Source organism: Caulobacter sp. GW821-FHT10A10 (genome assembly GCF_059415745.1).
In genome coordinates this window covers 1-56,443 of record NZ_JBWKNV010000005.1, presented here as the reverse complement: position 1 = coordinate 56,443, position 56,443 = coordinate 1, and the positions used below count along the sequence as shown (strand labels likewise).

At 68.7% G+C, this 56,443-nt stretch carries 48 protein-coding genes; 30 read left to right on the top strand and 18 right to left on the bottom strand.

Annotated elements, in window-relative coordinates:
- Positions 1–39: 39 nt before the first annotated feature.
- From AC07NS_RS14550 to AC07NS_RS14530, 5 genes are all read right to left on the bottom strand, one after another.
- Entirely contained in the window at positions 40–579 is a 540-nt protein-coding gene (locus AC07NS_RS14550) for a hypothetical protein (protein ID WP_494604327.1), read from the bottom strand.
- 67 nt (positions 580–646) lie between these two features.
- Positions 647–841: a hypothetical protein gene (locus tag AC07NS_RS14545; RefSeq protein WP_494604325.1), complete on the bottom strand. Its 195-nt coding sequence runs from the start codon at positions 839–841 to the stop codon at positions 647–649.
- A 44-nt stretch (positions 842–885) separates the two neighbouring features.
- Positions 886–2,034 (bottom strand): DSD1 family PLP-dependent enzyme, encoded by a 1,149-nt coding sequence (locus AC07NS_RS14540; RefSeq protein ID WP_494604323.1) that lies wholly within the window; start codon positions 2,032–2,034, stop codon positions 886–888.
- 4 nt (positions 2,035–2,038) lie between these two features.
- Positions 2,039–3,313, bottom strand: coding sequence for a D-arabinono-1,4-lactone oxidase (locus tag AC07NS_RS14535; protein WP_494604321.1), 1,275 nt, complete (start codon positions 3,311–3,313; stop codon positions 2,039–2,041).
- 205 nt (positions 3,314–3,518) lie between these two features.
- On the bottom strand, positions 3,519–4,184 hold the full coding sequence (locus AC07NS_RS14530) for a TetR/AcrR family transcriptional regulator (RefSeq protein ID WP_494604319.1): 666 nt from the start codon (positions 4,182–4,184) through the stop codon (positions 3,519–3,521).
- Between the two features lie 148 nt (positions 4,185–4,332).
- On the opposite strand from AC07NS_RS14530, the gene AC07NS_RS14525 reads away from it, so the two are divergent.
- The 13 genes from AC07NS_RS14525 (at position 4,333) to AC07NS_RS14465 (ending at position 19,665) form a co-directional block, all read left to right on the top strand.
- On the top strand, positions 4,333–5,415 hold the full coding sequence (locus AC07NS_RS14525) for a serine hydrolase domain-containing protein (protein ID WP_494604317.1): 1,083 nt from the start codon (positions 4,333–4,335) through the stop codon (positions 5,413–5,415).
- 125 nt (positions 5,416–5,540) lie between these two features.
- On the top strand, positions 5,541–6,941 hold the full coding sequence (locus tag AC07NS_RS14520; RefSeq protein ID WP_494604315.1) for a M20/M25/M40 family metallo-hydrolase: 1,401 nt from the start codon (positions 5,541–5,543) through the stop codon (positions 6,939–6,941).
- Positions 6,942–7,529: 588 nt separating this feature from the next.
- On the top strand, positions 7,530–8,438 hold the full coding sequence (ftsQ, locus tag AC07NS_RS14515; RefSeq protein WP_494604313.1) for a cell division protein FtsQ: 909 nt from the start codon (positions 7,530–7,532) through the stop codon (positions 8,436–8,438).
- A gap of 33 nt (positions 8,439–8,471) precedes the next feature.
- Complete coding sequence (ftsA, locus tag AC07NS_RS14510; protein ID WP_110118110.1) at positions 8,472–9,797, top strand: cell division protein FtsA; 1,326 nt, start codon at positions 8,472–8,474, stop codon at positions 9,795–9,797.
- A 432-nt stretch (positions 9,798–10,229) separates the two neighbouring features.
- The gene (ftsZ, locus tag AC07NS_RS14505) at positions 10,230–11,774 is read left to right on the top strand and encodes a cell division protein FtsZ (protein ID WP_494604311.1); all 1,545 of its coding nucleotides are present in this window, start codon (positions 10,230–10,232) and stop codon (positions 11,772–11,774) included.
- A 249-nt stretch (positions 11,775–12,023) separates the two neighbouring features.
- A complete protein-coding gene (locus tag AC07NS_RS14500) occupies positions 12,024–12,494 on the top strand; it encodes an Lrp/AsnC family transcriptional regulator (RefSeq protein ID WP_110118103.1) in 471 nt (156 codons plus the stop codon).
- A 320-nt stretch (positions 12,495–12,814) separates the two neighbouring features.
- Positions 12,815–13,933 carry a histidinol-phosphate transaminase gene (gene hisC, locus AC07NS_RS14495; protein ID WP_494604309.1) on the top strand — a complete coding sequence of 373 codons (1,119 nt, stop codon included), beginning with the start codon at positions 12,815–12,817 and terminating at the stop codon, positions 13,931–13,933.
- Between the two features lie 29 nt (positions 13,934–13,962).
- Positions 13,963–15,024: a 4-hydroxyphenylpyruvate dioxygenase gene (hppD, locus tag AC07NS_RS14490; RefSeq protein WP_494604307.1), complete on the top strand. Its 1,062-nt coding sequence runs from the start codon at positions 13,963–13,965 to the stop codon at positions 15,022–15,024.
- Positions 15,025–15,164: 140 nt separating this feature from the next.
- Positions 15,165–16,442 (top strand): homogentisate 1,2-dioxygenase, encoded by a 1,278-nt coding sequence (gene hmgA, locus AC07NS_RS14485; protein ID WP_494604305.1) that lies wholly within the window; start codon positions 15,165–15,167, stop codon positions 16,440–16,442.
- A gap of 25 nt (positions 16,443–16,467) precedes the next feature.
- Positions 16,468–17,472: a fumarylacetoacetate hydrolase family protein gene (locus AC07NS_RS14480; protein ID WP_494604303.1), complete on the top strand. Its 1,005-nt coding sequence runs from the start codon at positions 16,468–16,470 to the stop codon at positions 17,470–17,472.
- Positions 17,469–17,855: a Rieske (2Fe-2S) protein gene (locus AC07NS_RS14475; RefSeq protein ID WP_494604301.1), complete on the top strand. Its 387-nt coding sequence runs from the start codon at positions 17,469–17,471 to the stop codon at positions 17,853–17,855. The genes AC07NS_RS14480 and AC07NS_RS14475 overlap by 4 nt, the downstream gene beginning before the upstream one ends.
- Before the next feature lie 72 nt (positions 17,856–17,927).
- The gene (locus AC07NS_RS14470; RefSeq protein WP_494604299.1) at positions 17,928–18,917 is read left to right on the top strand and encodes a hypothetical protein; all 990 of its coding nucleotides are present in this window, start codon (positions 17,928–17,930) and stop codon (positions 18,915–18,917) included.
- A 181-nt stretch (positions 18,918–19,098) separates the two neighbouring features.
- Complete coding sequence (locus tag AC07NS_RS14465) at positions 19,099–19,665, top strand: GNAT family N-acetyltransferase (protein WP_494604297.1); 567 nt, start codon at positions 19,099–19,101, stop codon at positions 19,663–19,665.
- 6 nt (positions 19,666–19,671) lie between these two features.
- Here the strand turns inward: AC07NS_RS14465 and AC07NS_RS14460 are convergent, their stop codons facing one another.
- The 3 genes from AC07NS_RS14460 to AC07NS_RS14450 form a co-directional block, all read right to left on the bottom strand.
- Positions 19,672–20,319: a hypothetical protein gene (locus tag AC07NS_RS14460; RefSeq protein WP_494604295.1), complete on the bottom strand. Its 648-nt coding sequence runs from the start codon at positions 20,317–20,319 to the stop codon at positions 19,672–19,674.
- A 119-nt stretch (positions 20,320–20,438) separates the two neighbouring features.
- Entirely contained in the window at positions 20,439–21,260 is an 822-nt protein-coding gene (locus tag AC07NS_RS14455) for a flagellin (protein ID WP_487287583.1), read from the bottom strand.
- 318 nt (positions 21,261–21,578) lie between these two features.
- On the bottom strand, positions 21,579–21,923 hold the full coding sequence (locus AC07NS_RS14450) for a hypothetical protein (protein ID WP_494604293.1): 345 nt from the start codon (positions 21,921–21,923) through the stop codon (positions 21,579–21,581).
- Positions 21,924–21,998: 75 nt separating this feature from the next.
- Here AC07NS_RS14450 and AC07NS_RS14445 point away from each other — a divergent pair, with 75 nt between their 5' ends.
- Complete coding sequence (locus tag AC07NS_RS14445) at positions 21,999–22,976, top strand: helix-turn-helix transcriptional regulator (protein ID WP_494604291.1); 978 nt, start codon at positions 21,999–22,001, stop codon at positions 22,974–22,976.
- Between the two features lie 174 nt (positions 22,977–23,150).
- Here AC07NS_RS14445 and AC07NS_RS14440 read toward each other — a convergent pair whose 3' ends face one another.
- Complete coding sequence (locus tag AC07NS_RS14440; protein WP_494604289.1) at positions 23,151–24,158, bottom strand: DNA topoisomerase IB; 1,008 nt, start codon at positions 24,156–24,158, stop codon at positions 23,151–23,153.
- A 105-nt stretch (positions 24,159–24,263) separates the two neighbouring features.
- Here AC07NS_RS14440 and rlmJ point away from each other — a divergent pair, with 105 nt between their 5' ends.
- The 3 genes from rlmJ to phaH all read left to right on the top strand — a co-directional run bounded on the left by rlmJ (position 24,264) and on the right by phaH (position 27,189).
- Entirely contained in the window at positions 24,264–25,088 is an 825-nt protein-coding gene (rlmJ, locus tag AC07NS_RS14435; RefSeq protein ID WP_494604287.1) for a 23S rRNA (adenine(2030)-N(6))-methyltransferase RlmJ, read from the top strand.
- A 4-nt stretch (positions 25,089–25,092) separates the two neighbouring features.
- The gene (gene chrA / locus AC07NS_RS14430; protein WP_494604285.1) at positions 25,093–26,367 is read left to right on the top strand and encodes a chromate efflux transporter; all 1,275 of its coding nucleotides are present in this window, start codon (positions 25,093–25,095) and stop codon (positions 26,365–26,367) included.
- Between the two features lie 90 nt (positions 26,368–26,457).
- Positions 26,458–27,189, top strand: a complete 732-nt coding sequence (phaH, locus tag AC07NS_RS14425; RefSeq protein WP_494604283.1) for a phasin PhaH — start codon at positions 26,458–26,460, stop codon at positions 27,187–27,189.
- On the opposite strand, the gene AC07NS_RS14420 is transcribed toward phaH, so the two are convergent.
- Positions 27,186–27,644, bottom strand: a complete 459-nt coding sequence (locus tag AC07NS_RS14420) for a PaaI family thioesterase (RefSeq protein WP_494604281.1) — start codon at positions 27,642–27,644, stop codon at positions 27,186–27,188. The genes phaH and AC07NS_RS14420 overlap by 4 nt on opposite strands.
- A 206-nt stretch (positions 27,645–27,850) precedes the next feature.
- On the opposite strand from AC07NS_RS14420, the gene AC07NS_RS14415 reads away from it, so the two are divergent.
- The 7 genes from AC07NS_RS14415 to AC07NS_RS14385 all read left to right on the top strand — a co-directional run bounded on the left by AC07NS_RS14415 (position 27,851) and on the right by AC07NS_RS14385 (position 32,993).
- Positions 27,851–28,627 carry a DUF1444 domain-containing protein gene (locus AC07NS_RS14415; RefSeq protein WP_494604279.1) on the top strand — a complete coding sequence of 259 codons (777 nt, stop codon included), beginning with the start codon at positions 27,851–27,853 and terminating at the stop codon, positions 28,625–28,627.
- Positions 28,624–28,926 carry a DUF3253 domain-containing protein gene (locus AC07NS_RS14410; protein ID WP_487291672.1) on the top strand — a complete coding sequence of 101 codons (303 nt, stop codon included), beginning with the start codon at positions 28,624–28,626 and terminating at the stop codon, positions 28,924–28,926. The genes AC07NS_RS14415 and AC07NS_RS14410 overlap by 4 nt, the downstream gene beginning before the upstream one ends.
- A gap of 100 nt (positions 28,927–29,026) precedes the next feature.
- Complete coding sequence (locus AC07NS_RS14405) at positions 29,027–29,683, top strand: glutathione S-transferase family protein (protein WP_494604277.1); 657 nt, start codon at positions 29,027–29,029, stop codon at positions 29,681–29,683.
- 63 nt (positions 29,684–29,746) lie between these two features.
- Positions 29,747–30,133: a hypothetical protein gene (locus AC07NS_RS14400; protein ID WP_494604275.1), complete on the top strand. Its 387-nt coding sequence runs from the start codon at positions 29,747–29,749 to the stop codon at positions 30,131–30,133.
- A gap of 48 nt (positions 30,134–30,181) precedes the next feature.
- Positions 30,182–30,766: a uracil-DNA glycosylase family protein gene (locus AC07NS_RS14395; protein ID WP_494604273.1), complete on the top strand. Its 585-nt coding sequence runs from the start codon at positions 30,182–30,184 to the stop codon at positions 30,764–30,766.
- Positions 30,763–31,797 carry an alpha/beta hydrolase gene (locus tag AC07NS_RS14390; protein ID WP_494604271.1) on the top strand — a complete coding sequence of 345 codons (1,035 nt, stop codon included), beginning with the start codon at positions 30,763–30,765 and terminating at the stop codon, positions 31,795–31,797. Before AC07NS_RS14395 ends, AC07NS_RS14390 begins: the two co-directional genes overlap by 4 nt.
- A gap of 134 nt (positions 31,798–31,931) precedes the next feature.
- A complete protein-coding gene (locus tag AC07NS_RS14385) occupies positions 31,932–32,993 on the top strand; it encodes a Leu/Phe/Val dehydrogenase (RefSeq protein WP_494604269.1) in 1,062 nt (353 codons plus the stop codon).
- Between the two features lie 166 nt (positions 32,994–33,159).
- Here the strand turns inward: AC07NS_RS14385 and AC07NS_RS14380 are convergent, their stop codons facing one another.
- The gene (locus AC07NS_RS14380) at positions 33,160–34,491 is read right to left on the bottom strand and encodes an MFS transporter (protein WP_494604268.1); all 1,332 of its coding nucleotides are present in this window, start codon (positions 34,489–34,491) and stop codon (positions 33,160–33,162) included.
- Between the two features lie 256 nt (positions 34,492–34,747).
- On the opposite strand from AC07NS_RS14380, the gene AC07NS_RS14375 reads away from it, so the two are divergent.
- A complete protein-coding gene (locus AC07NS_RS14375; protein WP_494604266.1) occupies positions 34,748–35,926 on the top strand; it encodes a vWA domain-containing protein in 1,179 nt (392 codons plus the stop codon).
- A gap of 172 nt (positions 35,927–36,098) precedes the next feature.
- Here the strand turns inward: AC07NS_RS14375 and AC07NS_RS14370 are convergent, their stop codons facing one another.
- The 3 genes from AC07NS_RS14370 to AC07NS_RS14360 form a co-directional block, all read right to left on the bottom strand.
- Positions 36,099–36,467 (bottom strand): MerR family transcriptional regulator, encoded by a 369-nt coding sequence (locus AC07NS_RS14370; protein WP_494604264.1) that lies wholly within the window; start codon positions 36,465–36,467, stop codon positions 36,099–36,101.
- Between the two features lie 101 nt (positions 36,468–36,568).
- Entirely contained in the window at positions 36,569–38,542 is a 1,974-nt protein-coding gene (locus tag AC07NS_RS14365; RefSeq protein WP_494604262.1) for an acetyl-CoA carboxylase biotin carboxylase subunit, read from the bottom strand.
- Between the two features lie 170 nt (positions 38,543–38,712).
- Complete coding sequence (locus tag AC07NS_RS14360; protein ID WP_494604260.1) at positions 38,713–40,245, bottom strand: acyl-CoA carboxylase subunit beta; 1,533 nt, start codon at positions 40,243–40,245, stop codon at positions 38,713–38,715.
- Between the two features lie 132 nt (positions 40,246–40,377).
- Here AC07NS_RS14360 and AC07NS_RS14355 point away from each other — a divergent pair, with 132 nt between their 5' ends.
- On the top strand, positions 40,378–41,778 hold the full coding sequence (locus tag AC07NS_RS14355; RefSeq protein WP_494604258.1) for a helix-turn-helix domain-containing protein: 1,401 nt from the start codon (positions 40,378–40,380) through the stop codon (positions 41,776–41,778).
- Between the two features lie 172 nt (positions 41,779–41,950).
- On the opposite strand, the gene AC07NS_RS14350 is transcribed toward AC07NS_RS14355, so the two are convergent.
- The 4 genes from AC07NS_RS14350 to AC07NS_RS14335 all read right to left on the bottom strand — a co-directional run bounded on the left by AC07NS_RS14350 (position 41,951) and on the right by AC07NS_RS14335 (position 46,636).
- Entirely contained in the window at positions 41,951–43,621 is a 1,671-nt protein-coding gene (locus tag AC07NS_RS14350) for an MFS transporter (protein WP_494604256.1), read from the bottom strand.
- 183 nt (positions 43,622–43,804) lie between these two features.
- Positions 43,805–45,301: a TIGR01777 family oxidoreductase gene (locus AC07NS_RS14345; RefSeq protein WP_494604254.1), complete on the bottom strand. Its 1,497-nt coding sequence runs from the start codon at positions 45,299–45,301 to the stop codon at positions 43,805–43,807.
- The gene (locus AC07NS_RS14340) at positions 45,298–45,990 is read right to left on the bottom strand and encodes a DUF4166 domain-containing protein (RefSeq protein ID WP_494604252.1); all 693 of its coding nucleotides are present in this window, start codon (positions 45,988–45,990) and stop codon (positions 45,298–45,300) included. The genes AC07NS_RS14345 and AC07NS_RS14340 overlap by 4 nt, the downstream gene beginning before the upstream one ends.
- A 97-nt stretch (positions 45,991–46,087) precedes the next feature.
- Positions 46,088–46,636, bottom strand: coding sequence for a GbsR/MarR family transcriptional regulator (locus tag AC07NS_RS14335; protein ID WP_494604250.1), 549 nt, complete (start codon positions 46,634–46,636; stop codon positions 46,088–46,090).
- A gap of 375 nt (positions 46,637–47,011) precedes the next feature.
- Between AC07NS_RS14335 and AC07NS_RS14330 the strand changes: the two genes are divergently transcribed.
- The 4 genes from AC07NS_RS14330 to AC07NS_RS14315 all read left to right on the top strand — a co-directional run bounded on the left by AC07NS_RS14330 (position 47,012) and on the right by AC07NS_RS14315 (position 56,094).
- Positions 47,012–48,379, top strand: coding sequence for a glycoside hydrolase family 53 protein (locus tag AC07NS_RS14330; RefSeq protein ID WP_494604248.1), 1,368 nt, complete (start codon positions 47,012–47,014; stop codon positions 48,377–48,379).
- 204 nt (positions 48,380–48,583) lie between these two features.
- Positions 48,584–51,232, top strand: coding sequence for a TonB-dependent receptor (locus AC07NS_RS14325; RefSeq protein ID WP_494604246.1), 2,649 nt, complete (start codon positions 48,584–48,586; stop codon positions 51,230–51,232).
- A 166-nt stretch (positions 51,233–51,398) separates the two neighbouring features.
- Entirely contained in the window at positions 51,399–53,912 is a 2,514-nt protein-coding gene (gene galA / locus AC07NS_RS14320; RefSeq protein WP_494604244.1) for a beta-galactosidase GalA, read from the top strand.
- A 106-nt stretch (positions 53,913–54,018) separates the two neighbouring features.
- Positions 54,019–56,094 (top strand): prolyl oligopeptidase family serine peptidase, encoded by a 2,076-nt coding sequence (locus AC07NS_RS14315; protein ID WP_494604242.1) that lies wholly within the window; start codon positions 54,019–54,021, stop codon positions 56,092–56,094.
- Positions 56,095–56,443: the final 349 nt, after the last annotated feature.

Below are 56,443 nucleotides of genomic sequence, written 5' to 3'. Positions count from 1 at the left end.
AAGGGGTTTTTCTGGACCGGTCGATCGTCACGCTGACATTCACTTCAGCCGGAAGACGGTCACCTCGTCCTGCCGCATCGAGGCCAGGGTCTCGTTCAGGGGCGCGCCCGCCGGGGCCTCGCGGCGCCGGGCGTCGAAGGTTTCGTCTTCGATCCCGCCCGAATAGAGCCTGACCACCAGCCCGGCATGGGGGAGCTTCAACATTTCGCCCAGATCGCGCAGCACGGCCGCCCACAGGTCGATGCTGTCGGGGGCGCGATCGTCCGGCCGCGCCTCGGCCTTGCGTCGGCCCTCCATGGCCCGCGCGATCTTCGCGGCCGACCAGCCCTTGCGCTTCAGGCGCTCGGCTTCCTTGGCGAAGCCCTCTTCGGCGGCGTCTGGATCGTCCGGACCGGAGGCCAGGACGGTTCCGCAATCACATTCGCTGCGCGTGGTAAGGAACTGGCGGTCGGCGTCGCCCAGCACCTTGCGGATCGACGCATTGTCGACCGGCGTGGCCCCGCGGCCATGCCGCTTCATCACCGCCTGCAAGGCGGCGACGTCATCGGTGGGCGCGACCAGGGTGATGAAATGGCACATGCACGCCTGCCTACACTGCTCCGACAAACTCCACCATGGATCGATCGGCGCTTTCGCCTGGCCGGAGTTACCGCCGATGAAGATGATGCTTCGCCGCCCAGACGATCGCCGCCGACGACAGCAGCATGCCGGTCAGCAACGCCCCGACGGCCAGGATGCCCGCCGGGGTGACACGCACCTCGGCCCGATAGCGCAGCGGTCCGGCCTCGAACTCGGCGACGGCGGTCTGCTCCTGGCGATCGAGGATCGGGGCGTCGTACATGGGCTCAACCTCCGGCGTCGCCGGAGGTTAGCCTCGCCCGAGGATCAACGCGAGCGCCCGCGCGCCGTGACCGGCCAGATCGCCACCAGGGTCTCGCCCTCGACCACGTGATAGGCGTCGTAGAGGTTCACGGTCGGGTCGCAGTGCGGGACGGCCAGGGTGACCCGGGCGCCCAGGGGCGGGGGCGAACCCGACATCGGCACGAGAGCCCCGTGCTCGTCGCCCATGAAGAAGTAGCGCGAGCCCTCCGGCGCGCCGGCCACGACCAGGGGCGGATCGGCGTCGGTGGACATCGACTTGAAGCCCGCATCGACGGTGACCATGCCTGGGCTGTTGGCGCTGACCACGCGGGCGTCGATGACCAGCGAGCGCTGGTAGGGGCTGGCCTGCGCACCCTCTCCGGCCAGGTCGCAGGCCAGGTATTGGTCGTCCATGAAGACGTAGGAGCCGACCTGCAGTTCGGTGAAGATCGAAAGCTCGGCGTCGATGCGGTGGGAGCCGGTGCCTGAGCCGCTGACAATCGGCGGCGCGCCGCCAGCGGCGGTGAGGGCGGCGATGACCTCGCGGATATAGGCCCCGCGATCCTCCAGGGCGGTCTTGCGCAGGTCGAAGGCCTCGATGTGCTGCTGCACGCCGCAATAGCACTGGAGGCCGGCGTAGGTGAGGGCGGGCTGGGCCTGGATGGCCTCGAACAGGGCGACGGCGGCTTCGGGAGAGGCCACGCCCGTGCGGTGGATGCCGGGGTCGAGGTCGATGACCACCTCAAGCGGCTTGCCGGCTAGGGCGGCCGCCGCGCCCAGGGCGGCGACATTGTCGGGATGGTCGGCGACCACCTTCAGGCCGGTGGCCGCAAGGTTGAGGGCGGCAAGGCGGGCGATCGCCGGGGCCGAGACGACCGGCGAGGTGATCAGCAGGCCCTCGGTCACGCCCTGGGCCGCCAGGGCCTCGGCCTCGCCGATCTTGGCGCAGCACAGGCCCACGGCGCCGGCCGCGATCTGCAGCCGGGCGATGTCGGCGCTCTTGTGGGTCTTGGCGTGGGGGCGAAGCTTCAGGCCCTTGGACGCGGCGAAGGCGGCCATGGTCGCGATGTTGGCCGTGAGCGCGGTGCGATCGACGACCAGGACGGGCGTGTTCAACTGCTCGCGCGAGCCTTGTTGGCCGACGAGGTCGGCGTGAAGGGCGATGTCCGTCATGGGGTCAGATCCCGAACAGCTGCGTCATGTGGGCGTTGGCGAACTTGGCGGCCGGGTCCCAGGCCTGGCGCACGCGCAGGAAGTCGGCCGCGCGGGGATAGAGCCGGTGGACGTCGGCGGGGGTCAAGCTGTGGCGCTTGGCCCAATGCGGCCGGCCGCCGCCGCTGGCCAGCACCGGCTCGACCTCGGCGAAGGCCGGCTTCCAGTCCATGCGGGCGTACTGGTGGAACGAGATCGAGGCGCCGGGGCCGATGTTGAAGGGGCTCAGCCAGATGTCATCGCCGGCCACGAGGCGGAACTCGAACGGGAAGGTGATCGGCAGGCGGCGCTTGCGGATGTGGGCGATCGCCGCCTTCAGGGTGGGCAGGCCGGTCTCGCGCGGCATCTCGTATTCCATCTCCTCGAAGCGCACGTTCCGCTCGGAGGGGAAGATCTCGTAGGCCGGGGCCGCGCGGCGGCTGGGCGCGCCGGCCAGCTTCATCAAGAGCCGCTGCATCGGCCCGGTCAGCACGGGGGCGGCGGCGCACAGGTCGCAGACCGCCCTGAAGATCGCCTCGTCGCCTTCGCCGCCCTTGCCGGGCTTTTCGTCGGCGGCCTCGGCCGGGACCGGGTGCAGGGTCTTGAAGATCACCTGGTCGCTGTAGGGGAAGACCCAGAACTCCATGTGCCGGGTGGCGGCGGCCAGCTCGTCGAAGCGCTCGATCACCTCGGCGAGCGGCAGGCGGCTGATCCGCTCTTCTAGATGGTAGGCCGGGACGACGTTGATGCGGATGGCGACGGCCACGCCCAGCAGGCCCAGCGACAGGCGCTGGGCCTGATAGAGCTCGGGCTCAATATCGGGTCCGCATTCCACCAGGCGTCCGTCGGCGGTCAGCAGGCGAAAGCCGCAGGCCTGGGTCGCCAGACTGCCCAGTTCCGCGCCGGTGCCGTGGGTGCCGGTCGAGACGGCGCCGGCCAGGGACTGGGGATTGATGTCGCCCTGATTGATCAGCGACAGCCCTTCGGCCCACAGGGCGGCGGTCAGGCGCTTGAGGCTCCAGCCGGCGGGCGCCCAGACGGTCTTGCGATCCGGCGCGATCTCGACCTCGCCCTCCAGGTCGGTCAGGTTCAGCAGCAGGTCGTCGGTCTGGCACAGCGGCATGAACGAGTGGCCGGCCCCGGTGACGCGGACCTTGCCGGCCTGGATCACCAGCGTGGAGAGCTCCTCGATCGTCCGCGGCCGGGCAATCGCGCTGGGCGTCGCGGTGACGCTGCCCGACCAGTTCTTCCAACCCTCCATCGGCGTTCCCCCGCTGCGATGGACTGACGATAGTAAAAACTATCGTTATTGCAAGTCGGTGTTATCGAACCTCCCCCTCTGGGGGAGGCGATCGCGTAGCGATCGGTGGGGGGAGTGGTTGCGAAAGCGGCCAACGCCTCGGAAGCTGAAAACGGCCCCCCACCGGCCTTCGGCCGCCTCCCCCCAAAGGGGGAGGTCCCTTCCGTTACAGCGCCTGATCGAACGTCTCGAAATACCGGTCGAACAGCCGGCCGATCTCCTGCGACAGCGCGGCGGCGTCCTGCTCGGGCTCCTCGACGGCCATTTCGGTGGCGGCGTAGGTCAGTTCGACCATCATCCGGGTGGCCACGCCGATGCGGGCGGCGGGAACCGACGGGAAGCGGGCGGCCAGGACCTCGGCGAACTGGCCGGCGACCATGTCGCGCGAGGCGAAACGCAGTTGCTGCAGCATCGGCACGGCGCGCAGGGCCCGGCCGATGGCCGCCCCGCCGGGGAAGGCGCGGGTCATGTCGATGACGCCGGTCAGCAGGTCGGCCACTTTTCCCACGCGCTCAGCCGGAGTGTCGCCCTCCAGGCCGCCGGCCGCCATCCATTCGAACACCGCCTCGTCCTGCAGGCGCATCAGCCGGTCGCCGAGCTCCTTCAGGATCGCGTACTTGTTGGGGAAGTAGCGATAGAGCGCCGGCGGGGTCAGGCCCGCGCGCTTGCAGATGGCGTTGGTGGTCAGTTGCTCGAAGCCGGACTCGACCAGCAGTTCGCCGGCCGTGGCCAGGACGACCTCGTAGGTGTCCTGCGCGCGGGCCTGGGTCGGCCGCAGCTTGGCGTCGAGGGGGATGTCGGCGGCGGCCGTCTCGGCCGTCGGCTTGGGCATCGAGGTCTCCTGAAGTCCCGCCCAGACCTAGAGCGCTTCTCGTCGAATGCCAATGTTCGCTCATTGCCAAAGCTTAACGGGACTTCGCCCGCGCCGTGCGCCAGGGTCGCGCCATCGTTGGGGGCGGCGATTTCGTGGGGTTAGTTGCATGATCGATCGTCGCGGTCTGTTTGCCGCCGCCGGGGCGCTGTGCGCCGCGCCCGGCTTTTCCTTCGCCTCGCCGGCCCAGTTGGGCGCGGCCAACCCGATCGTCGACGCCTTCGTCGCCGAGCAGAAGTTCCAGGGCGTGGTGATGATCGGGCGCAAGGGCAAGCCGTCCTACGTGCGCGCCTTCGGCTCGGCCGACATCGAGGCCGGCAAGCCCGCCACGCGCGACACCCTCTATTGCATCGCCTCGATCTCGAAGTGGCTGACCACCATCACCGTGCTGCGGTTGGTCGAGCAGGGCAAGCTCAGTCTGGATGCGCCGATCGCGACCTGGCTGCCCGAGCAGCGGCCCGACACCGGCAAGACCGTGACCCTGGCCCACCTGCTGTCCAACACCAGCGGCATTCCCAACACCTTCATGACCATGCTGAAGGCCGATCCCGAGATCCTCAAGCGCGAGGTCACCGCGGCGCAGGCCGTGAAGCTGTTCGGCCAGGGCGACCCGCTGTTCCCGCCGGGGACGAAGTTCGACTACCACCCGGTCAACTGGTTCATCGTCACGGCCATCGTCGAGGCGGCGACCGGCAAGCCGTTCCTGGAGGTGGTGCGCGAGCTGACGACCGGTCCGCTGAAGATGAGCCATACCCAGGGCGCGATGATCGACGCTGATCCCAGCGTGGCGAAGTCCTACTACGCCGGCCCGCCGCTGGCGCCCCGGACCAATCCGCGGCTGTCGGTGATGGCGGCTAGCGGCGGCTATTTCAGCACGGTCGACGACCTGCTGGTCGCCGCCCACATCGTCTTCGACACGCCGTTCCTCAGCGAGGCCTCGCGCAAGGCCCTGACCACGATCCGCGTGCCCGAGCAGGACTACACCCTGGGCGGCAGGACCCGCACCCTGACCATCGACGGCCAGGTGAAGCTGGCGGCCTGGGAGACTGGACGCACGGCCGGTTTCCGCTCGGTGCTGGGCCACCGGCTCGACACCGGCGATACGGTGGTGATCCTCAACAACACCGACCTGTCGCAGAAGGCGCTGGACCTCTTCGCCGACAAGCTGTTCGGGGCGGCGCCCAGAATCTGACTTGGGGCCAGGGTAGGGCGTTTTTCGCGCCTCCTGCACGCTGCTGACAAAAGTGGGCGCGGGGCGGGGTTCTCGACCGGAAGAGCAGTGCTATGAAAAGCCCGCCTTAGGGGAGAATCCTGCTCATGTTCCGCAGCCTGCTGACCGCCGTCGCCGCTTCCGCCCTGCTGGCGGGCGCTGCCCACGCTCAAGACGTCAAGACCGCTGAGGCGCTGCGCGACAAGGCCCTGGCGGACCACCTGGCCTGGGACATCACCGAGGATCTGACCACCACCATCGGCCCGCGCCTCGTCGGCTCGCCGGGCATGGAGCGCGCCAAGGACTGGAGCGTCGCCAAGTTCAAGGCGCTCGGCTTCACCAACATCAAGGTCGATACGTTCGCCAAGCCGTCCTGGACCCGCGGCGAGGAGAGCGCCGAGCTGGTCGCGCCCTATCCCCTGAAGCTGTCGATCGTCGGCCTGGGCCGCACCATCCCGACCCCGCCGCAGGGTATCGAGGCCGAGGTGGCGCTGTTCACCACCTATGCCGAGATGATCGCCGCGCCGGAAAGCGCCATCAAGGGCAAGATCGTCGTCATCACTCAGCCGATGGTCCGCGCCCAGGACGGCGCCGGCTACGGGATCGCCGGCATCTCGCGCCGCTCGGGTCCGGTCGAGGCCGCCAAGCGCGGGGCCGTGGCCCTGCTGATCCGCTCGATCTCGACCTCCAGTTCGACCGTGCCGCACACCGGCGTCACCACCAACGGCCCCGACGTGATCACCATCCCGGCCGCCGCCCTGGGCGTGCCCGAGGCCGAGCAGCTGGAGCGCCTGGCCAAGAAGGGTCCGCTGCGCATCAAGCTGAAGCTGGCCTCCAGCCTCGACGCCGGCGACGTTGCCTGGAACATCTCGGCCGACATCAAGGGTTCGGAAAAGCCCGACGAGGTGATCGTCATCGGCGGCCACCTGGACAGCTGGGACGTCGGCACCGGCGCCTTCGACGACGCGGCGGGCATCGCCATCACCACGGCCGCCGCCAAGCTGATCGGCGACCTGCCCAAGCATCCCAAGCGCACCATCCGCGTGGTGATGTGGGGGGCGGAGGAGAGCGGCGGCTCGTCGGAGGCCTTCCTGGCGGCCAACAAGGCCAATCTCGAGAAGCTCGTTCTGGCCGGCGAGAGCGACACCGGCGCCGACCGTATCTACAGCCTGCAGCTGCCCAAGGGTTCGGAAGGTCATCCGGCCATGAAGGCGGCGATCCAGGTGCTGAGCCCGCTGAAGGTCTATTTCGACAAGGCCCCGGCCGCCCATGGCGGCGCCGACATCAGCGGCGTCGAGGGCGCCGGCGTGCCGGTGATCGCCCTGAACCAGGACGCCAGCCGCTACTTCGACTACCACCACACCGCCGACGACACCCTGGACAAGGTGGACCCGATCCAGCTGGCCCAGAACGTCGCCGCCTGGACGAGCTTCATCTATCTGGTGGCCGACAGCGACATCGACTTCCGTGCGCTCAGCGCGGCGGCGCCGGCCGAGGCGGGGCACTGATCCCTCCCGTTTCCCAAACGATCGTCATCCCGGAAGCCGCGTAGCGGCTATCCGGGACCCAGGGGACTGGGCTCGGTGGATCAACTAAGCGCCCGGGCGGCCGCCGATGCGATGCGGCGGCCCCTGGGGCCCGGCTCTGCGCTGCGCTCCGGCCGGGATGACGGGCGGGGAGGTGGATCGCCCAACGCCCTCAACACGCCCCGCGCGTGCGGCGCGTCGCCGCGACCGACGGGTGAGTCAAAAGGTCGCGAAGCGCGCGGCCGTTCATACTTTATGTGCTCATCCACAGATTTGCGGCGCCGCGGCATAGCTTGCGCCAGGCCTTGCCCGAGCAAGGAAAAACCGCCGCAAACCCTGGCGCCGCAAGGGCCTGGCAGGGTTAACGACCGTGCCGAAATGGCGCACGTCTTGGTTGCCGGACCGTAATACGGCGGCCCCTTCGTTATGACGACATTAACGACCTTCAGGCCTTTCTACGCCTCCATAGGCGCTTCGTCCGAACCTGCTCTCCGTCTCCCCAACGACGGTCGGGTCCGGCGCGGCGCCGAAGGGTTCCTTTTCTCTAGTGTCTGATGGTGGAGGACGCTTATGCCCGCGGCAGTGCGGGGGGGACCGCGCAAGCCAGCGCGCCCCCGGGCCGAAGCGCCCGCAAGTCCGAACAAGGCTCGCCCGGCTCAGCAACAGCAGCCGGCGGGGAAGCTGCACGCCGCGCGCGGCGGCGTAGGCGTCTCGCCGAGCCTGGCCCTGAGCGTCGCCGGCGGCGCTCTTGCCCTGGCGCTTGTCGTCACCCTGGCCACCGGCCACCGCGCCCAGCGCCTGGGCGAGGCGATGGTGGGCGGCGTCGACAGCGAGTTCGCCAATCTCGGCTTCAAGCTGAAGACCGTCCACGTCACCGGCGCCTCGGCCACCGCCCAGGCCGACATTCTCAAGGCCACGGGCCTCTACCAGGACCAGCCGACGCTGGGCATGGACCTCGTCGACCTCAAGGCCCGCGTCGAGGGCGTGGGCTGGGTGAAGTCGGCCAAGGTGGTTCGCCTGCTGCCCGACACCGTGATGATCGCCGTCGAGGAGCGCCCGGCCCTGGCCGTGTGGCAGCACTCCGGCCGCCTGAAGGTGATCGACGCCGAGGGCCGCATCATCCGCGAGGCCGACGCCGCGCGCTTCCCGCACCTGCCGCTGGTGGTGGGGCAGGGCGCCGACCAGGCCGCGGGAAACATCCTGCCGGCGGTCAACGCCCGGCCGCGTCTGCGTGACCGTCTCGAAGCCCTGGTGCGCGTCGACGACCGCCGCTGGGACCTGCGGCTGAAAGATGGATCCCTGATCCAGCTGCCGGCCATTGACGAAGAATCCGCGTTGATTCAATTGGATCAACTGGACCAGCGGCAACGCATCCTCGATCTCGGCTTCGCGCGCATCGACCTGCGCGATCCCGAGATGGTGGCGATCCGGCCCCGTGACTCCGTGCTGCCCGGGCAGCCGGTGGCCAACGGGGCTTAAGAACAAAAGTGATGGACTGAGGTGACCCTGACCATGTCGCGACTTGAGGACCGGAGACAGGCCCGTGACGGCCTGAAGGCGACGCTCGTGCGTCAGCCCGCGGTCGCGGCCGTGGACCTGGGCGCGTCGAAGGTCACGTGCTTCATCATGAAGGGCGACGGCATTCATCGCGACAACCGCACCCTGACGACCGCCGGTGTCGGCTACGTGCAGTCGCGCGGCGTGCGCGGCGGGGCGATCGTCAATCTGGACGAGGCCGCCCAGGCCATCGCTCAGGCCGTGGAGCGCGCCGAGACCGTGGCCGGCGTCAACGTCCAGGGCGTCAGCGTCTGCACCGCCGGCGGCCAGCTGGCCAGCCATCGCGTCCACACCCAGGTGTCGCTGGGCGCCCGTCCCATCGCGGATGGGGATCTGTCGCGCGCCATTTCCTCGGCCCTGGCCCAGGTTCGCCTGCCGGGCCGCAAACCCGTGCACCTGCTGCCGATCGCCTGGTCGGTCGACGGCCAGAAGGGCATCCGCGACCCGCGCGCCATGTTCGGCCGCGCGCTCGGCCTCGAGCTGCTGGTCGTCTCGGTCAACGAGAACATCTTCCACACCCTGGCCCACTGCGTCGAGCGCGCCCACCTGTCGTTCGAGGGCGTGGTCGCCGCGCCCTTCGCCTCGGCCCTGGCGGCCCTGGAAGAGGACGAGATGGACCTGGGCGCCGTCTGCATCGACATGGGCGGCGGCTCGACCTCGGTGGCGGTGTTCAACAACGGCGCCCTGTGCCACGTCGACAGCCTGGCCGTCGGCGGCGGGCATGTGACCCAGGACATCGCCCGCGGCCTGCAGACCTCGGTCGCCGGCGCCGAACGCATCAAGACCCTGCACGGCAGCGCCATCGCCTCGGCCAACGAGGACCGCGAGATGATCGAGGCCCCGCCGCGCGGCGACGATCCGGGCGCCGGCCCGGTGATCGCGCCCCGCAGCCTGCTGAAGGGCATCATCCAGCCGCGCGTCGAAGAGACGCTGGAACTGCTGCGCGAGCGCCTGAAGGCCTCGGGCGCGCCGGTGGAACCGGGCGCGGGCATCGTCCTGACCGGCGGCGCCAGCCAGCTGGCCGGCGTGCGCGAAGTGGCCGTGCGGGTGTTCGACCGTCCGGTGCGCCTGGGGCGTCCGCGCCGGGTGCCGCACCTGGCCGACGCCGCCTCGGGTCCGGCCTTCTGCGCCGCCGCCGGCGTTCTGCACCGCGCCGCCTTCGGCCCGCGCGAGGTGGTCTCGCCCAAGGCCCTGACCGGCGGCCAGGTGCGCAAGCGCCCGATGGACCCCAACGCCTCGCCGGTGGCCAAGGCCGCCGCCTGGCTGCGCGACAACCTTTAAAGCTTTCGTCCCGATCCGGGATTTCGACGCGCCTCGCCCGGAAGGGCGGGGCGTTTTCGCGTGCGCTATCGGCTCGCGCGAACAAATCACCCCTCGGGTGAATTAACCCTGTCGTTTAACTTTCTAAGTGCCTGAAAGGCCGAACAGTGTAGTTTCGCGCCCCCGAATCCAACGGGTTTGGCCGGAAAAAACGGCTCGCGGCGTTCCGTCGCACAGGGGTTTCGGCCCAGCTTGGAAACCAAGGAGTTCCAAGCAATTCCTTTGGATAACTCGCTTTTTTCCCTGTAAGCGGGATCGACCTGCAGCCGACTCAGATTATGGCTTTAACCGCCAGTTAACGATGGTGGTTGTTCTGTTAACCCGATCGTCGAGGCGTTACCGACTTGCGGTCGGTTCATTTGACGAATTCGGCGTAAGGACGCGAGGGTCCCCATGGCTATTTCACTTTCGGCGCCGCGCACCACTGAGCTGAAGCCGCGCATCGTGGTCTTCGGCGTCGGCGGCGCGGGCGGCAACGCCGTAAACAACATGATCGAGGCAGGCCTCGAAGGTGTTGAGTTCGTCGTCGCCAACACGGACGCTCAGCAGCTCCAGTTCGCCAAGACCGACCGTCGCATCCAGCTCGGCGTGCAGATCACGCAGGGCCTGGGCGCCGGCGCGCACCCCGAGGTGGGCATGAGCGCCGCCGAGGAAAGCTTCCCCGAGATCGGCGAGCACCTGGAAGGTGCTCACATGGTGTTCATCACCGCCGGCATGGGCGGCGGCACCGGCACCGGCGCGGCCCCGATCATCGCCAAGTGCGCCCGCGAACGCGGCATCCTGACCGTCGGCGTGGTGACCAAGCCCTTCCACTTCGAAGGCCGCCACCGGATGCGCCTGGCCGACGCCGGCATCCAGGAGCTGCAACGCTACGTCGACACCCTGATCGTCATTCCGAACCAGAACCTGTTCCGCGTCGCCAACGAACGCACGACCTTCGCCGAAGCCTTCGGCATGGCCGACCAGGTGCTGCACTCGGGCGTCCGCTCGATCACCGACCTGATGGTGCTGCCGGGCCTGATCAACCTCGACTTCGCCGACGTCCGCACGGTCATGACCGAGATGGGCAAGGCGATGATGGGCACCGGCGAGGGCACCGGCGAAGACCGCGCCCTGATGGCCGCTCAGAACGCCATCGCCAACCCGCTGCTCGACGAAGTCTCGCTGAAGGGCGCCAAGGCCGTGCTGGTCAACGTGACCGGCGGCATGGACATGACCCTGCTCGAAGTGGACGAGGCCGCCAACGCGATCTCGGACCAGGTCGACGCGGAAGCCAACATCATCTTCGGCGCGGCCTTCGACCCGTCGCTGGACGGCGTGATCCGCGTTTCGGTGGTCGCCACCGGCATGGACGGCGCCTCGATCCAGCAGATCGAGCCCAAGCCCGTCTCGCGCAACGTCCAGGCCCCGCCGCTGCTCGCCGAGACGACCCGTCCCGCGCCGCAGCCGGCTCCGCAACCCGCCCCGCAGCCGGTCGCCCAGGCGCCGGCCCAGCCGGAAATCCGCCCGGGTTCGCGCTACGAAGCCCGTCCGATCGAGCGCCCGACCTCGGCCTATCCGGAGCCCGCCTACGAGCCGGCCCCGCAACCGGTCCAGGCCCAGGCCGACCTCTACGCCCAGCCGGAAGCCGCCTACGAGCCGGAACCGGTCTATGAGCCGGCCCCCGCGCCGCGCGTCACCCGCATCGTCGATCCGATGGTCGCCGAAGCCGACGACGAGCCGCTGTACAGCGATCACTACGAGGATCGCCGTCAGCAGAAGAGCGGCGGCTGGATGAGCCTGTTCGGCGGCGGTCGCCAGCAACGCTACGAGCCGGCCCCGCAGCCGCAGGCCCGCCAGACCAGCTCGGTGCGTCCGCAACTGCAGCCGATCGAACCCCAGGCCGACGACGGCGAGGATCTGGAGATCCCGTCGTTCCTGCGCCGCCTGGCCAACTGAACTCCGAGTTAGTACCAGTAAGCGTAACAGTAAGCGTACCGCGTAAGTCGAAGCGCCCGGGTCCTCTGGCCCGGGCGTTTTGCTGTCTGGATGCTCCCCCTGAAGGGGGAGCTGTCGCGGAGCGACTGAGGGGGGCGTGACTGCTGGATCTCAGCAACAACTTCCCCCTCCGGCCCTTCGGGCCACCTCCCCCTTCAGGGGGAGGATCTAGAGTCATATACTGCCGGCAAATCACGCGATCCGGTCACGATGAAGCTCACCCGCACCGACAAGAAGATTCTCGACGTTCTGCAGCGCGACAGCGGGGTCACGAACGTGGAGCTGGCCGAGCGGGTGGGGCTGTCGCCCAGCCCGTGCCTGCGCAGGGTCAAGCAGTTGGAGGCCGCCGGCCTGATCAGCGGCTATGTGGCGGTGCTGGATCGCCGCAAGGCCAGGCTCGACCTGCTGGCCTATGTCGAGGTCGCCGTCGACCGCCACAACGAGACCGCCGCCGAGGCCTTCAAGGAGGCCATACTGCGCGAGCCGCTGGTGGTGGGCTGCCACGCCATGACCGGCAGCTACGACTACCTGCTGCGGGTGGTGGCCCCCAATCTCGACGCCTATGCCGAGTTCACCATGAAGCGTCTGCTGAAGATGCCGGCCGTCAAGGACATCCAGTCGAGCTTTGTGCTGGAGACGATCAAGGACTCCACGGCCCTGCCGCTGGATTATCTGGAATAAAAACCTCTCCCATAGGGAGAGGGAGGGGCCCAGGCGAAGCCTGGGAGGGTGAGGGGTTAGGGACCTTTCCAGACAGGGCAGGGACGAAGGGGGATGGGACCGCAAGCAGCGTACGCCCTCACCCTCCCACCGCTTCGCGGCGGGCCCCTCCCCCTCCCACGGGAGAGGTGTTCCACGTGCGGCCTCGGAAATTCAGATAGTGATCCTGTTAGGTCATAAAGTGACCCATTTGCCAGTCTCACCGGTCATAATCGCCACAACGCGTCTCCGCGCCTGACCTATCCTGACGTCCGTATCCCCCGACTCCCGGAGCGGCCGTCATGCTGGTTCTCGATCGCAAGTCCCAGGCTCAGGCCGCCACCCCCATGCGCGCCGCTCTCGACGGCGTCGTCGCCTACAAGGCCGGCATGACCCTGGCCGAGGCCGGGCGGCGCACGGGTCTGTCGGACTTCGCCAAGCTGGCCAGCAACGAGAACCTGCTGGGCGCCAGCCCCAAGGTCGCCGACGCGGTGATGGCCGCCGTGGCCGAGCCGCAGATCTATCCCGATCCCTATTGCGAGACCCTGCGCGCCGCCATCGGCCAGCGGCTCGGCGTGTCGTCCGACCGCCTGCTGGTGTCGCCGGGCTCAGAGGCCCTGATCGACTACGTGTTCCGCGCCGTGCTGGCGCCGGGCGACGAGATCCTGCTCTCCTCGCCGACCTTCCCGGCCTACGACATCTTCGCCAAGTGCGCCGAGGCGACGATCGTCGACGTGCCGCGCCTGCCGAACTTCGACCTCGACGTCCCGGCCGTGGCCGCCGCGGCCGCCAAGGGTCCCAAGCTGCTGATCCTCTGCACGCCCAACAACCCGACCGGCAACGCCCTCTCCAAGGAAGCCGTCGAGACGGTGCTGGCCGCCACGCCGAAGACCACCCTGGTGTTCGTCGACGAGGCCTATCGCGAGTACTACGAGGCCTACGACATGCTGGCCGTGCTGGAGGCCTGGGGCGGTCCGTGGATCGCCGCGCGCACCTTCTCCAAGGCCTATGGCCTGGCCGGCATGCGGGTGGGTTACGGGATCGCTTCGTCGGAAGAACTGATCGCCTATCTCGACCGCCTGCGCCCGCCGTTCAACGTCACCGCCGTCAGCCAGGCCGCCGCCCTGGCCGCCTGGGACGACCGCGAGCACCTGGCCTCGACCGTCGCCCTGACCCTGTCCGAGCGCGCCCGCGTCGAGGCGGCGCTGGACGAGATGGGCGTCGAATACACCCGCTCGGAGGCCAATTTCGTCTTCCTGCGCACCCCGGCAGGCCCCGAAGCCACCGCCATGCGTTTGTTGCACGAAGGGCTCATCGTCCGCCCGACGCCCGTCAAGGGCGGCTGGGTGCGCATCACCATCGGCCGACCGGCCGACAACGACCGCCTGATCGCCGGCCTGCCGGCCGCGCTGGTTCCGTAAGAAACATCACGAGCCTTAGGGAGGCCCGCATGCCCGTCACGTCCGAAAACCCGCTCGGCCTCAACGGCTTCGAGTTTGTCGAATTCACCAGCCCCGATCCGGCGGCGATGAAGGCGATCATCGAGCAGCTGGGCTTCGTGCCCGCCAGCATCCATCCGACCAAGGCCGTGACCCGCTACAAGCAGGGCCGCATCAACCTGCTGGTCAACGAAGAGGCCGCCGGCCAGGTCGCCGACTTCCGCGAGGCCCACGGCCCCTCGGCCAACGGCATGGCCTTTCGCGTCGACGACGCCGAGCAGGCCTTCGCAGACGCCCTGAAGCGCGGCGCCAAGGCCGCCGACGCGTCGCGCTCGGTGCTGGGGCAGAGCGCCAAGGTGCTGGAAGGCATCGGCGGGTCCTTGCTCTATCTCGTCGAAGGCGAGGGGAGCATCTACGACGCCTGGACCCCGGTTCCCGGCGCGGCCGAGGCCGAAGCCGCCAATTCGGTGGGCCTCGATCTGCTCGACCACCTGACCCACAACGTCAAGCGCGGCCAGATGCGCACCTGGTCGACCTTCTACAACCAGGTCTTCGGCTTCGAGGAGCAGAAGTACTTCGACATCAAGGGCCAGGCCACGGGCCTGTTCAGCCAGGCGATGATCGCGCCCGACAAGGCCATCCGCATCCCGCTGAACGAAAGCCAGGACGACAAGAGCCAGATCGAGGAGTTCATCCGCCAGTACAACGGCGAGGGCATCCAGCACCTGGCCCTGACCACGGCCGACATCTACGGCACGGTCGAGAAGCTGCGGGCTCGCGGCGTCAAGCTGCAGGACACCATCGAGACCTATTACGAGCTGGTCGACAAGCGCGTGCCCGGCCACGGCGAGGACCTGGAGCGTCTGCGCAAGAACCGCATCCTGATCGACGGAAACGTCGGCGACGAGGGCCTGCTGCTGCAGATCTTCACCGAGAACCTGTTCGGGCCGATCTTCTTCGAGATCATCCAGCGCAAGGGCAACGAGGGCTTCGGCAACGGCAACTTCCAGGCCCTGTTCGAAAGCATCGAGCTCGACCAGATCCGCCGCGGCGTGATCACGGTCGACGCCTAAAAATATCTTTCGCCATCCCTGCCGAAGCGTAGCGTAGAACCGGGACCCAGGGGCGGCGCGCACCGCCTCTGGGTCCCGGATAAGCCCTGCGGGCTTTCCGGGATGACGGGAAAAGTGCTGGCAAAGGCACGGGAAAACGCATGGACCTCCGCTACCAGACCGGCTTCGGCGCTCACTTCGCCACCGAGGCCGTGGCCGGCGCCCTGCCGGTGGGGCAGAACTCGCCGCAGCATGTTCCGTTCGGCCTCTATGCCGAGCAGCTCTCCGGCACGGCCTTCACCGCGCCCCGGCATGAGAACCGCCGTAGCTGGCTCTACCGCCTGCGGCCCAGCGCCGGGCATGGACCCTACAAGCCCTACGCCCAGCCGCGCCTGACCAGCGCCTTCGACGGCCCAGTCACCCCCAACCGCCTGCGCTGGGATCCGATCGAGATCCCGGCCGAGCCGATCGACTTCGTCGACGGCCTAGTCACCCTGGCCGGCAATGGCGACGTGGCGGCGCAGGCCGGCATGGGCGTGCACCTTTATCTCGTCAACGCCTCGATGAAGGACCGGGTGTTCTACGACGCCGACGGCGAACTGCTGATCGTGCCGCAGCAGGGCGTGCTGAGGCTGGTCACCGAGATGGGCGTGCTGAAGGCCGGCCCGGGCCACATCGCGGTAATCCCGCGCGGCGTGCGCTTCCGGGTCGAGATCGAAGGTCCTGCGCGCGGCTATGTCTGCGAGAACTACGGCGCGGCGCTGCGCCTGCCGGAGCTGGGGCCGATCGGCTCCAACGGCCTGGCCAATCCGCGCGACTTCGAGACCCCCGTCGCGGCCTTCGAGGACGTCGATGCGCCGACCCAGGTGATCCAGAAGTTCCAGGGATCGCTGTGGGCGGCCGCCTGGGATCACAGCCCGCTCGACGTCGTGGCCTGGCACGGCAATCTCGCGCCCTACCGCTACGACCTGGCGCGGTTCAACACCATCAACACGGTCAGCTACGACCACCCCGACCCGTCGATCTTCACGGTGCTGACCTCGCCAAGCGACACGCCGGGGACGGCGAATGTCGACTTCGTGATCTTCCCGCCGCGCTGGATGGTGGCCGAGCACACCTTCCGCCCGCCCTGGTTCCACCGCAACGTGATGAGCGAGTTCATGGGGCTGGTGCACGGCGCCTATGACGCCAAGGAGGGCGGTTTCGCTCCCGGCGGGGCGAGCCTGCACAACTGCATGAGCGATCACGGCCCCGACGTGGCCAGCCATCGCAAGGCGACCGACGCTGAATTGGGGCCGCACAAGATCGACCACACCCTGGCCTTCATGTTCGAGAGCCGCTGGGTGATCGCCCCGACGAAGTTCGCGCTGGAGCATCGCGCGCTTCAGGCCGACTATGACGCGTGCTGGGACGGGTTCCCCAAGGCCCGCCTGCCGTAACCAGAACAATGAGAGGAAGCGCCGAATGAAGCTCGCGTCTCTGAAGGGCGGCCGCGACGGCCGGCTGGTCGTGGTGTCGAACGATGTGGCCTGGTGTACGGACGCCGGGACGATCGCGCCGACGCTGCAGGCCGCGCTCGACGACTGGGAACGCTGCGAGCCGCTGCTGCGCGGGCTGGCCGAGAGCCTGGAGCACGGCGGCGTGCCCAAGGACCGCTTCCACGAGCATGACGCGCTGAGCCCCCTGCCGCGCGCCTTCCAGTGGCTGGACGGCAGCGCCTACGTCAATCACGTGCAGCTGGTGCGCCAGGCCCGCGGGGCCGAGATGCCCGACAGCTTCTGGACCGATCCCCTGATGTACCAGGGCGCGTCGGACGGCTTCCTCGCGCCGCGCGACACCATCCCGCTGGCCGATGCGGCCTGGGGCTGTGACCTGGAGGGCGAGATCGCCGTGATCGTCGGCGACGTGCCCCTGGGCGCCAGCCGCGAGGAGGCGCTGGAGGCCATCCGCCTGGTGATGCTGTGCAACGACGTCTCCCTGCGCAACCTGATCCCGGCCGAGCTCTCCAAGGGCTTCGGGTTCGTGCAGTCCAAGCCGGCCAGCGCCTTCTCGCCGGTGGCGGTGTCGCCCGACGCCCTGCCGGGCTGGAGCGACGGCAAGCTGTCGGGCGCGCTGCTGATCGAGTTGAACGGCAAGGACTTCGGCACGGCCGACGCCGGCGTCGACATGACCTTCGACTTCGGAACCCTGGTGGCCCACGCGGCCAAGACCCGCGCCCTGAGCGCCGGCACGATCGTCGGTTCGGGCACCGTTTCCAACCGCGGCGCCGACGGCGGCCCCGGCAAGCCGATCGCCGAGGGCGGTCTTGGCTATTCGTGCCTGGTCGAGCTGCGCACTGTCGAGACCATCCTGCACGGCGCGGCCAAGACGCCGTTCCTGCTGGGCGACGACACCGTGCGCATCGAGATGAAGGACGCCAAGGGTCACACGATCTTCGGCGCCATCGAGCAGCAGGTCGAGCGGGTTTGAGCGAAGAGGTCGCGACCGTCGGCGAAACGGGCGGAAGGGTGTGGTCGACGCCGGCCGGGGTCAATCTCGGTCCGCTCGACCTGATCGCCGACGGGGCGGCCCGCAACTACGTCCTGCAGATCGGAGCCAACCGCTTTCACGGCTTCGTGGTGCGGCGGGGCGAGGCGGCGTTCGGCTATGTCGACCGTTGCCCCCACGCCGGCCTGCCGCTGGCCCAGGCGCTGGACCAGTATCTGACCCCCGACGGCGGCATGATCGCCTGCTCCTGGCACGGGGCGGTGTTCGCGATCGAGGACGGCGCCTGTCTGGGCGGCCCCTGCGTCGGCGCGCGGCTGACGCCGTGGCCGGTGCGGGTGGACGGCGGGCGCCTGCTCACCGCGTAAATTCCAGAAAGACAAGTCTGGATTGATTTGCCCGGTCGCCGGTGGTTTCGTGGCTCGCGACGGGAGGTGGGCATGGGCGGACTTTCGGGGATTGTCGACGATCTCGAAGGCGTGGCGCTCGAGGCGGTGCAGAACCAGCCGCCCGTGGTCTCGGCTCGGATCCTGGCCTTCCTGACCAAGGTCGCCCACGTCGTCGACCAGGCCTATCGTGACGTCCTGGCCCTGCTGATCGACGTGAAATACGTCGGCGTCGACGCGCTGTCGGCCGGCGAGATCCGCGACTTCCAGCGCCGGGCCGAGCAGATCCTGGAAATCAGCCACTATCGCGACGCCGAGGAGATCTGCAGCCGCCTGCGGACGCTCAAGGATGTCTACGAAAACGAATTGCAGGCCATGGTCGGCCCGGGCGACAGCGGCCAGTGGGCCGGCCTGTTCAACCTGATCAACGACCGAGAAAGCCGGATTGTCATGATGATCCGCGACGAACTCTGGCGGCTGTCGCAGACCCTGGACACGGTGAAGGGTCCGGCCGACCTGGAGGCGCTGCGCGAGATCGCCGGCGAGGCGGCCCGCCAGATCAAGCGCGACCTGTCCGACCTCACCACCTTCACCAACCGCATCCTGGGCCTCAGCGGCCGGGCGGGACTGGTGGAGATGCTGAGGGACGGGCGGCCGCAGTCGATGGTGGTCAAGGAGATTTCGGTCATGGTCGATCAGAGGCAGCAGCACACCTATTCGACGGGCGACAACTCGGTCCTGGTGGGGGCGGGGGCCACGACGGGCGACATCAGCATCCAGCAGGGCGCGCCTCTCGACTTGCCAGCCCTGGCGCGGGAGCTGGACGCGCTGCGCGCGGCGATGAAGGCCCAGGCGGCCGGAACGGCGGAGGAGGACGTGGCGATCGGCGCGGTGGCGACCGCTCAGGCCGCGGCCCAGCAGGGCGACGAGAAGGGCGCGCTGAGAGCCTTGAAGGGCGCGGGGAAGTGGGCCTTGAGCGTGGCCGAGAAGGTGGCCGTGCCGATCGCCGTGGCCGCGCTGAAGCCTTTGCTCGGCGTGCCCTGAAGGCTTTCGCCCAAAAGAAAAGCCGCCCTCCAGGAGAAGAAGGCGGCTGAGTCATTGGGAGGAAACGCCCAGAAGGGCTGAGACCTCTATAGCCGCTTCCTGACGTCGTGACAACGTTGTCATGAACTTTTTCGGAAAAAAGTTTTCGGGCCGGCCGTCGCGCCGCGGAGGAGGGGCGTCTATGTCGGCAGGCATGACCAGCCTGACGCTTCGCCTCGCCACGCCCGAGGACATCCCCGCCCTGACCGTGCTGATGAACGCGGCGATCGCCGAGCTGCTGACGCCGTTCCTGCCGCCGGAGGGCGTGGCCGCGTCGTTCGAGGTGATGGGCCTGGACAGCCAGCTGATCGCCGACGGCACCTATTTCGTCGTCCAGGACGGGGACGATATCGCCGGCTGCGGCGGCTGGAGCCGGCGGGCCACCCTGTTCGGCGGCGACCACTCGGCCGGGCGTGATGCGGCGATGCTGGATCCGACCCGCGACGCCGCAAGGGTGCGGGCGATGTACACCCACCCCGACCACACCCGGAAGGGCGTCGGCCGGATGATCCTGGCGGCCTGCGAGCAGGCGGCGGCGGGCGAGGGCTTCTCCCGCGCCGAGATGGCCGCGACCATGGGCGGCGTGCCGCTGTACGAGGCCTGCGGGTACAGCCTGATCGAGCCGTTCACGGCCCCGACCTCCAAGGGCTACGACGTGCCGCTGGCGCGGATGGGCAAGGCGCTGGAGCCGGCGCCGGTTCGCGGGTAACTGGCGTCAGGCGGTCACGGCAGGCTTCCTGAGAGCCGCGCTGAGGCCGACGAGCAGGGCGATGAACGCCGTCGTCAAGGCGCCGAAGGCCTGTGCCTGGGCGACGGGCAGGCCTCCCGCGAGCGCGATGGCCAGGTTCGAGGTGATCAGGCATGCCGCCGATCCCAGGCCCCAGGCGGCGAAGGCGACGATCCGGCGCGATCCCCTCGGCGTCTTTCCCACGAAACCGTAGGCTAGGGCGATGATCAGGCCCGAGATTGCGCCGTTGGTCAGGGCGAAGCGCAGGATGGGCTGGGCGACGCCTAAGGGACCCATCGTACCCAGGGTGACGAACAGCGCGAAGGAAAGAGCGGCGATCACAAGCGCGGAGCCGAGGCCGACCGCCAGGGTCCTGCGCGCCAGGGAGCGGCTTTCGGGGGCATCGTTCCAGGCGTGGAGCGCGAGGGCGGCCAGCAGCGCGCCGCCGACAACGAGATAGAGCGCAACAAGCGCGAACTGCGGCCAGAACGGCCAGTCCGGATTCAAGTTGCCGTAGTCGATCTGGGGCGAGCCGACATAGGGAGCCTTGTCGACGAAGCGGCTGACCATGAGGGCGCCGAAGGCGATGAAGAGCCCGCAGCACGCGCGTCGCGTCAGACCGATCAACCTGTCCATGCTTCCCCCTGACCTGCGCAGCTTAGGCGAGATCGTGGAGAGCGCCAGAGGCGGCGACGCCCACGAAAAAGGGGCGGACCTTGCGGCCCGCCCCTCGTAGTCGCGGTCGTCGGTTCCGCTTAGCGGAACAGGCTCAGGATCGAGCTCGACGACTGGTTGGCGATAGAGAGCGCCTGGATGCCCAGCTGCTGCTTGGTCTGCAGAGCTTGGAGCTTGGCGCTTTCCTTGGCCAGGTCGGCGTCGACCAGGTTGCCCACGCCGGCGTCGAGGCTGTCTTGCAGCTTGCCGACGAAGGTCAGGTGGGTGTCGAGGCCCGTCGAGCTGGTGCCCAGCGAGGCCAGCTTGTTGGTGGCCGTCTGCAGGGCGGTGTCGATGGTCGAGATCATCGTCTTGGCCGCGGCCGCGTCGGTGAACGACGTACCGGCGCTGAGGCCGATGCCGGCCAGCGACAGGGTCTTGGAGTTCACCGTGATGCCCGAACCGTCCGAGTTGGCCAGGTAGGTCAGCTTGGCGGTCTTGCCGTCGATGATGCTGGCGCCGTTGAACTTGGCGTTGCTGACGGCCTTGGTGATCTGGTCGCGCAGCGAGTTGAAGTCCGACTTCAGGGCGTTGAACGAAGCGGTGTTCAGCGAGGTGTCGGAAGCGGCCAGGGCCTTTTCCTTCATCTTGCCCAGGAGGTCGGTGACGGTGTCGCCGGCGGCCAGGGCGACGTCGATGGTGGACTGGCCGCGTTGCAGCGAGTCCTTCACGGCGTTGATCGACGAGGCGGTGGCCGACTGGTTCTTGGCGGTCGCCCAGATGGCGCCGTTGTCCTTGGCGCTACCGATCTTCTTGCCGGTGTTGATGCGCTGTTGAGTGATCTGAAGGTCGCTGTTGGTCGAGTTCAGATTTTGCAGGGCGATCATCGCGCCCGAGTTCGTGTTCACGCTGTTCAGCGCCATAACGAAGACTCCTTCTTGAGGTGTCCGGCGTCATTTTGACCCCGGAGGGCGTTTTGCCCTCCTGCAATATTTCGTAATCTCGTTATCATTGAGTGAAAATGTCGCGGTTACCGGCGCGTTCATTGTAAGCTTCTGTTAACTTAGATTGACGCAGCCGCGCGACTGAATCGCCAGGCCTTCAAGCCCGAGTCATCGAGACTCTTGGCTGCCCGCGACTGGACTCTGGAAACTTGGCGAAAGGCGCGGCGGCCAAGTGTCGGGCGGGGTCTCCGCGCGCGAAGATTCAAACTGTCCTGGCGTGCGCGCCCGGACCTTGAGTCACGCGCAGAGGCGGGCCGGCTCCAGCGCAGGCTCTTCGGCGTCGAACAGGTCGAACGCCTCTTCCCAGGCCGCCAGGCGGGTCTCGCGCAGGGCCGCGTCGTCGACCACCCGCATCAGTTGATCCTCGCGGTCGTTCCACACCAGGCCCAGGTCCGTCGCCCGCTCGGCGTCGGCGCCCAGCAGCAGGATCACGTCGGCCTTGGCCGCGCGCTCGGGGCTGAGGCGCATCAGCGTGCGGCCCGCGCCCATGTCGCGGTGGATGTCGGCGAAGGCCAGCACGGCCGAGATCATCGCGGCGCTGACCGGGCGAACGTGCCAGGGCTGGCAGGCGAGGCGGCTCATGTCGGTTTCTCCGAACGAATTGCGATGACTCCTTTTCCACGTGCGTTGCGTCAAAAACGGTCGTAATGAACCGGGATGAGACATGAGAAGGCGACGAAGCTGCTCGACCTGGCCCGCCGGCTGGCCAGTTCCTCCGAAGGGTTGACGCTCGACGAGATGGCCCAGGCCATGGAGGTGGGACGGCGCACGGCCGAGCGCATGCGCGACGCCGTCTGGGCGGCCTTTCCGCAGATGGAGTCGATCGAGGACCCGCCGACCCGCCGCTTCCGCATCCCCTCGGGCCTGGACAGCCTGTTCCAGACCCCCACCGCCGAGGAACTGGCGGCCCTGCGCACGGCCGCCGACTCCAACCAGACGGCCGGCGCCCACGGCCGGGCCGCGGCGCTGTACGCCCTGGAGGGCAAGCTGCTGTCGGCGCTGAAGGGCTCGGCCCGCCGGCGCGTGGCGCCCGACGTCGAGGCCCTGGTCCAGGCCGAGACCATCGCCGTCCACGCCGGCCCGCGTCCGCACGAGGACCAGAACGTTTTGGCGCAGATCCGCTCGGCGGTGAAGGGGCTGACGGCCCTGTCGTTCCGCTATGACGGCGGCAGCCAGCCGGGGCGCACCCGCACGGTGACCCCGCTGGGCATCCTGTTCGGCCGTAGCAACTATCTGGTCTCGCTGGAGGGGGGCGGTCCCCGGCCGCGCACCTTCCGCCTCGATCGGATGAGCGACGTCCAGGCGCTGGACAAGCCGGCCTCGCCGCCGGCCGATTTCTCGCTGCAGGCCTTCGCCGACGAGAGCTTCGGCATCTATCACGGCGACATCGAGGACGTGGTCCTGCGCATCAAGCCCGAGCGGGCCGAAGACGCCCTGCGCTGGCGCTTCCACTCCAACCAGGTGGTGGAGCAGGGCGAGGACGGCGTGGTCACCGTCAGCTTCCGGGCCAGCGGCATGCTGGAACTGGCCTGGCACCTCTTCACCTGGGGCGACGCGGTCGAGATCGTCTCGCCGGAGGGGCTGAAGGCGATCATGGTCGACGAGTTGGAGAAGACCCTGGCGGCGCATCGGTAGCCTAATCCCTCTCCCCTTGCGGGAGAGGGTGGCCTCGCAGAGCGAGGTCGGGTGAGGGGTCTCTCAGAACTCGAAGTTGCGTGGGGCTGTCAGGCCGGGTGAGGCGTCTCGAGTCTGAGAGACCCCTCATCCGTCGGCTTCGCCGCCACCTTCTCCCGCAACGGGAGAAGGACCTCAGGCCACCAGTCTCAGCAACGCCAGCTCCCGCGCCCGTTCCGAACTGGCCCGTCGCTTGGGCAGGGCGCTGGTTTCGAAGGCCTCCAGCACGCGGGGATGGATGTAGGCCGCCCGGCAGACGGCGGGGGTGTTGCCCAACAGGCCGGCCACGGCCTTGATGCAGAGGTTCAGCGCCTTCTTCGCCTCGGTCTTCGTGGCCGGCTCGGGCTGCAGGCTCAGCGCCTCCAGCGCCGCCAGCGAGCCGTACCAGGTGCGGAAGTCCTTGGCCGAGAAGTCCTCGCCGGCCACGGCGCGGATGTAGTCGTTGACGTCGTGGCTCTCGATCGAGCGGCGCTGGCCGTCCTCGTCGAGATACTGGAACAGGCGCTGGCCGCGCAGTTCCTGGCAGGCGGCGACGATGCGGGCCAGCCGCCGGTCGCGGAAACCGGTGTGGTGCACCTTGCCGCTCTTGCCCTTGAACTCGAACACCGCCCCGCCGCCGGCCAGCTTCAGGTGGCGCTTCTGCATGGTCGTCAGGCCAAAGCTCTTGTTGGTCTTGGCGTACTCGTCGTTGCCGACCCGGATCAGGGTCAGTTCCAGCAGGCGCACGACGGCGGCCAGCACCTTCTCGCGCGGCAGACCTCGGCGGGCGAGGTCCTTATCGACGCGTTTCCTCAAGCGGGGCAGGGCGCGGCCGAAGGCGGCCATGCGCTCGTACTTGCGGGCGTCGCGGTCGGCCCGCCAGTCGGGGTGATAGCGATACTGCTTGCGGCCCTTCTGGTCGCGACCCACCGCCTGGATGTGGCCGTTGGGATCGGGGCAGATCCACACGCTGGTCCAGGCCGGCGGGATGACCAGAGCGCGGATGCGCTCCAGCGTGGCCTCGTCCTTCACCGTCCGCCCGTCGGCGTCGGCGTAGGAGAACCGGCCGGGTTTCCCCAGGCGGGTCAGGCCCTGCTCCTGGTCGTTGACATAGGCCAGCAGGGTCTTTTCGGCGGCGGGGGTCTCGCTGGTGTCGCGGGCCATGGCGCTCACCGCGCGCCGAAGACGGAAAAATGCCGGGTCATGCGTTCGCTCCCAACCCAATCCCGGCCAACGTGGTAGACGGTTCGTCCGTTCCGGGGAGCTTCGATGAACTACCGCCACGCCTTCCACGCCGGCAATTTCGCCGACCTGCAGAAGCACGCGATCCTGCTGGCCCTGCTCGCGGGGCTGACCGCCGACGAGTCGCCGCTGGCGGTGATCGACACCCACGCCGGGGCCGGAGCCTACGACCTGCGGGGCGACATGGCCCAGAAGTCCAAGGAAGCCGCCGCCGGCATCGGGCGGCTGCTGGCCGAGGGCGACGCCCCAGCGCCGTTCGCGCCGCTGCTGAAGGCGGTGGCGGACCTGAACGTCGGCGACGCCGAGGCGCCGCTCTATCCCGGCTCGCCGCTGCTGATCGCCCGCGCCTTGCGCCGCGGCGACCGCTACGCCGCCTGCGAACTGCGCGACGACGACTTCGACCAGCTGCGCAAGGTGCTGGGTCCCTACGCCTTCGCCCAGGCCCTGCAGGCCGACGGCTACGCCACGGCCGAAGCCCGCGCCGGGCGCGGCGGACGCACCTTCGTGCTGATCGATCCGCCGTTCGAGCGGCCCGACGACTACGCTCAGTGCGTGGCCACGGTGCGGGCCGTGCGCAAGGTCGATCCGGCCGCCGTGCTGGCCATCTGGACCCCGCTGAAGGACCTGGAGACCTTCGACGCCTTCATCCGCGCGCTAGAAAACGTCACGGACGACGCGCTAGTCGCCGAGCTTCGCCTGCGGCCTCTGAGAGACCCGATGAAGATGAACGGCAGCGCCATGGTGCTGGTCGGCGCCCCGGCGGCGATCGAGCCGCAGGTCCGCGAGATCACGAGCTTCCTGGCCGAACGTCTGGGCGATGCGGGCGCGGCCGGCCGCGTCTGGCGCGCCTGATCGCGTGAGCCAGGCCCCCAGCCTCCGTCAAGCCTGCGCCGTCTGGCTGAAGGTCGGCTGCCTGGGTTTTGGCGGACCGGCCGGGCAGATCGCCCTGCTGCACCGCGAGGTGGTCGAGAAGCGCGGCTGGGTCGACGAGGATCGCTTCGCTCACGCCCTGAGTTTCTGCATGCTGCTGCCGGGACCCGAGGCCCAGCAGTTGGCGACCTGGCTGGGCTGGCGGCTGCACGGCGTGCGCGGCGGCCTGGCGGCGGGGCTGCTGTTCGTGCTGCCCGGGCTGGCGGCGATGCTGGGCCTGTCGGCGCTTTATGTCGTTCATGGCCAGGCGACGTGGGCCGCGCCGGCCCTGCTGGGCCTGAAGGCGGCGGTGGTCGCCCTGGTGCTGCAGGCTCTGATCCGCATGGCCGGCCGGGCGGCGCGGGGGCGGGCGGGCAAGATCGCCGCGATCCTGGCCTTCCTGGCGCTGAGCTTCACCATCGCGCCGTTCCCGCTGGTCATTCTACTCGCCGGCCTGGCGGGCTGGTTCCTCGGTGCGCGCGACGCCGCTCCCGACGTCTCGGCGGAGCACGCGCCGCTGAAGGGCGCGGGCAGGGCGGCCCTGATCTGTCTCGCCGTCTGGCTGGCGCCGGTGGCCCTGGCCTTCGCCCTGGCCCCGCGCTCGGCCCTGGCCCAGATCGGCGCGGTGTTCAGCGGCCTGGCGGTGGTCAGCTTCGGCGGAGCTTATGCGGCTCTGGCCTATGTCGGCCAGGTGGCGGGCGAGCTGAACTGGCTGACGCCCGGCCAGATGCTGGACGGCCTGGGTCTGGCCGAGACCACCCCGGGGCCGCTGGTGCTGACCTTCGTCTTCGTCGGCTTCGTGGCCGCCTGGCGCGACGCCGACCCGGCCCTGGCCTGGCCCGCCGCGATCCTGGGCGGGCTGATGGCGGCCTGGGCCACCTTCGCCCCGTCGTTCCTGTGGATCTTCGCCGGCGGCCCTTTCGTCGAGCGCCTGCGCACCCACGCCCGCGCGGCGGCGGCCCTGTCGTGGGTGGGGGCGGCGGTGGTCGGGGTGATCGCCAGCCTGGCCCTGTGGTTCGCCGTTCACTTGCTGTTTCGCAGCGGGAACGAGGCGGCCTGGGGGCCGTTCCGCACCACGCTGCCCGACCTCTTCAGCCTCGATCCCGTCGCGTTGGGCCTGACCGTCCTCGCCTGCGGCCTGACCTTCGCCCTGCGGCTGCCGATCCTGGTCCTGGTGGGGGTGATGACGCTGGCGGGCCTGGCCTGCGGGGCGCTGTTCTAAAGCTTCCCTTAGGGCAGCATTTTTGCGCTTGCGAACCGGCGTTCTGTGTTATGCTGCGCCGCACAATCGCGATCGACGGAGTGAACGGCCATGGCTTCCTCGTCCTTCCTGCCCCTGTCTTCCGAGAGTCCCGAAACACCATCGGCGCCGAACCTCCTCATCGGGGCCGCATCGCCCCTGTGGGCGGTGTTCGGCGGCGCGGCGGTCGCCGGCGCCACCTGGTGGTGGTGGTCCAACCGATGGCGTGAGGCCGTCAATATCGAGGCCCTGATCGCCCTGGCGCCCGAACCGGTGTCGCGCGGCGTGTTCGACGAGCCGGCCCCGGCCCTGATCGCCACGCCCGCCGAAGTGGTCGAGGCCGCCGTCGCCGAGGTCGAGCCGATCGTCGAGACGGTCGCCGCCGCCACGGCCGAGATCGTCGAGACCGCCGCCGAGGTCCCGGTGGCGCTCGCCGAAGCCTCGGTCGAGGTGGTCGAGGCCATCGTCGACGTCGCGCCCGAGCCGGTGGTCGAAGCGATCGCCGAGCCGGTCGAGATCGTGGTCGAAGAGGTCGTCGCGCCGGCCAACGACGTCACGTCGAAGGTCCTGGCCTCGACCAAGGACGTCGCCGACGACCTGACCCTGCTGGTCGGCATCGGCCCCAAGCTGGCCGCCTCGCTGGCCGAGCTGGGCGTCACCCGCTTCCGCCAGATCGCCGACTGGAGCGCCGACGAGCTCGAAAGCTTCGACAAGCTGCTCAGCCTAAAGGGCCGCGCCGAGCGCGACGCCTGGGTCGCCCAGGCCAAGCGTTTGGCCGAAGGGACGGGCTCGACGGGCGGCTAGGCGCCGCCCATCGTCCAGATCTTCTTGATCACGCCCGAGAAGCTCAACATCGGCTGGCCGCCGGTGCTGAGCAGGCCGCGCACGAAGATCATCGAGCCGCCGGCCCGCACCACCTCGCCGGTGGCCTCGATCAGGTCGCCGGGCTTGGCCGGGCCGACGAAGTCGCCGTTCAGCGACACGGTCACGGCCTTGGCGTTGTCCAGTTCGCGCCAGGCGATGGCGAACAGCGAGAAGTCGGCGAAGGTCAGCATGCAGCCGCCGTGCATGAAGCCGCCGCCGTTCATGTGGCGCGGCTCGGCCCGGAAGGCGCAGCGCACCTTGCCGTCCTCCTCGCGGAAATAGAACGGCCCGGCCGTGTCCTCGAAGGGGTCCTGTCCGGTCCAGGTGCGCCAGCCCGCCCACTCGCCGTCCTCGACCAGCATCGGCCCGCTGACGATCTCGTTGCCGCCGTCCATGCCCTGCGCTCCCGTACTTTCTCGTTGTTTTGCTGTTCAGCTAAGACCCCGGCGGACGCCGAAGCAAGCCGGCGTCTGGCCGCATCACGCGAACTAGGGCAGGGTCTTCGCCTTCGGCGAGAGGGGTGGCAATGTGGGGTAGAGCGATCGCGGCCGGTCTGGCGGCGATGATCCTGGCGACTTCGGCATGCGCGCAGGACGCGCCGATGATCATGCCGATGTCGGAATTCCAGCTTGAGATGCGGGCGGCGCTCCTCAAGGCCGACCCCACTCTGCGCATCGAACTGGTCGGCGAGGACGGGCTGAAGGTTCGCCAGGCCAAGGCGAAGGGCGCCGAGGCTTTGTCGCTGTTTTTAGGCAACGCCTATGAGAGCTATCGCAACGCGCCCGACGAGCTTGAGGCGATCATCGGCAAATGGACGCGGGTCGTCGCTCCTGGGGCGAAGCGCGCCGCGCTTGAACCGGCGAAGTTGGTCGTCCTCATCCGGCCGGAGGACTACCTGGCGACGGCGAAGGCCGGCGAGTTGGTCACAAGGCCGCTGGTCGGCGACTTCATTGAGATCGTGGCCATCGACGAAGGCGAGAGCTTCCGGCTGGCTACTCAGGAGGAGCTGAAGAAGGCTAACGTCGGGGTCGCGGACGCCTGGGCGGCGGCGCGCAGGAACACCAGCGAGAAGATAGGTCCGTTCAGGATCGAGCTCTTCGAGCCCGGAATCTGGCTCGTCACCGATGATGCGAACCTTGCGCTTAACCTGGTGTCGATGCCCGAGCGCTGGGCCGCACAGGGCATCCGGATCAAGGACGAGGCGGCTGTCGTCTTCCTCCAGCGCAACATGCTGTTGTTGGCCGACGCGGGCGATCCGGCCAGGCTTTCGCTGGTCAGGCGGTTCGTGAAGGTCAGCGAGAGCGAGCCCGAGGTCTTCTCGACGACGATTTTCCTTTATCGCCACGGAAACTGGTCGGTGCTAGAGCCGAGCAAATGACCACCCCGATTCAAGACACCATCCTTTCGCAGCTGGCCGATCTGCCGGCCGGCAAGTCCATCGACCCGATGTCGGTGGCCAAGGCCATCCAGCCCGAGCGCTGGCAGCGGCTGCTCGGCCACGTCCGCACCGACGCCGTCGAACTGGCCAAGGAAGGCAAGATCGTCATCCTGCGCCACAACAAGCCGGCCAATCCCGAGAAGTTCCGGGGCGTCTATCGCCTGCGCCTGCCGCTGGAAGGCGACCCGACCAGCTTCCCGGATGTGGCCGACGACGGCGCCGACGACGCCGAGGCCTGAGCCGCTTCAGGACCCGCCCCGGCGTCGCCGGTGAGTGGGTCTTGAAATGCAACGGGTTCGATGAACCTATGAGCCTCTCAAATATATCGGGAGGTTCGTTATGATCGTCTTCGGCTCGTCGCTTTCTCCCTACGTCCGCAAGACCCTGGCCTTCGGGGCCGAGAAGGGTCTCGTGCTCGAGAACCGGGTGTCGCCGCCAGGGACCCTCGATCCCGACTTCGCCGAGTGCAGCCCGTTCAGGAAGATCCCTGCCTTCCAGGACGGCGACTTCCGCATCTCGGACTCCACGGCGATCATCACCTATCTCGAAGCCCTGCATCCGGAGCCCAACCTGATCCCGGCCGAGCCGCGCGCTCGCGCCCGGGCGGTATGGTTCGAGGAATACGCCGACACCATCCTGGTGGCGGCCGGCGGCAAGATCTTCTTCAACCGCATCGTAGCCCCGCGCTTCATGCGCAAGCCCGGCGACGAGGCCGTGGCCGCCAAGGCCGAGGCCGAGGAACTGCCGCCGGTGCTCGACTATCTGGAAACCATCGTGCCCGACGCCGGCGGCTTCCTGCTGGAGGGCCGCCTGACCCTGGCCGACCTCGCCGTGGCCAGCCCCTTCGCCAACCTGCGCCACCTGGCGCTGGACCTGTCGCGCTGGCCGCGCACCAAGGCCTATACCGACGCGATCCTGGCCCGGCCTTCGTTCGCCGAGTTGATCGCCAGGGAAGAGGGCCTGCTGGCCATATTCGCGGCCCCGACCGCGGCCTGACCGCTTGCCAAGCCGCGCTTGCCAGCGGAGATTGAGCGGCAAGCGCGGGGAGAGCCAGCCGTCATGTCCAACCCGTCGCCACCCGACCTCCTCACCGACGAGGAGGCGCTCTCTTTCGCCGCCGGCCAGAAGCCGGATCGGCTGCGCCTGCTGCGGGCGATCGAGGGCAACCTGAAGGCCATGCTGCACTGGACGGCGACCCAGCCGCTGTCGGACGCGATGATGGTCGACGCGAAGGCGCAGGCGACGGCGTTTCTGACCCGTTTCTGGCAGGAAGGCTGGCTGTTCGGGGCGACGGCCCAGGAGGCTTTCGAGGTCACCTGCGACGCGAGCAACAATCCGACCTCGGGTCCGCTCGTCGGCGCCTTGCGGCTCGATCTGGCCCTTGCTTTCGACGCGCCCGGCAAGTTCATCGCCGTGCCCTTCCATTTTCCGGTGGCCAGGTCGTAAGGCCGCACGCTCTTGGCGTGGGACCGGCGGCCGCCTAACTGCGGGACCATGCCGCTCGACACCCTGCTTTCCGAGATCCGCGCCTGCCGGGCCTGCGCCGGCGAGCTGCCCGAGCCTCGGCCTGTCGTGCGAGTGGGCGAGGGGGCGCGCCTGCTGATCTGCGGCCAGGCGCCGGGAAGGCTGGTGCACGAGACCGGCCTGCCGTTCAACGACCCGTCCGGCAACCGCCTGCGCGACTGGATGGGGATCGACCGCGAGACCTTCTATGGCCGGCCCGAGATCGGCGTGGCGGCCATGGCCTTCTGCTTTCCGGGGACCAATCCCAAGGGCGGCGACTACCCGCCGCCGCCCCGCTGCGCGCAGCTGTGGCGCAAGGATCTGCTGGCCCTGCTGCGCAAGGTCGAACTGACCCTGCTGGTGGGAAGCTACGCCCAGGCCTGGGCGCTGGGCGACGCCATGAAGCCGACCATGACCGAGACGGTGGCCGCCTGGAGCGAATATGTCGGGTACGGCGTTCTGCCCCTGCCGCACCCGTCATGGCGCAACACCGCCTGGCTCAAGCGCAATCCCTGGTTCGAGGACGAGGTGACGCCCTATCTTCGCCGCCGTGTCGCGGGCATGTTGCAACCATGAACCGCCGGAGCCTTCTCCTCACCGTCGGGGCCGCCGGCCTCGCCGCCGCCTGCGCCCCGATCACCCAGCGCCCCGACCTGGCCCCGCTCGGCCTGCGCGGCGCCCGCCTGGAAGACGACTGGCTGGTCAGCTTCGACGGCGCCAAACTCGGCATCAAGCGCTGGCTGCCCGAAGGCGGCGCGCCCACTCACGTGGTCGTCGGCCTGCACGGCATGAACGACTATTCCAACGCCTATCACCTGGCCGCGCCGTGGTGGGCGCAGCAGGGGATAGCCACCTACGCGCTCGACCTGCGCGGTTTCGGCCGCTCGCCGGCCCGAGGCGTCTGGGCCTCGACCGACCTGATGATCGAGGATGTCCGCACCCTGGTCGCCCTGGTGCGCGAGGCCCATCCCGAGGCCAAGGTCTCGCTGGCCGGGGTCAGCATGGGCGGGGGCCTGGCCATCGCCGCCATGGCGACCGACAACCCGCCGGCCGCCGACAGCCTCCTGCTGTTCGCTCCCGCCGTCTGGGGCTGGTCGAACCAGCCGCTGCCCTACAAGACCAGCCTGTGGATCACCGCCCACACCGCCCGCAGCTGGGTGGTCAAGCCGCCCGAATGGCTGGTCTCCAAGGTCCAGCCCACCGACAACATCGACGAGCTGCGCCGCATGGGCCGCGATCCGCTGATGATCTGGGGCGCGCGCTCCGACACCCTCTACGGCCTGGTCGGGCTGATGGAGCGGGCTTGGGCGTCGCTGGGCAAGGTGAAGGTTCCGGTGGCCTATTTCTACGGCGAGCACGACGAGATCATCCCCGACGAGCCGACGCAGCAGGCCGCCCGCCGACTGAAGCCCGACGATCGTTCGGCGTTCTACGTCAACGGCTACCATCTTCTTCTGGTCGACAAGCAGGCCGAGGTCGTCTGGCGCGACGCGGCGGCCTTCCTCAAGGATCCCCAGGCCGACCTGCCGTCGGGTGCGCCGCCGATCCCGGGCGCGCCGACCGCGCCGAATGTGGTCAAAGTTCAGGGCGTTCCTGCCGGACGCTAGTTGAACGTCCGGCGTATTGCAGTGCGAAAAGAACGATCATCGGCATATGCGACGATAAGCCGATGAAGTGATCCTTGCGGCAAAGCCGGGAGGAGCGTACACCCCCGCGCATTGTTTTCCGGCTGAGGCACGGCATGACCTTGTTCGATCTTCCCGATTTCGAAGGGCACGAAGGCGTCCACTCGTTCTACGACGAGAAGACCGGCCTCAAGTCGATCATCGCCGTCCACTCGACCGCGCGCGGCCCGGCCGCCGGCGGCTGCCGCATGTGGGACTACGCCAGCAGCGAAGCGGCCCTGACCGACGCCCTGCGCCTGTCGCGCGGCATGTCCTACAAGAACGCCATGGCCGATCTCGACTTCGGCGGCGGCAAGGCCGTGATCATCGGCGATAGCCGCAGCCAGAAGACGCCGGAACTGTTCGAGGCCTTCGGCCGCGCGGTCGACAGCCTGGGCGGTTCCTACTGGACGGCCGAGGACGTCGGCGTTTCGCCGACCGACCTGGAGAGCACCCGCAAGACCACCCGCTACGTCGCCGGCCTGGAAGGTCACGCGGCCGCCTCGGGCGACCCGTCGCCGGTCACCGCCGAGGGCGTGTTCCGCGGCGTGCGCCTGTGCGTCGAGCGCGCCCTGGGCCGCGACCTCAAGGGCGTGAAGGTGGCCATCCAGGGCGTCGGCCATGTCGGCGCCTACCTGGCCGAGAAGCTGCACGCGGCCGGGGCCGAGCTGATCATCGCCGACGTCAACCAGGCCGCCCTCAACGAGGTGGCGGCCAAGACGGGCGCCGAGATCGTCTCGACCGACGCCATCTTCGACGTCGAGGCCGACGTGTTCGCGCCTTGCGCTCTGGGCGGCGCGATCTCGGCGACGACCCTGCCGCGCCTGAAGGTCAAGGTCATCGCCGGCGGCGCCAACAACCAGCTGGCCGACGCCCTGATCGGCCAGACCGTGTTCGACCGCGGCATCCTCTACGCCCCGGACTACGTCATCAACGGCGGCGGCATCATCAACGTCGCCGCCGAGATCCGCGCCCTGGAAGCCGGCGGCGCCTTCGATCCGGACTGGGTGGCCACCAAGCTCGACCGCCTGGCCCTGACCCTGGCCGAGGTGCTCGACCAATCGAAGGCCGAAGGCCGTCCCGCCAACCTCGTCGCCGACGAGATCGCCCGCGCGCGCATCGCGGCGGCGCGTCCCTGATCCTTCTCCCCTTGCGGGAGAAGGTGGCGGTCGAAGACCGTCGGATGAGGGGTCTCTCAGAAATCAAACGCCGCGAAAGCTGATCGGCTTTCGCGGCGTTTTTCGTACGTGCGACCCCTCACCCGACCCGCTTCGCGGGCCATCCTCTCCCGCAAGGGGAGAGGGATCAGCGCCCGCTCAAACTCGCCCCCGCGTCCTTGTCCAGCCGCAGATAGACCGGCAGCGCCAGCAGGGTCACCAGCCCGATCGCCGCGAACGGCAGGGTGAAGCTGGCCGGGGTCAGGCCGCCGGCGCCGACGTCGCGGGTCAGGTGCAGCATCAGGCCGCCGAAGCTGACGCCCAGGGCCAGACCCACCTGCTGGCTGACCGCCGCCAGGGTCGAGGCCGCCGCCACGCGCGGCTGGGGCACGTCGGCATAGGCGATGGTGTTGGCGGCGATGAACTGGCTGGACCGCGCGAAGCCGCCGACCAGCAGCAGCCCGATCATCAGCCACATCGGCGTCGAGGCCGTGAAGAGGCCCGGAACAGCGGTCATGATCGCCGTGGCCACGACGAACACCGCCAGGGCCGAGCGGAAGCCGTAGCGCTTGAGCAGGGCGCTGGCGAACGGCCGGGCGACCAGCACGCCGGCGCCCGTGGCGATGGTCACGGCGCTGGCCTTCAGCGGGCTCCAGCCCAGGGCCACCTGCAGCAAGAGGGGCATCAGGAACGGGCTGGCCCCGATCCCCAGCCGCACGAAGGCGCCGCCCAGCAGGCTGGCCCGATAGGTCGGGAAACGCAGCAGGGTGAGATCGAGGATCGGCCGGCTCACCATCTTGCAGCGCCGCAGATAGAGCCAGCCCGCGCCCAGCGACACCACCAGCAGGGCCAGCTGCACCAGCGGCGGCAGCAGCGGCAGGCCGGCGGTCTCGGCCAGGCCGATCAGGCCCGACAGGGCGATGGCGCTCATCACGAAGCCCGGCGTGTCGAAACGGCCGGCCTCTCGGTCGGGCGCGCCCTTGGGCACGAAGCGGCGCACGGCGATCGCCCCGACCAGACCGATCGGCAGGTTCAGGTAGAAGATCCACGGCCAATCGGCGATCGACAGCACGAAGCCGGCGATCGGTGGTCCGATCAGCGGTCCGATCATGGCCGGCATGGTGAACCAGCCCATGGCGCTGATCAGCTTGTCCTTGGGCGTGGAGCTGACGACGATCAGCCGCGCCACCGGGGTCATCATCGCCCCGCCGATCCCCTGGATCACCCGCGCCCCGACCAGCTGGGCCAGGCTCTGCGACAGGCCGCACAGGGCCGAGCCGCCCAGGAACACCAGCATGGCCAGTAGGAACACCCGCCGCGCGCCATAGCGCTGTGCCGCCCAGCCGCTGGCCGGGGTGAACACCGCCAGGGCCAGGATGTACGAGGTCAGGGCCAGCTTCAGGTGGATCGGGTCGGCCGAGAAGGCCTGGGCCAGGCGGGGCAGGGCGGTCGACAGCGCCGTGGAGTCGATGAACTCCATCAAGAGCGCGCTGGCGACGGCTAGGGAGACGAGCCGGGTGGTCCAGGGGGACGGATCGGGCGCTTCGGTTTCGACGGAGGGCGCCTGGCGCGGGTCTGAAGCGGGATCGGACACGAGGCGCCAGTTACGCCCGGCCGGCCGCCGGCTCAAGGAAAGAGTGGATAACCCGGGTCCCTGGCGCTCGCCGTTGCGTCCGGACAGGGATCGGCCCATTCTGCCAAACAGACGTTCGAGACCCCGCAGCAAGAAGCCGCCGATGTTCCTCCGTTTCTTCTCCGAGCTGCGCCAGGCCAAGGTGCCGGTCAGCTTGCGCGAATACCTCCTGCTGATGGAGGCCCTGGACAAGGGCGTCATCGACCGCTCGATCGACGACTTCTACTTCCTGTCGCGCGCCAGCCTGGTGAAGGACGAGAAGAACCTCGACAAGTTCGACCGCGTGTTCGGCCATGTCTTCAAGGGGCTGGAGACGGTGGGCGAGGGGATCACGGCCGATATTCCGGAAGAGTGGCTGAAGGCCCTGACCGAGAAGTTCCTCACCGACGAGGAAAAGGCCCAGATCGAGGCCTTGGGCGGCTTCGAGAAGCTGATGGAGACCCTGCGCGAGCGCCTGGCCGAGCAGAAGGAACGCCACCAGGGCGGCAACAAGTGGATCGGCTCGGGCGGCACCAGTCCCTTCGGCAACAACGGCTACAATCCCGAAGGCGTGCGCATCGGCCAGGACAAGGGCCGCCACGGCCGGGCCGTGAAGGTCTGGGACAAGCGCGAGTACAAGAACCTCGACGACAGCGTCGAACTGGGCACCCGTAACATCAAGGTCGCGCTACGGCGCTTGCGCAAGTTCGCCCGCACCGGCGCGGCCGAGGAGCTCGACCTGCCCGGCACCATTCGCGGCACGGCCGAGAAGGGCTATCTCGACATCCAGCTGCGCCCCGAGCGTCGCAACGCCATCAAGGTGCTGATCTTCTTCGACATCGGCGGCTCGATGGACGGCCACATCAAGCTCTGCGAGGAGCTGTTCAGCGCCGCCAAGACCGAGTTCAAGAACCTGGAATTCTACTACTTCCACAACTGCCTCTACGAAGGCGTGTGGAAGGACAACAAGCGCCGGCACACCGAGAAGGTCCCGACCTGGGAGGTGCTCCACAAGTTCCCGGCCGACTACAAGGTGATCTTCGTCGGCGACGCGACCATGAGCCCCTACGAGATCACCTATCCGGGCGGCAGCGTCGAGCACTGGAACGAGGAGCCCGGCGCCATCTGGATGAGCCGGGTCACCGACATCTACCAGAGCTGCATCTGGCTGAACCCCACGCCCGAACGCCACTGGGACTACACCCAGTCGATCGGCGTCATGAAGCAACTGATGAACGACCGCATGTTCCCGCTGACCATCGACGGGCTCGACAAGGCGATGCGCGAACTGGTGCGGGGCTGATTACGGTCCTTCTCCCCTTGCGGGAGAAGGTGGCGGCCGAAGGCCGTCGGATGAGGGGTCTCTCAAAAATCCGACGCCGCACCCGGCCGTACCGCTGCATGCAGCCGACAGGGCTATCGACCCCTCACCCGACCCGCTACGCGGGCCACCCTCTCCCGCAAGGGGAGAGGGATCAGAGGTTGGTCAGATACCCCGCGATCGCTGTCCGCCGCGCGTCCAGCGCCTCCAGCTGAGCCCGCAGCCGCGCCTTCAGCCGGTCCGGGCACGCCCCGTCCTCGCCCAGCAGTTCGGCGATCTCCGAGATCGGCAGGCCCAGGGCCTTGAGGTCGGCGATCGCCGCCAGCCGCGCCCGCGCCGCCTGGCCCAGGGTGCGGACGTTCTTCGGCCCGCGCCCGCAGGCGATCAGGCCCATCTCCTCGTAGTGGCGGATGGCGCGCAAGGTGAGGCCGAGCTGCTCGGCGACGACGCCGATCGGGATCTCCGAGGCCCGCACGGTGAAGCGCGTGGCGGGGGAGGGGGTGGCAGTCTGGACAGCAGTCATCGGAACTCCCTTGCGAAGGCTCGTCTGGGCGCGGCGGCGGCGCTCGGCCAGGGCGATGGCCGCCTTTGTCCGCGGGCCGGGGATGGAAAGCTCGTGAAGGTTCATTGGAACTCGACCAGCACCTGGTCGGCGGCGACGGGATCGCCGGCCTTGGCGTTGACGGCCTTAACGACGGCGTCGCGCTCGGCGCGGAGGATGTTCTGCATCTTCATGGCCTCGAGCACGCAGACGATCTCGCCCTCGCGCACCAGCTGGCCGACGGCGACATCCATTGAGACGACGAGGCCTGGCATCGGCGAGAGGACGAGCTTGGACGTATCGGCCGGAGCCTTGGCGGGAAGCTTCTCGTGCAGCTCGGCGCTGCGGGCGGTCAGCACCAGCACCCGGGCCTTGGCCGCCCGATGGCGGATGACGAAGCCCTCGGCGGCCGGGGCGACCTCGACGGTGAAGGCCTGGCCGTCCAGCTTGGCCTTGAAGGTCGCCAGGCCCGGCCGCCAGGCGATGTCGGTCAGGGCCAGGCTGCGGCCCTCGTCGAGCAGCTCGACGGTCAGGCTCGCGCCTTCGCCGGTCAGATGCACCCGGCGCTTCTCATGGCCCACCACCACCGTCCAGTCTGTGCGCGCGCGGCCTAGGCGCAAAGCCTGGATCCGCTGCATGGCGCAGCCGACGGCGGTCAGCACGTCCTGCTGGAAAGCCGTCGGCTCGGTCCCCGCGAAGCCGTCGGGGAACTCGTCCTTGATATAGCTAGTGGCCAGCTGGCCCGAAACGAAGCGCTCCTGGTCCATCACCGCAGCCAGGAACGGCACGTTGTGGCTGGGCCCCTCGATGTGGAAGTCCTCCAGCGCCCGGGCCATGCCCTTGACCGCCTCGGCGCGGGTCGGGGCCCACGCGCACAGCTTGGCGATCATCGGATCGTAGAACATCGAGATCTCGTCGCCCTCGCGCACCCCGGCGTCGTTGCGCACGAGGTAGCCGTCCTTCTGGCCTTCTTCCGGCGGCGCATAGCGCACCAGCCGACCGATGCTGGGCAGGAACTTGCGATAGGGATCCTCGGCGTAGATCCGGCTCTCGACCGCCCAGCCGTTGATGGCCAGATCCTCCTGGCCGAACGCCAAAGGCTCGCCGGCGGCGCTGCGGATCATCTGCTCGACGAGGTCCAGGCCGGTGATCAGCTCGGTGACCGGATGCTCCACCTGCAGCCGGGTGTTCATCTCCAGGAAGTAGAAGCTCTTGTCCTGCCCCGCCACGAACTCGACCGTGCCGGCGCTGTCGTAGGCGACCGCCTTGGCCAGGGCGACGGCCTGGGCGCCCATGGCCGCCCGGGTCTGCGGATCCAGCAGAGGCGACGGCGCCTCCTCGATGACCTTCTGGTTTCGCCGCTGGATCGAGCATTCGCGCTCGAACAGGTGGACGACGTGGCCATGCTTGTCGCCCAGCACCTGGATCTCGATGTGGCGCGGGCTCTCGATGAACTTCTCGATGAAGATCCGGTCGTCTCCGAACGCTCCGGCGGCTTCCGCCCGCACGGCCGGGAAGCCTTCCTCGACGTCCTTGCGGTTCCAGGCCACCCGGATGCCCTTGCCGCCGCCGCCGGCCGACGCCTTGATCATCACCGGATAGCCGATGGTCTCGGACACCGAGAGCGCCTCGGCGACGTCGGCGATCTCGCCGATATGGCCGGGCACGCAGGAGACCCCCGCGGCCTGGGCGAATTTCTTGCTCTCGATCTTGTCGCCCATGGCCGAGATGGCGCCGGGGTTGGGCCCGATGAAGACAATGCCTTCATCCGCGCACCTCTGGGTGAACTCGGCCTTCTCGGAGAGAAACCCGAAGCCCGGATGCACCGCCTGCGCCCCCGTCTGCTTGCAGGCGGCGATGATCTTGTCGGCGACGAGGTAGCTCTGGGCGGCCGGCGAAGCGCCGATATGCACGGCCTCGTCGGCCATCTCCACCGCCAGGCTGTCGGCGTCGGCGTCCGAGTAGACGACCACCGTGGCGATCCCAAGCCGCCGGCACGTCTTGATCACCCGCACCGCGATCTCGCCCCGGTTGGCGATCAGGATCTTGTTGAACATCGGCGGCGGTCCTTGGTCGGTTCGGTCTTTGAGGAACCTCCCCCTGTGGGGGAGGTGATCGCGAAGCGATCGGTGGGGGGCGTGATTTCGGTATCGGCCGAGGCCTCGGAAGCTGAAACCGGCCCCCCACCGGCCTTCGGCCGCCTCCCCCAGAGGGGGAGGTTCGCCGGCTACAGCGGAATGTTGTCGTGCTTCTTGGCCGGGTTTGTCAGCACCTTGCCCTTGAGCGAATGCAGGGCCCGGACGATGCGCTTGCGGGTGCCGTGGGGCATGATGACGTCGTCGACATAGCCGCGTGAGGCGGCCACGAACGGGTTGGCGAAGCGGTCCTTGTATTCGGCCTCGCGGGCGGCCAGGGCTTCGGGATCCTTGGCCTCCTGGCGGAAGATGATCTCGACCGCCCCCTTGGCCCCCATCACCGCGATCTCGGCGGTGGGCCAGGCGTAGTTGACGTCGCCGCGCAGGTGCTTGGAACTCATCACGTCATAGGCCCCGCCATAGGCCTTGCGGGTGATCAGGGTGACCTTGGGCACGGTGGCCTCGGCGTAGGCGAACAGGAGCTTGGCGCCGTGCTTGATCAGCCCGCCGTACTCCTGCTTGGTGCCCGGCATGAAGCCCGGTACGTCGACCAGGGTGACGATCGGGATCTCGAAGGCGTCGCAGAACCGCACGAAGCGGGCGGCCTTGCGGGAGCTGTCGATGTCGAGCACGCCCGCCAGCACCTGCGGCTGGTTGGCGACGACGCCCACCGTCTGACCGTCCATGCGGGCGAAGCCGCAGACGATGTTCCTGGCCCACTCGGACGAGATCTCGAAGAAGTCGGCCTCGTCGACGATCTTCAGGATCAGCTCCTTCATGTCGTAGGGCTTGCCCGGATCGGTTGGGACCAGGCTGTCGAGGCTGGCTTCCTGGCGGTGCGGATCGTCGAAGCTTTGGCGGATCGGGGCCTTCTCGCGGTTGGACGAGGGCAGGAAATCGATCAGGCGGCGCACTTGCGTGAGGGCTTCCAGGTCGTTCTCGAACGCTCCTTCGGCGACGCCGGACTTGGCGGCATGGACGCGCGCCCCGCCCAGCTCCTCGGCGGTGACCACCTCGTTGGTGACGGTCTTCACCACGTCCGGCCCGGTGACGAACATGTAGCTCGTATCCTTCACCATGAAGATGAAGTCGGTCATGGCCGGGCTGTAGACGTCGCCGCCGGCGCAGGGACCCATGATCACGCTGATCTGCGGGATGACGCCCGAGGCCAGGGTGTTTTCCAGGAAGATGTCGGCATAGCCCGCCAGGCTGTCGACGCCCTCCTGGATCCGCGCCCCGCCGGCGTCGAACAGGCCGATGATCGGCGCCCCGGCCTTCATCGCCTGGCGCTGGACCTTGACGATCTTGGCCGCGTGGGCGCCGCTCAGCGACCCGCCGAACACCGTGAAGTCCTTGGAGAACACGAACACGACCTTGCCGTTGATCGTGCCCCAGCCGGTGACCACCCCGTCGCCGGCCACCTTCTGCTCGGCCATGCCGAACTCGGTCCCCCGGTGCTCGACGAACATGTCGAACTCCTCGAACGAGTCCTCGTCCAGCAACAGGTCGATCCGCTCGCGGGCCGTCAGCTTGCCCTTGGCGTGCTGGGCGGCGACGCGTTTTTCACCGCCGCCCGCACGGGCCTGGGTCCGGCGGCGTTCCAGTTCTTCGAGAATGTGCTGCAAGGAAGACTCCGGCCCGGTGCGTGAACGTCGCAAAGATCAGATTTTGCGGGCTTGAGGGCTGAAGGCTCAAGGAAATTGAGGTTTCGGCGAGGGCTTGCGAACTTGCATCTTGTGAAATAGCAAAGTTGCGAAATGGGAGAGAAGCTGTTCATCGGACCGCGCCTGCGGCTGCTCCGCCAGGCCAAGGGCTGGAAGCTGGAGGCCTGCGCCGCCCAGCTGGGTCTCTCGGCCAGCTACCTGTCGCAGATCGAGGCCAACCAGCGGCCGGTCACCGCCCGGGTGCTGATCGACGTCATGCGGGTGTTCGAGGTCGACGCCGCCTCGCTGGACGCCGCCGACGACCAGCGCCTGATCGCCGACCTGCGCGAGGCCAGCGCCGATGCGCCTTCGGGCGGGGAAGCCCCCAGCCTGTCGGAGATCAAGGCGGCGGTGGCCAATACGCCCAACCTCGCCAAGGCCTATCTGGATCTCCACCGCGCCTATCGCCGGCTCGACGAGCGCCTGAAGGCGACGGAGGAGGCCGTGTCGCTGGACGAGCGCGGGGCGGCCAGCGCGCTGCTGCCCTACGAGGAGGTCCGCGACTTCTTCCACTACAAGAACAACTACATCCACAGTCTGGACGTCGCCGCCGAGGCCCTCGCGGCCGAGATCGGCGGAGGCGGCGAGCGGGCGCTGGAGGCGTATCTGGCCGACCGCCTGAACGTTCGCGTGGCCCGCAGCGGCGAGGCCGACCTGCTGCGCCATTGGGACCCTGCCAGCCGCACCGTGACCGTCGGCGCGGCCCATCCGGAGGCCACCCGCAGCTTCCAGCTGGCCTACCAGATCGCCGCTCTCACCCTGTCAGACATCGTCGAAGCCGAGCTGGCGGCGGCGGGGTTTCGCAGCGACAGCGCCGCCAAGGTCTGCCGCACGGGCCTGCTGAACTACGCCGCAGGCGCGCTCGTCCTGCCCTATGAGCGGTTCCGCGAGGCGGCGCGGGCGGCGCGGCACGACATCGAGCGGCTGGCGCTGAGCTTCCAGACCAGCCTGGAGCAGGTGTTCCATCGGCTGTCGACCCTGCAGCGGCCGGGCGCGCGGGGCGTGCCGTTCTACTTCGTGCGGCTGGACCGGGCCGGCAACATCACCAAGCGCCACAGCGCCACGCGCCTGCAGTTCGCCCGCTTCGGCGGGGCCTGCCCCTTGTGGAACGTCCACGACGCCTTCGCCCGGCCTGACGCCTGGCTGGTGCAACTGGCCCAGATGCCGGACGCGACGCGCTACATCTGCTTGGCGCGTGGGGTGGTGAAGCCGTCGGGGGCCTATCGCCAGGCCGAGCGGCGCTACGCCCTGGGTCTCGGCTGCGAGGCCCGCTACGCCGACCAGCTGGTCTATGCCGACGGGCTGGACTTGGCCGGGCCCTCGGCGCCGATCGGGGTCAGCTGCCGGATCTGCGAGCGCGACGACTGCTCCCAGCGCGCCTTCCCGCCGGTGGACCGGGCCTTCGAGGTGTTCGAGGACGACCGCCGCTGGGTGCCGTTCTCGCTGCGGGGCTAATCAATCCATTTCGTCATCCCGGCCGCAGCGTAGCGGAGAGCCGGGACCCAGGGGCCGCCGCAAAGCGTCGGCGACCGCCCAGGCGGTGAACCCAAGCGCGGCGCCCAGTCCCCTGGGTCCCGGATAAGCGCCGCGCGCTTTCCGGGATGACGAGGAGGGGAGAGGCGTAAACCTACGCCTCGATGTCGACGTCCTTGGTTTCCTTCAGGAACAGGAAGCCGACGATCGCCGTCACCCCGGCCACCCCGATCGGGTACCAGAGGCCGTAGTAGATGTTGCCCGTGGCCGCGACCATGGCGAAGGCCGTGGTCGGCAGGAAGCCGCCGAACCAGCCGTTGCCGATGTGGTAGGGCAGGCTCATCGAGGTGTAGCGGATGTTGGTCGGGAAGAGCTCGACCAGCATGGCCGCGATCGGGCCGTAGACCATGGTGACGTAGATCACCAGCAGGGCCAGGACGCCGATGACCAGCGGCTTGTTGATCTTGGCCGGGTCGGCCTTGGCCGGATAGCCGGCGGTCTTCAGGGCGTCGGCCAGCTTGGCTTCCCAGGCCTTCTTGGCGGCGGCGAACTCGGCCTTGGGCAGGGTCTCGCCGCGGAACGAGGGCAGGGCGGTCCCGCCGATGCGGACCTCGGCGGTCTCGCCCGCCGCGGCCGGCTGGTTGTTGTAGCTGACGCCGGCCTTGGCCAGGTACGACTTGGCGAGGTCGCAGGAGGTGTTGAACACGGTCTTGCCGATCGGGTCGAACTGGAACGAGCAGTCGGCCGGGTCGGCGACCACGGTCACCGGCGCCGAGGCGGTGGCGGCGGCCAGCTGCGGGTTGGCGGCGCCGGCCAGGGTCTTGAACAGCGGGAAATAGGTCAGGGCGGCCAGGGCGCAGCCCAGCAGGATGATCGGCTTGCGGCCGATCTTGTCCGACAGCCAGCCGCAGATCACGAAGAACGGCGTGCCGATCAGCAGGGCCACGGCCACCAGGGTGTTGGCCGTGGCGCCGTCGACCTTCAGCATCTTCTCCAGGAAGAACAGGGCGTAGAACTGGCCGGTGTACCAGACCACGGCCTGGCCGGCGGTCAGGCCCACCAGCGCCAGGATGACGATCTTCAGGTTGCCCCAGCGCGCGAAGCTGTCCTTCAGCGGCTGCTTGGAGCCCTTGCCCTCGTCGATCATCTTCTGGAACGACGGGCTCTCGGAAAGCTGCAGGCGGATCCACAGCGACACGCCCAACAGGGCGATCGAGATCAGGAACGGAATGCGCCAGCCGAAGGCCTGGAAGGCGTCCTCGCCGACGGTCGAGCGGGTGGCCAGGATCACCACCAGGCTCAGGAACAGGCCGAAGGTCGCGGTGATCTGGATGAAGCTGGTGTAGAAGCCGCGACGCCCGTGCGGGGCGTGCTCGGCGACATAGGTCGCAGCCCCGCCGTACTCGCCGCCCAGGGCCAGGCCCTGGATCAGGCGCATCAGGACGAGGGCGATCGGCGCGATCACGCCGATCTGCTCGTAGCTGGGCAGCAGGCCGACCACGAAGGTCGACAGGCCCATCAGCAGCATGGTGACGAGGAAGGTGTTCTTGCGGCCCCAGAGGTCGCCCAGGCGTCCGAACACCAGGGCCCCGAACGGCCGCACCGCGAAGCCGGCGGCAAAAGCGAGCAGGGCGAAGATGTAGCCCGTGGTCTCGTTCACGCCCGAGAAGAAGTGGTGGGTGATGTAGCTGGCCAGCGAGCCGTACAGGTAGAAGTCGTACCACTCGAAGACCGTGCCCACCGACGCCGCGCCGATGACCAGGGCGTCCTTGCGCTCCACGACCTTTCCGTCCTTCGCGCCAGACGTCGCAACGGCGTCAGCCATATCCCTCATCTCCTCCTAGTCGCCGTCTCTATGCGGCGTTGTGGTTGAGTGCAGGTATGGCAGGCCGTGGCGCCGCTACGGAAGGGGAACTTTCGAGGAACGTCGGGTTCCGAACGGTGATTTTTCGGCTTGACGGGTTACCGGTAGCAAGTCTTGCGGGGCTTGCCATCCCGCATGCTGGAATCAGGCCTTGGCGGGCGCCTCCCTGGCGATGGCGCGTTTTTCGCGCGGCGTGCTCCGACGGCCGACGAGGGCGGCCAAGGCCTCGTCGAGCATCGGATAGGCGAAGCGGAAGCCGGCGTCGCGGGCCGCAGCCGGCAGCACCTTCTGGCCGCTCAGCAGCAGTTCGTCGGCGAACGGTCCCAGCGCCGTCCGCAGCGGCCAGGCCGGCGCGGGCAGCAGGGCGGGGCGGTTCAGCGCCCGGCCAAGGGCGGCGGCGAAGGCGCGGTTGGTCACCGGTCGGGGCGCCGTGGCGTTGACCGCGCCCTTCCACTGCGGCGTGGCGATGGCGTGGGCGATCATCCGCACCACGTCGTCCAGGTGGATCCAGCTCATCCAGTGGCGGCCGGCCCCGAACGGACCGCCCAGGCCGAACTCGAACGGCGTCAGCATCCGGGAGAGCATGCCGCCCTCGGTGGACAGCACGAGGCCGATGCGCAGCCGCACCACCCGCACGCCATGAGCCTCGGCCTTGCGGGCGGCCTTCTCCCACAGGGCGCAGATGAAGCGCGAGAAGCAGGGCTTACCAGCATCCGCCTCGGTCAGGGCCTCGTCGCCGCGCAGGCCGTACCAGCCGATGGCTGAACCACTGACCAGCACCTTGGGCTTCCTCTCCAGCCGCGCGATCAGGGCGACGAGGCCTTGGGTGGTGCGCACGCGCGAGCGGACGATGCGGCGGCGCTTGGCGATGGTCCACAGGCCGTCGGCGATCGGCTCGCCGGCCAGGTTGACGATGGCGTCCAGGCGCGTGTCGTCGGTCAGTTGGGCAAGGTCGGTGACGATGCGGATCGGGGCGGGCAGGGCGGCGGCGTTGGCTCTGGTGCGGGTCAGCACCGTCACCTCGTGGCCGGCCCCGACCAGGGCCGTCACCAATCGGGCGCCGATCAGGCCGGTGCCGCCCGTGACCAGGATGGCGCGCCGCGGCGGGATGGCCGCGACCAGCGGCGTCGGATCATCGACGGCGATCCGCGCCGTCCGTCCGGCGGCCGTCAGGTCGCGTAGGCCGCTGACCACGACGCCGACGGCGGCGATGGCGCAGAGGACGCTCCAGATCCCGTGAAAGGCGGGGACGACGCCGGTCGGCCGCGCGGCCCAGGCCAGCAGCGCCGGCGTCAGCACGGCCAGCACCACGCCGTAGTTCAGGGTCAGCAGGGTGTGCAGCACCCGCTCGCTGGCCGGCAGCTTGCGGCTGCGGTCCTCCTCGACGAAGTCCCACAGGGTGATGACCAGCTCGCCGGCCATCAGGGCCAGCAGGGCGATCGCCCAGGCGCCTTCGGGGTGGCTCCAGCCCAGGGCGGCGAACATCATGCCATAGGCCAGGTTGCGCACGCCGTGCAGGACGAGTTCGCTCTTCTGCGAAGGCCGCCAGGCCAGGCGCTGGGTCAGTTCGTGGTGGTAGAGCGTGTCGAAGCCGCCCATCGCCACCTGCACGAAGACCAGGATCCAGATCAGGTCGGTCATTGGCGGAACTCCCGAGGTTCGGCGGCGCGTTCGCGGAACACGCCGACCTGGCGCATCACCTCGCCCAGCAGGGGGTGATGCAGGCGAAGGACGAAGTCGAACCGGCCATCGGGACGGTCGACGTGGCTGATGGTCAGGTCGCCGGGCACCAGCCAGGCCGGCAGCCGCAGGCGCAGGGGGCCGAGCGCGAGGAAGTAGTGGTCGCTGTGGAAGTGCAGGGCGCGTTCGTCGGCGCTGACGGCCAGGGCGATGCCGAAGCCGCCGCCGAGATATTCCTCCAGCCCGGTGGGGCCGGCGAACCGCTTGCTGCTGTGGATGACCTGCGGGAAGCCATGGGCGCGGCCGTACATCCGCGTCCAGAACTGGCCGCCGGCCTCGTGGTCCTCGGTGACGGTGACGACGGCGGCCACGCCCAGGTCGTCGCCCAGGGGCAGGGGCGCGCCGATCAGGCGACACAGCTGGGCCAGGATCCAGCCGGCGGCGTTGCGGCGGCTCTCGACGATCTCGCCGGCATAGGTGACGGCCAGGCCTGGCGCCATCCGCTTGCTGAACCGTTCGCGCACCACCTGCGGCAGGCCGGCCCAGGCCTCCACGCCCAGCAGGGCGGCGAAGCGCAGGTCGTGAAGCGTATCGGGCGCGGCTGTCGGCGGGGCCTGGCGAGGAACCTCTTGTGCTGCGAGCCCAAACATCTGACTTCCCCGTATTCTCAGTTGTTTCTGTAAGAACAGAAATTGATGGCCAAAATTTTTGAGGCGTCCCCCGACGCCTCCCTGCGGGAGCGCCGCCCTATGACGGCGGCTTGCGGCCCAGGCCCAGCAGGCCCACCACCTTGGTCCCCATCTTGATCAGGGCCATCAGGGTGGCCGGCGGCACGGTCAGCATCTGGCCGTACCAGCCGTCGATGGTGCTGACGAACTCGTGCATCGAGCGCAGGCGGCTCTTGGCGACCTTGCCCAGGGTCGGGTCGCCGTCGGCGGCGGCCAGCACGTGGGTCAGGGCCTCGACCATCGGATCGATCTCGCGCTCCTTGCGGCCCTCGGCGATGCGGGTGAGCATCAGCCAGAGATCGGCTTCGGCCTCGTAGTGGTCGCGGCGGTCGCCCAGCACGGGGATGCGGCGGATCAGCTTCCAGCCGATCAGCTCCTTGATGCTGTTGGACACGTTGGAGCGGGCGAGGCCCAGAGTCTCGGCGATGTCTTCCGCCGTCATCGGCTTTTCGGCCAGATAGAGCAGGGCGTGGATCTGGGCGACAGACCGGTTGACGCCCCACTGGCCGCCCATGTCGCCCCAGCGCAGGACGAACTGTTCGACCGCGGCGGGGAGTTTTCTGGTCATGTCGGTTGTTTCTGTCATGACAGAAATATCAGGCGGAAGGGTTTTGGAGTCAAGCGGGATCCGCGGAGATCCACGCACCCCTCGTCGTCATCCCGGCCGAAGCGCAGCGAAGAGCCGGGACCCAGGGGCGACCGCAAGGCGTCGGCAAAGGCTGGGGCGGCGAACCCAAGCGCCGCGCCGGTCCCCTGGGTCCCGGGTCTGCGGTCCGCTACGCGGCCCTCCGCCCGGGATGACGAAGAAGGAGGGGCCGCCTTCGTGACGAAACATGACCAGCCGGTTCTGTGGCTTGATTTGTAATATCAATACGAAGATATTCCGCCCGCAAATCCGTCGCGCCTGCATGGCGGCGGGAAAAATCGAACGGGAGCCTACGCCATGTCGGGACTGAAGAAGCTGGGCCTTGGCCTGATCGCCGGGCTGCTCGCCTCGACCAGCGCCTTGGCCGCCGAGCCCCTGCCGCCCAAGACCTATCTGGGCGTCGACATCTCCTACGCCAACGAGATGGACGACTGCGGCGCGGTCTACCGCGATGGCGACCGCAAGGTCGAGCAATACGCCTATTTCAAGCAGGCCGGGGCCAACATCGCCCGCATCCGCCTGTGGAACGACCCCAAGTGGACCAAGTACTCCAATCCCGAGGACGTGGTCCGCAGCATCAAGCGCGCCAAGGCCGCGGGCCTGCAGGTGCTGCTCGACTTCCACTATTCCGACGACTGGGCCGATGGTGAGAAGCAGCTGGCCCCCAAGGCCTGGGAAAAGCTGTCGACGCCCGACCAGGCCAAGGCGCTCTACGCCTTCACCTACGACACCCTGCGCAAGCTGGACGAGCAAGGCCTGATGCCCGACCTGGTGCAGGTCGGTAACGAGACCAACGGTGAGATCGTCTCCACCCTGGCCAAGGCCAAGGACCCCATCAACTGGGAGCGTAACGCCGTCCTGTTCAACGCCGGCATCAAGGCCGTGCGCGACGCGGGCGCGGCGGGCTCGAAGAAGCCGCGGGTGATGCTGCACATCGCTCAGCCCGACACGGTCGAATACTGGTTCGCCGCCGCCGCCAAGGCCGGGGTCACCGACTTCGACATGATCGGCATCAGCTACTACAGCAAGTGGTCCAAGCGCTCGATGGCGCAGCTGGGCGCGACCATCAACCACCTGCGCCACACCTATGCGGCCGACGTGGTGGTGGTCGAGACCTCCTATCCCTTCATCACCGAGGGCGCCGACAGCTCGCCCAACCTGCTGGGCGAGGACTCGCTGATCCCCGGCTATCCGGCGACGCAGGAAGGCCAGAAGAAGTACCTGACCGACCTGACGCAGCTCGTCTTCTCCAATGGCGGCACGGGCGTCTTCTATTGGGAGCCGGCCTGGGTCTCGACCAAGTGCAAGACCCGCTGGGGCACGGGCTCGAACTGGGAGAACTCCACCCTGTTCGACTTCAAGGGCCAGCCGACGCAGGGCATGCAGTGGCTGTCGACGTCTTACGCCTTCCCGGTCGAGACGACCTTCAAGGTGGCGGCGGGCGACAAGCCGGCGGCCTTCATCGACGGCGACTTCCTGGGCGGGGTCGGACCGCGCCCGATGGTCCGCGAAGGGGCCGACTTCGTCTATCGCACCCGCCTGATGCCGGGCGCCTCGGTGACCGTGGCCACGGCCCCGACCGCCGAAGCCGTGGGTTCGGCGTCCGCCGTCACCGCGACCATCGCGGCCAAGCCCAGCGCGCTTCGACTGCCCGTCGCGCCCTGACGCTTGTCATATGTGATTGGTATGATAAATAGCACTGACGCGTCGATCGGCAGAACCGACGCGTCAGCGCCCGCAGAGGCGCGGTCGACCTTGGCGCGGACCGTCGCGCCCCACTGATCCGGCGATCTGAGCGCCGGTCCAATCCGCAAAACCAGAAAACAGCCACGCCCGCAGAAGGCGTCGCGTTTCAATTGGGGGAACTAGATGACCCGTCAATCCATGCTGCTCGCCGCCGCCAGCGGCCTGAGCCTGCTCGCCGTTTCGTCGGCCGCTTGGGCTCAAGACACCGCTGTCTCCGACACGCAGGTCGAAGAAGTCGTCGTCACCGGCGTGCGCAAGAGCCTGCGCGACGCCCTCGACGTGAAGCAGGGCTCCGACAAGGTGGTCGAGGCGATCTCGGCCAAGGACATCGGCGTGCTGCCCGACGTGACGATCGCCGAGTCGATCGCGCGCCTGCCCGGCGTCAACGCCACCCGCGACCGCGGCAACGACAGCCAGGCGGTGGTCCGCGGCCTCGGCGCTCGCCTCGTGCTGGGCACCGTCAACAACCGCGAAGTCGCCTCCACCGAACCCGACCGCAACGTCCGCTGGGAAATCTACCCGTCGGAAGTCGTCTCGGGCGTGCAGGTCTACAAGTCGCAGTCGGCCGACCTGATCGCCGGCGGCGTCGCGGCCACCATCAACATCTCGACCCTGGATCCGCTGGATTACAAGGGCCCGTCGGTCGTGCTGCGCGCCGGCCCGGTGTTCTACGACGGCGGCAAGGACATCCCGAACTACAACACGACGGGCTACCGCGCGAGCGGCTCGTTCGTGCAGAAGATCAACGACGACCTGGCCATCGTGATCGGCCTGACCAACCAGCGCCAGAAGAACGGCTACGGCTCGTTCACGGGCTGGGGCTACAACGACTCCGCAGCTCGTCCGCCGGCCGGCGCCAGCGACTACAGCAGCGACGTCGACCACGACGGCGACCTGGACGCCACGCCCTGGGGCGCCCAGATGTCGGCCAGCCGCATCGACCAGAAGCGCACCGGCGTTTCGGGCGGCCTGCAGTGGAAGCCGACCGACAACTTCGAACTGAAGGCCGACGCCCTCTATTCGAAGATCAAGATCACCGAAGTGCAGGACCAGACCGTCTGGGGCGCCAACAACTGGGGCAACTGGAACACCGGCACGGGCAACATCGGCTGGAACGACGGCACGTACAACGCCACCGGCGCCTCCTACACGATCGTCAACAACACCGTCGTCGCCGCCACCTTGCCTTACAGCTCGGTGCAGACCGTCCTGGCCAAGTACAGCGAGGACAAGGACCTGTTCGCCGGCGGCCTGAACGGCAAGTGGACCGGCGACCAGTGGACGATCGCCGGCGACGTCTCCTATTCGAAGGCCAAGCGCACCAACACCTGGAAGGCCGTCCGCTTCGAGGCCTGGCCGGAATGGACCAGCTTCGACTGGCGCGCCGGCCGCACGCCGACCATCACCACCAGCCAGGACAGCCTGAGCCTGTCGCAGACGGCCGACCTGGCCGGCTCCTACGACGGTCCCGAGCACCTGCGCGACGAGTTGAAGGCCGCGGCCCTCGACTTCACCCGCGACTTCGGCGGCGGCGTGTTCAAGAGCGTGCAGTTCGGCGCCCGGATCTCCGACCGCACCAAGGACCACAACAGCTACAGCTTCGCGCCGACCGCGACCGGGGCCACCATCCCGGCCAGCCTGCTGACCTCTTACAAGCTCAGCGACGGCGCCAACGTGCCGGCCCTGCTGACCGGCGACATCGACAAGATCGCCGCCATCGCCTACGGCGCGGGCGCGTTCAACATCGCCAACGCCACCGAGGAACTGGCCGAGCGCTGGAGCGTCAACGAGAAGGTCTACGAAGGCTACGGCAAGCTGAACTTCGCCGCCGACGCCTTCGCCGGCTCGTGGCTGACCGGTAACGTCGGCGTCCGCGTGGTCCACACCGAGACCAGCAGCGACGGCATGCAGCAGCAGACGGACAACAGCTACACGGCCGTCACCGTCGACAACGACTACACCGACGTCCTGCCCAGCGCGAACCTCAAGTTCGACTTCCAGGAAGGCCGGATCTTCCGCCTGGGCCTGAGCAAGGTGATCGCCCGTCCGCCGCTCGACGAACTGCGCGCCAGCCGCACGCTCGCCAACTGGGCACCGTGGACCGGCAGCGCCGGCAACCCGAACCTGAAGCCGTTCGAGGCCATCCAGCTGGACGCCTCGTTCGAATACTACTTCCGTCCGGAAGCCCTGGCGGCGATCTCGTACTACTACAAGGACGTCGACTCCTACATCGGCTGGAAGCAGAGCGCGGTGACCTACGGCGGCCAGACCTATGCGGTCTCCAGCCCGGTCAACGGCGGCAGCGGCTACATCCAGGGCGTCGAGTTCACCTTCCAGACGCCGTTCTTCTTCCTGCCCAAGGGCTTCGACAAGTTCGGCATCTATTCGAACTACGCCTATGTGGACTCCGACCTGCACGAGTTCTCGCCGGTCAATAATCCGCTCAGCCTGACGGGCCTGGCCAAGAACACCGCCACGGTCGACCTGTGGTACGCCAACGGTCCGCTCGAAGCGCGCCTGGGCTGGAAGTACCACTCGCCGATGACCGTGATCTACGGCTGGAGCGGCTCGGACCTGCAGACCCTCGACACCGAGAAGACGCTGGACTTCAGCTCGTCCTACCAGATCAACGACATGGTCGGCGTGCGCTTCCAGGTCAACAACCTGACCAACCAGGAACTGCGCATGTACCGCGACAACGATCCCAACCGGATCGGTCGCTACGACAGCTACGGCCGTCGCTACCTGGTCGACGTGACCCTGAAGTTCTAATCCGTCTGATCCTCCCCTCGCTTCGGCGAGGGGACCACTATCCAGCCGCCCCTCGCCTTGGCGAGGGGACTACTATTCAGGACGTCATTCCTCCCCGACGATCCTTTGTGAGGGGAGGGAGCCTCGCAGGCTCTCTCCCTTTCTTTTTTGCTTTGAGAGGTCCCCGATGGAGTTCAGCCGTCGCGAAGCCCTGGCCGGCACGGCCGGCGTCGCCGCCTTCGCCGCCGTGTCTTCCGCCAACGCCGCCGCCAAGTCCGCCGCGGTCGCCAAGCCCGAAGCCAAGCCCGTGGTCGTCGACCTTGGCCCGCGCGAGCGTTCGAGCCTGGACTTCGACTGGAAGTTCCACCTCGGCCACGCCCAGGACCCGGCCCGCGACTTCGGCTTCGGGGCCAACCAGCGCACCTACGCCAAGGCCGGCGCCAACGCCCCCAACTGGTGGGTCGCCGCCGCCGCCCAGAAGGACTTCGACGACAGCGCCTGGACGCCGGTGACCCTGCCCCACGACTGGGCCGTCACCCTGCCGTTCGTCGACAACCCGGCCTACGTCCCAAGCGGCAAGCCCGACGACGAGGACCTGCGCGCCGCCCACGGCTACAAGGCCCTGGGCCGCGAATTCCCCGACACCAGCGTCGGCTGGTATCGCAAGAGCTTCGCCCTGCCGGCCGCCGACGCCGGCAAGCGCATGTCGATCGAGTTCGACGGCGTGATGCGCGACGCCCTGGTGATCATCAACGGCTACATCCTTGAGCGCGAGGACAGCGGCTACGCCAGCTTCCGCGTCGACATCACCGACATCGCCAATCTCGGCGGCGACAACCTGATCACCGTCCGCGTCGACGCCAGCCTCGGCGAAGGCTGGTTCTACGAGGGCGCGGGCATCTATCGCCACGTCTGGCTGGTCAAGACCGCCCCGGTGCACGTGCCCCAGTGGGGCGTGTTCGTGAAGTCCAAGGTCGATGGCACGCTGGAGATCGAGACCGATCTCGCCAACGACGGCGACGCGCCGGCCGAGTTCGAGCTGGTCCACGCCGTGCTCGACGGCGCGGGCAAGCCGGCCCTGGCCGTGGCCCCGGCCGCCGGCCGCCTGCCGGCCTGGCAGCGCCAGTCGCTGTCGCAGACCGTGACCCTGGCCAGCCCCGTCCTGTGGTCGCTGGATAACCCGCACCTCTACACCCTGGTCACCGAGGTGAAGGTCGGCGGCGCCGTGGTCGACCGCTTCGCCACCCCGTTCGGCGTGCGCTCGGTGCGCTTCGATCCCGACCAGGGCCTGTTCGTCAACGACAAGCACGTCAAGCTGCAGGGGACCTGCAACCACCAGGACCACGCCGGCGTCGGCGCGGCTATCCCCGACGCCCTGCAGGTCTGGCGGGTGGAGCAGCTGAAGTCGATGGGCTGCAACGCCTACCGCGCCTCGCACAACCCGGCCACGCCCGAGCTGATGGACGCCTGCGACCGCCTGGGCATGCTGCTGATCGCCGAGACCCGGCGCATGTCCAGCGACCCGACCTCGCTGGACGAGATGGAGCGGCTGATCCGCCGCGACCGCAACCACCCGTCCATCATCCTGTGGTCGATCGGCAACGAGGAGCCTCAGCAGGGCACGCCGCGCGGCGCCAAGGTCGCCAAGACCATGAAACGCCTGGTCAACCGTCTCGACCCGACCCGCGGCGTCACGGCGGCCATGGACAACGGCTTCGGCGACGGCATCACCGCCGAGCTCGACGTCATCGGCTTCAACTACCGCCACGAGAAGATGGACGACTTCCACGCCCGCTTCCCGAAGCTGCCGATCATCGGCAGCGAAAGCGGCAGCACGGTCACCACGCGCGGCGAATATCTGCGCAGCGAGGCCAAGAGCTACGTCCCGGCCTACGACACCGACCACCCCTGGTGGGCGACCACGGCCGAGAAGTGGTGGAGCCATGCGGCCGACCGTCCGTGGATGGCCGGCGGCTTCATCTGGACCGGCTTCGACTATCGCGGCGAGCCGGCGCCCTTCAACCGCTGGCCCAGCATCAGCTCGCACTTCGGCGCGCTCGACACCTGCGGCTTCCCGAAGGACAACTATTACTACTACCGAGCCTGGTGGCGTTCCGAGCCGCTGCTGCACCTCTTCCCGCACTGGAACTGGGAAGGCCAGGAGGGCAAGCCCGTCCCGGTCTGGGTCCACAGCAACTGTGACAAGGTCGAGTTGTTCCTGAACGGCAAGAGCCAGGGCGTGCGGGAGGTCAAGGCCAACCACCACGTCGAATGGTCGGTGCCCTACGCCCCGGGTGTCATCGAGGCCCACGGCTACAAGGCCGGCAAGGTAATCCTGCGCCAGCGCCGCGAGACCGCCGGTCCCGCCGCCGCCCTGCGCCTGACGACCGACCGCTCGGCGCTCGCCGCCGACGGCCAGGACGTCGGTATCCTCAAGGTCGAGGTGGTCGACGCCAAGGGCCGCCCCGTGCCCAAGGCCGAGGACCTGGTGACCTTCGCGCTCACTGGCCCGGGCGAGGTGATCGGCGTCGGCAACGGCAACCCGACCAGCCACGAGAGCGACGTCGCCAGTGCGCGCAAGGTGTTCAACGGCCTGGCCCAGGCGATCGTCCGCACCCGGCGCGGCCAGGCCGGCGAGGTCCGCGTGCTGGCCTCGGCCCCGGGCCTGAAGCCGGCCTCCCTGGCGCTGAAGGCGGGGTAGGGCGTCCGCGCAAGATCCTTCCACGAGACGCCGAATTAGGGGTGGACGCTGACCGCGAGCGGGGCAGTATCCACCCCTTCTCTCGTCAGCCTCGCCAGGATCGCCCATGCGCCGTTCGACCCAACTGCTGCTCGTCTCGCTGCTGGCCCTGACGGCGGCGGGGCCGATGGCCGGCGCGGCGGTGCGCGAGGCGCCGCAGGCGCTGTTCACCGGCCGCGACCTGTTCGGTCTGGAGGTCGCCGCCGACCCGCAGATCCGCCCCGACGGCGACGTGATCGCCTATGTGCGGGCCACCAACGACATCATGGTCGACCGCGCCGTGCGCTCGATCTGGCTGGTCGACGCTAAGACCGGTGTGCAGACGCCGCTGGTCGCGGGGCCGGGCTCGGCCATGTCGCCCCGCTGGTCGCCGGACGGCCAGCGTCTGGCCTATGTGCAGGTCACGCCCGACGCCGGCGCCCAGCTCTACGTGCAGTGGGTCGCCACCGGCCGCACCGCGCGCCTGGCCACGCTGGAAGAGGCCCCCAGCGACCTGACCTGGTCGCCGGACGGCAAGACGCTGGCCTTCACCATGCTCACCAGCGACGACGGCGCCAAGCTGGGCTCGGCTCCCGAGGGCAAGCCCGACAACGCCAAGTGGGCGCCGGCCCTGACCGTCGAGACCCGCGTCAACTTCCGCGAGGACGGCGAGGGCGTGCTCAAGCCCGGCTACTCGAAGATCTACACCGTCTCGGCCGAGGGCGGGGCGCCGCGCCAGCTGACCTTCGGCAAGTTCGACGATCGGGGCCCGCTGTCCTTCACCAAGGACGGCCGCTACCTGCTGTTCTCGGCCAACCGGTCCGAGGGCTGGGAGCGCGACGGCAACCAGACCGAGATCTGGCGCCTGACCCTGGCCGATGGCGCGCTCAAGGCCCTGACCAGCCGCATCGGTCCCGACGCCAGTCCGGTGGTCTCGCCCGACGGCCGCCAGGTGGCCTATGTCGGCTATGACGACTCCCGCCGCCGCGGCTACGAGAACCAGCGCCTCTATGTGATGGACATCGACGGGGGTAACAGCCGGGTCCTGACCGGCGGCCTCGACCGCTCTGTGGACGCCCCCGTGTGGTCGGCCGACGGCCGCAGCCTCTATGTCGACTACGACGATCACGGCTCGGTGCGGGTCGCCCGGGTCGGCCTGTTCTCGGGCGAGATCGAGACCATCGTCGCCGGCCTGAACGGCGCCGGCCTCGACCGGCCCTACAGCGGCGGCCAGTTCACCGTCGCGCGTGACGGGACCGTGGCCTTCACCCAGGGCTCGACCAGCCGTCCCTCCGACATCGCCGTGGCCAGGAAGGGCGGCGAGGCTCGCCGCCTGACGGCCCTGAACGCCGACCTGCTGGGCGCCAAGACCCTGGGCAAGGTCGAGGCCCTGCCGGTGAAGTCGTCCTATGACGGCAAGCCGATCGACGCCTGGATCGTCACCCCGCCCAACTTCGATCCGGCCAGGAAGTACCCGCTGATCCTCGAGATCCACGGCGGGCCGTTCTCGGCCTATGGGCCGGGCTTCTCGACCGACTACCAGCTCTATGCGGCGGCCGGCTATGTGGTGGTCTACGCCAACCCGCGCGGCTCCACCTCCTATGGCGAGGCCTTCGCCAACGAGATCGACCGCAACTATCCCAGCCACGACTACGACGACCTGATGAGCGCGGTGGACGCGGCCGTGGCCAAGGGCTTCGTCGATAGCGACCGCCTCTACGTCACCGGCGGTTCGGGCGGCGGGGCGCTGACGGCCTGGATCGTCGGCAAGACCAGCCGCTTCGCCGCGGCCGCCACCCAGAAGCCGGTGATCAACTGGACCAGCCAGGTGCTGACCACCGACGCCTACAGCTCCATGGCCTCCTACTGGTTCGGCAAGATGCCGTGGGAGGATCCGCAGGGCTACTGGGCCCGCTCGCCGCTGTCGCTGGTCGGTAACGTCAAGACCCCGACCCTGGTCGTGGTCGGCGACCAGGACCTGCGCACCCCCGTGGGCGAGGCCGAGCAGTACTACCAGGCCCTGCAACTGCGCGGCGTCCCCACCGCCCTGGTCAAGGTCCCCGGGGCGAGCCACGGCGGCATCGCCAGCCGCCCCTCCCAATCGGCCGCCAAGGCCTCGGCCATCCTGGCCTGGTTCGAAAAGTTCCAGTCCCCGCCGAAGTGAGTTCAAGATCCTCCCCCTCTGGGGGAGGTGGCCCGAAGGGCCGGAGGGGGGCCGTTTTCAGCTTCCACTGCGCCGGTCGTCTCGCATCCGGCAAAAAACAAACTCCGCTTCCCTCGCTCCTGTGGCGAGGGCCCACGCCGGCGACCGCTCAGACCCCGGCCGTCCTCGACAGGTCTGAGCGGCTGAACGATGGATCCTGGGCACAAGGCCCAGGAAGGCGGTGTTGGGTTGGGCGAGGGACGGTTACGGAGGGAGGAACCCACCTCTCCCCAGTAAAATCCCCGCGAAAGCGGGGACCCAGGTGTTTTATCGTCGAGCGCCGTGGGTTGCAGAAAAAGCCTGGGTCCCC

What these genes read in the sequence shown, in the direction of transcription:
- AC07NS_RS14520 (WP_494604315.1), top strand. Translation starts at nt 5,541, where the DNA reads ATGTTCCGCAGCCTGCTGACCGCCGTCGCCGCTTCCGCCCTGCTGGCG.
- AC07NS_RS14325 (WP_494604246.1), top strand. Translation starts at nt 48,584, where the DNA reads ATGACCCGTCAATCCATGCTGCTCGCCGCCGCCAGCGGCCTGAGCCTG.
- AC07NS_RS14545 (WP_494604325.1), bottom strand. Translation starts at nt 841, where the DNA reads ATGTACGACGCCCCGATCCTCGATCGCCAGGAGCAGACCGCCGTCGCC.
- AC07NS_RS14550 (WP_494604327.1), bottom strand. Translation starts at nt 579, where the DNA reads ATGTGCCATTTCATCACCCTGGTCGCGCCCACCGATGACGTCGCCGCC.
- AC07NS_RS14380 (WP_494604268.1), bottom strand. Translation starts at nt 34,491, where the DNA reads ATGGAGTTCATCGACTCCACGGCGCTGTCGACCGCCCTGCCCCGCCTG.
- AC07NS_RS14365 (WP_494604262.1), bottom strand. Translation starts at nt 38,542, where the DNA reads ATGTTCAACAAGATCCTGATCGCCAACCGGGGCGAGATCGCGGTGCGG.
- AC07NS_RS14530 (WP_494604319.1), bottom strand. Translation starts at nt 4,184, where the DNA reads ATGCCCAAGCCGACGGCCGAGACGGCCGCCGCCGACATCCCCCTCGAC.
- AC07NS_RS14480 (WP_494604303.1), top strand. Translation starts at nt 16,468, where the DNA reads ATGAAGCTCGCGTCTCTGAAGGGCGGCCGCGACGGCCGGCTGGTCGTG.
- AC07NS_RS14340 (WP_494604252.1), bottom strand. Translation starts at nt 45,990, where the DNA reads ATGTTTGGGCTCGCAGCACAAGAGGTTCCTCGCCAGGCCCCGCCGACA.
- AC07NS_RS14315 (WP_494604242.1), top strand. Translation starts at nt 54,019, where the DNA reads ATGCGCCGTTCGACCCAACTGCTGCTCGTCTCGCTGCTGGCCCTGACG.
- AC07NS_RS14440 (WP_494604289.1), bottom strand. Translation starts at nt 24,158, where the DNA reads ATGGCCCGCGACACCAGCGAGACCCCCGCCGCCGAAAAGACCCTGCTG.
- AC07NS_RS14345 (WP_494604254.1), bottom strand. Translation starts at nt 45,301, where the DNA reads ATGACCGACCTGATCTGGATCCTGGTCTTCGTGCAGGTGGCGATGGGC.
- galA (WP_494604244.1), top strand. Translation starts at nt 51,399, where the DNA reads ATGGAGTTCAGCCGTCGCGAAGCCCTGGCCGGCACGGCCGGCGTCGCC.
- AC07NS_RS14465 (WP_494604297.1), top strand. Translation starts at nt 19,099, where the DNA reads ATGTCGGCAGGCATGACCAGCCTGACGCTTCGCCTCGCCACGCCCGAG.
- AC07NS_RS14375 (WP_494604266.1), top strand. Translation starts at nt 34,748, where the DNA reads ATGTTCCTCCGTTTCTTCTCCGAGCTGCGCCAGGCCAAGGTGCCGGTC.
- AC07NS_RS14500 (WP_110118103.1), top strand. Translation starts at nt 12,024, where the DNA reads ATGAAGCTCACCCGCACCGACAAGAAGATTCTCGACGTTCTGCAGCGC.
- AC07NS_RS14450 (WP_494604293.1), bottom strand. Translation starts at nt 21,923, where the DNA reads ATGAGCCGCCTCGCCTGCCAGCCCTGGCACGTTCGCCCGGTCAGCGCC.
- AC07NS_RS14420 (WP_494604281.1), bottom strand. Translation starts at nt 27,644, where the DNA reads ATGGACGGCGGCAACGAGATCGTCAGCGGGCCGATGCTGGTCGAGGAC.
- AC07NS_RS14355 (WP_494604258.1), top strand. Translation starts at nt 40,378, where the DNA reads ATGGGAGAGAAGCTGTTCATCGGACCGCGCCTGCGGCTGCTCCGCCAG.
- phaH (WP_494604283.1), top strand. Translation starts at nt 26,458, where the DNA reads ATGGCTTCCTCGTCCTTCCTGCCCCTGTCTTCCGAGAGTCCCGAAACA.
- AC07NS_RS14445 (WP_494604291.1), top strand. Translation starts at nt 21,999, where the DNA reads ATGAGACATGAGAAGGCGACGAAGCTGCTCGACCTGGCCCGCCGGCTG.
- AC07NS_RS14410 (WP_487291672.1), top strand. Translation starts at nt 28,624, where the DNA reads ATGACCACCCCGATTCAAGACACCATCCTTTCGCAGCTGGCCGATCTG.
- hisC (WP_494604309.1), top strand. Translation starts at nt 12,815, where the DNA reads ATGCTGGTTCTCGATCGCAAGTCCCAGGCTCAGGCCGCCACCCCCATG.
- AC07NS_RS14390 (WP_494604271.1), top strand. Translation starts at nt 30,763, where the DNA reads ATGAACCGCCGGAGCCTTCTCCTCACCGTCGGGGCCGCCGGCCTCGCC.
- AC07NS_RS14455 (WP_487287583.1), bottom strand. Translation starts at nt 21,260, where the DNA reads ATGGCGCTGAACAGCGTGAACACGAACTCGGGCGCGATGATCGCCCTG.
- AC07NS_RS14535 (WP_494604321.1), bottom strand. Translation starts at nt 3,313, where the DNA reads ATGGAGGGTTGGAAGAACTGGTCGGGCAGCGTCACCGCGACGCCCAGC.
- AC07NS_RS14330 (WP_494604248.1), top strand. Translation starts at nt 47,012, where the DNA reads ATGTCGGGACTGAAGAAGCTGGGCCTTGGCCTGATCGCCGGGCTGCTC.
- AC07NS_RS14335 (WP_494604250.1), bottom strand. Translation starts at nt 46,636, where the DNA reads ATGACCAGAAAACTCCCCGCCGCGGTCGAACAGTTCGTCCTGCGCTGG.
- AC07NS_RS14470 (WP_494604299.1), top strand. Translation starts at nt 17,928, where the DNA reads ATGGGCGGACTTTCGGGGATTGTCGACGATCTCGAAGGCGTGGCGCTC.
- ftsZ (WP_494604311.1), top strand. Translation starts at nt 10,230, where the DNA reads ATGGCTATTTCACTTTCGGCGCCGCGCACCACTGAGCTGAAGCCGCGC.
- AC07NS_RS14415 (WP_494604279.1), top strand. Translation starts at nt 27,851, where the DNA reads ATGATCATGCCGATGTCGGAATTCCAGCTTGAGATGCGGGCGGCGCTC.
- AC07NS_RS14540 (WP_494604323.1), bottom strand. Translation starts at nt 2,034, where the DNA reads ATGACGGACATCGCCCTTCACGCCGACCTCGTCGGCCAACAAGGCTCG.
- AC07NS_RS14405 (WP_494604277.1), top strand. Translation starts at nt 29,027, where the DNA reads ATGATCGTCTTCGGCTCGTCGCTTTCTCCCTACGTCCGCAAGACCCTG.
- AC07NS_RS14395 (WP_494604273.1), top strand. Translation starts at nt 30,182, where the DNA reads ATGCCGCTCGACACCCTGCTTTCCGAGATCCGCGCCTGCCGGGCCTGC.
- ftsA (WP_110118110.1), top strand. Translation starts at nt 8,472, where the DNA reads ATGTCGCGACTTGAGGACCGGAGACAGGCCCGTGACGGCCTGAAGGCG.
- AC07NS_RS14370 (WP_494604264.1), bottom strand. Translation starts at nt 36,467, where the DNA reads ATGACTGCTGTCCAGACTGCCACCCCCTCCCCCGCCACGCGCTTCACC.
- AC07NS_RS14350 (WP_494604256.1), bottom strand. Translation starts at nt 43,621, where the DNA reads ATGGCTGACGCCGTTGCGACGTCTGGCGCGAAGGACGGAAAGGTCGTG.
- AC07NS_RS14385 (WP_494604269.1), top strand. Translation starts at nt 31,932, where the DNA reads ATGACCTTGTTCGATCTTCCCGATTTCGAAGGGCACGAAGGCGTCCAC.
- AC07NS_RS14460 (WP_494604295.1), bottom strand. Translation starts at nt 20,319, where the DNA reads ATGGACAGGTTGATCGGTCTGACGCGACGCGCGTGCTGCGGGCTCTTC.
- ftsQ (WP_494604313.1), top strand. Translation starts at nt 7,530, where the DNA reads ATGCCCGCGGCAGTGCGGGGGGGACCGCGCAAGCCAGCGCGCCCCCGG.
- hmgA (WP_494604305.1), top strand. Translation starts at nt 15,165, where the DNA reads ATGGACCTCCGCTACCAGACCGGCTTCGGCGCTCACTTCGCCACCGAG.
- AC07NS_RS14525 (WP_494604317.1), top strand. Translation starts at nt 4,333, where the DNA reads ATGATCGATCGTCGCGGTCTGTTTGCCGCCGCCGGGGCGCTGTGCGCC.
- rlmJ (WP_494604287.1), top strand. Translation starts at nt 24,264, where the DNA reads ATGAACTACCGCCACGCCTTCCACGCCGGCAATTTCGCCGACCTGCAG.
- hppD (WP_494604307.1), top strand. Translation starts at nt 13,963, where the DNA reads ATGCCCGTCACGTCCGAAAACCCGCTCGGCCTCAACGGCTTCGAGTTT.
- AC07NS_RS14400 (WP_494604275.1), top strand. Translation starts at nt 29,747, where the DNA reads ATGTCCAACCCGTCGCCACCCGACCTCCTCACCGACGAGGAGGCGCTC.